38 protein-coding genes are annotated in these 41,875 nt (G+C 62.6%); 23 read left to right on the forward strand and 15 right to left on the reverse strand.

The window, feature by feature from the left end:
- From Q4E95_RS02105 to dnaA, 6 genes are all read right to left on the reverse strand, one after another.
- Nucleotides 1–1,117, reverse strand: a 1,117-nt coding sequence (locus Q4E95_RS02105) for a DNA gyrase subunit A (RefSeq protein WP_303381724.1), incomplete at its 3' end; no start/stop codon positions are given.
- 78 nt (nt 1,118–1,195) lie between these two features.
- Nucleotides 1,196–3,271, reverse strand: a complete 2,076-nt coding sequence (gyrB, locus tag Q4E95_RS02110) for a DNA topoisomerase (ATP-hydrolyzing) subunit B (RefSeq protein WP_303381725.1) — start codon at nt 3,269–3,271, stop codon at nt 1,196–1,198.
- Nucleotides 3,272–3,516: 245 nt separating this feature from the next.
- Nucleotides 3,517–4,110, reverse strand: a complete 594-nt coding sequence (locus Q4E95_RS02115; RefSeq protein WP_303381726.1) for a DUF721 domain-containing protein — start codon at nt 4,108–4,110, stop codon at nt 3,517–3,519.
- Nucleotides 4,103–5,308 (reverse strand): DNA replication/repair protein RecF, encoded by a 1,206-nt coding sequence (recF, locus tag Q4E95_RS02120; protein WP_303381727.1) that lies wholly within the window; start codon nt 5,306–5,308, stop codon nt 4,103–4,105. Before recF ends, Q4E95_RS02115 begins: the two co-directional genes overlap by 8 nt.
- A 4-nt stretch (nt 5,309–5,312) precedes the next feature.
- Nucleotides 5,313–6,437, reverse strand: a complete 1,125-nt coding sequence (dnaN, locus tag Q4E95_RS02125) for a DNA polymerase III subunit beta (RefSeq protein WP_303381728.1) — start codon at nt 6,435–6,437, stop codon at nt 5,313–5,315.
- A 567-nt stretch (nt 6,438–7,004) separates the two neighbouring features.
- Nucleotides 7,005–8,627 (reverse strand): chromosomal replication initiator protein DnaA, encoded by a 1,623-nt coding sequence (gene dnaA, locus Q4E95_RS02130; protein ID WP_303381729.1) that lies wholly within the window; start codon nt 8,625–8,627, stop codon nt 7,005–7,007.
- A gap of 427 nt (nt 8,628–9,054) precedes the next feature.
- On the opposite strand from dnaA, the gene rpmH reads away from it, so the two are divergent.
- The 8 genes from rpmH (at nt 9,055) to Q4E95_RS02170 (ending at nt 15,499) form a co-directional block, all read left to right on the forward strand.
- Nucleotides 9,055–9,192 carry a 50S ribosomal protein L34 gene (gene rpmH / locus Q4E95_RS02135; protein WP_303381730.1) on the forward strand — a complete coding sequence of 46 codons (138 nt, stop codon included), beginning with the start codon at nt 9,055–9,057 and terminating at the stop codon, nt 9,190–9,192.
- Nucleotides 9,193–9,217: 25 nt separating this feature from the next.
- The gene (gene rnpA / locus Q4E95_RS02140; RefSeq protein WP_303381731.1) at nt 9,218–9,562 is read left to right on the forward strand and encodes a ribonuclease P protein component; all 345 of its coding nucleotides are present in this window, start codon (nt 9,218–9,220) and stop codon (nt 9,560–9,562) included.
- A gap of 83 nt (nt 9,563–9,645) precedes the next feature.
- Nucleotides 9,646–10,071 carry a membrane protein insertion efficiency factor YidD gene (yidD, locus tag Q4E95_RS02145; protein WP_303381756.1) on the forward strand — a complete coding sequence of 142 codons (426 nt, stop codon included), beginning with the start codon at nt 9,646–9,648 and terminating at the stop codon, nt 10,069–10,071.
- Nucleotides 10,068–11,057: a membrane protein insertase YidC gene (gene yidC / locus Q4E95_RS02150; protein WP_303381732.1), complete on the forward strand. Its 990-nt coding sequence runs from the start codon at nt 10,068–10,070 to the stop codon at nt 11,055–11,057. The genes yidD and yidC overlap by 4 nt, the downstream gene beginning before the upstream one ends.
- A 13-nt stretch (nt 11,058–11,070) precedes the next feature.
- Nucleotides 11,071–11,613: a R3H domain-containing nucleic acid-binding protein gene (locus Q4E95_RS02155; protein WP_303381733.1), complete on the forward strand. Its 543-nt coding sequence runs from the start codon at nt 11,071–11,073 to the stop codon at nt 11,611–11,613.
- 106 nt (nt 11,614–11,719) lie between these two features.
- Entirely contained in the window at nt 11,720–12,343 is a 624-nt protein-coding gene (gene rsmG, locus Q4E95_RS02160; protein ID WP_303381757.1) for a 16S rRNA (guanine(527)-N(7))-methyltransferase RsmG, read from the forward strand.
- A 268-nt stretch (nt 12,344–12,611) separates the two neighbouring features.
- Nucleotides 12,612–13,466: a ParA family protein gene (locus Q4E95_RS02165; RefSeq protein WP_303381734.1), complete on the forward strand. Its 855-nt coding sequence runs from the start codon at nt 12,612–12,614 to the stop codon at nt 13,464–13,466.
- 752 nt (nt 13,467–14,218) lie between these two features.
- On the forward strand, nt 14,219–15,499 hold the full coding sequence (locus Q4E95_RS02170; protein WP_303381758.1) for a ParB/RepB/Spo0J family partition protein: 1,281 nt from the start codon (nt 14,219–14,221) through the stop codon (nt 15,497–15,499).
- A gap of 120 nt (nt 15,500–15,619) precedes the next feature.
- Here Q4E95_RS02170 and Q4E95_RS02175 read toward each other — a convergent pair whose 3' ends face one another.
- The 6 genes from Q4E95_RS02175 to Q4E95_RS02200 all read right to left on the reverse strand — a co-directional run bounded on the left by Q4E95_RS02175 (nt 15,620) and on the right by Q4E95_RS02200 (nt 22,268).
- A complete protein-coding gene (locus Q4E95_RS02175; protein WP_303381735.1) occupies nt 15,620–16,825 on the reverse strand; it encodes a peptidoglycan-binding protein in 1,206 nt (401 codons plus the stop codon).
- A gap of 57 nt (nt 16,826–16,882) precedes the next feature.
- Nucleotides 16,883–17,218 (reverse strand): thioredoxin, encoded by a 336-nt coding sequence (trxA, locus tag Q4E95_RS02180; RefSeq protein ID WP_303381736.1) that lies wholly within the window; start codon nt 17,216–17,218, stop codon nt 16,883–16,885.
- 89 nt (nt 17,219–17,307) lie between these two features.
- Nucleotides 17,308–18,285 (reverse strand): thioredoxin-disulfide reductase, encoded by a 978-nt coding sequence (trxB, locus tag Q4E95_RS02185; protein WP_303381759.1) that lies wholly within the window; start codon nt 18,283–18,285, stop codon nt 17,308–17,310.
- Nucleotides 18,286–18,421: 136 nt separating this feature from the next.
- A complete protein-coding gene (locus Q4E95_RS02190; RefSeq protein WP_303381737.1) occupies nt 18,422–19,984 on the reverse strand; it encodes a hypothetical protein in 1,563 nt (520 codons plus the stop codon).
- 66 nt (nt 19,985–20,050) lie between these two features.
- Complete coding sequence (murJ, locus tag Q4E95_RS02195; RefSeq protein ID WP_303381738.1) at nt 20,051–21,703, reverse strand: murein biosynthesis integral membrane protein MurJ; 1,653 nt, start codon at nt 21,701–21,703, stop codon at nt 20,051–20,053.
- Nucleotides 21,704–21,767: 64 nt separating this feature from the next.
- Nucleotides 21,768–22,268, reverse strand: a complete 501-nt coding sequence (locus Q4E95_RS02200; RefSeq protein ID WP_303381739.1) for an NUDIX hydrolase — start codon at nt 22,266–22,268, stop codon at nt 21,768–21,770.
- Nucleotides 22,269–22,361: 93 nt separating this feature from the next.
- On the opposite strand from Q4E95_RS02200, the gene Q4E95_RS02205 reads away from it, so the two are divergent.
- The 9 genes from Q4E95_RS02205 to Q4E95_RS02245 all read left to right on the forward strand — a co-directional run bounded on the left by Q4E95_RS02205 (nt 22,362) and on the right by Q4E95_RS02245 (nt 29,414).
- On the forward strand, nt 22,362–23,786 hold the full coding sequence (locus Q4E95_RS02205; RefSeq protein ID WP_303381740.1) for a CCA tRNA nucleotidyltransferase: 1,425 nt from the start codon (nt 22,362–22,364) through the stop codon (nt 23,784–23,786).
- Nucleotides 23,787–23,983: 197 nt separating this feature from the next.
- Entirely contained in the window at nt 23,984–25,246 is a 1,263-nt protein-coding gene (locus tag Q4E95_RS02210; protein ID WP_303381741.1) for a glycosyltransferase 87 family protein, read from the forward strand.
- 62 nt (nt 25,247–25,308) lie between these two features.
- Nucleotides 25,309–26,442 carry a hypothetical protein gene (locus Q4E95_RS02215; protein ID WP_303381742.1) on the forward strand — a complete coding sequence of 378 codons (1,134 nt, stop codon included), beginning with the start codon at nt 25,309–25,311 and terminating at the stop codon, nt 26,440–26,442.
- A gap of 28 nt (nt 26,443–26,470) precedes the next feature.
- Nucleotides 26,471–26,914 carry a TM2 domain-containing protein gene (locus Q4E95_RS02220; RefSeq protein WP_303381743.1) on the forward strand — a complete coding sequence of 148 codons (444 nt, stop codon included), beginning with the start codon at nt 26,471–26,473 and terminating at the stop codon, nt 26,912–26,914.
- A 127-nt stretch (nt 26,915–27,041) separates the two neighbouring features.
- Entirely contained in the window at nt 27,042–27,347 is a 306-nt protein-coding gene (rpsF, locus tag Q4E95_RS02225) for a 30S ribosomal protein S6 (protein ID WP_095797186.1), read from the forward strand.
- A gap of 124 nt (nt 27,348–27,471) precedes the next feature.
- Complete coding sequence (locus Q4E95_RS02230; protein WP_303381744.1) at nt 27,472–28,158, forward strand: single-stranded DNA-binding protein; 687 nt, start codon at nt 27,472–27,474, stop codon at nt 28,156–28,158.
- A 65-nt stretch (nt 28,159–28,223) separates the two neighbouring features.
- Nucleotides 28,224–28,460, forward strand: coding sequence for a 30S ribosomal protein S18 (gene rpsR, locus Q4E95_RS02235; RefSeq protein ID WP_016998183.1), 237 nt, complete (start codon nt 28,224–28,226; stop codon nt 28,458–28,460).
- 20 nt (nt 28,461–28,480) lie between these two features.
- Nucleotides 28,481–28,930, forward strand: a complete 450-nt coding sequence (gene rplI, locus Q4E95_RS02240) for a 50S ribosomal protein L9 (protein ID WP_303381745.1) — start codon at nt 28,481–28,483, stop codon at nt 28,928–28,930.
- Nucleotides 28,931–29,102: 172 nt separating this feature from the next.
- Nucleotides 29,103–29,414, forward strand: a complete 312-nt coding sequence (locus tag Q4E95_RS02245) for a hypothetical protein (protein ID WP_303381746.1) — start codon at nt 29,103–29,105, stop codon at nt 29,412–29,414.
- A gap of 96 nt (nt 29,415–29,510) precedes the next feature.
- Here Q4E95_RS02245 and Q4E95_RS02250 read toward each other — a convergent pair whose 3' ends face one another.
- Both Q4E95_RS02250 and Q4E95_RS02255 read right to left on the reverse strand, forming a co-directional pair.
- A complete protein-coding gene (locus Q4E95_RS02250) occupies nt 29,511–30,557 on the reverse strand; it encodes a hemolysin family protein (RefSeq protein WP_303381747.1) in 1,047 nt (348 codons plus the stop codon).
- Nucleotides 30,554–31,990, reverse strand: a complete 1,437-nt coding sequence (locus Q4E95_RS02255; protein WP_303381748.1) for a hemolysin family protein — start codon at nt 31,988–31,990, stop codon at nt 30,554–30,556. The genes Q4E95_RS02250 and Q4E95_RS02255 overlap by 4 nt, the downstream gene beginning before the upstream one ends.
- A gap of 253 nt (nt 31,991–32,243) precedes the next feature.
- On the opposite strand from Q4E95_RS02255, the gene dnaB reads away from it, so the two are divergent.
- From dnaB to Q4E95_RS02285, 5 genes are all read left to right on the forward strand, one after another.
- Nucleotides 32,244–34,616: a replicative DNA helicase gene (gene dnaB, locus Q4E95_RS02260; RefSeq protein ID WP_303381749.1), complete on the forward strand. Its 2,373-nt coding sequence runs from the start codon at nt 32,244–32,246 to the stop codon at nt 34,614–34,616.
- 819 nt (nt 34,617–35,435) lie between these two features.
- Nucleotides 35,436–35,657: a hypothetical protein gene (locus tag Q4E95_RS02265; protein ID WP_303381750.1), complete on the forward strand. Its 222-nt coding sequence runs from the start codon at nt 35,436–35,438 to the stop codon at nt 35,655–35,657.
- Between the two features lie 944 nt (nt 35,658–36,601).
- Nucleotides 36,602–37,744, forward strand: a complete 1,143-nt coding sequence (locus Q4E95_RS02275; RefSeq protein ID WP_303381751.1) for a Fic family protein — start codon at nt 36,602–36,604, stop codon at nt 37,742–37,744.
- 132 nt (nt 37,745–37,876) lie between these two features.
- Nucleotides 37,877–38,677, forward strand: coding sequence for an AraC family transcriptional regulator (locus Q4E95_RS02280; protein ID WP_303381752.1), 801 nt, complete (start codon nt 37,877–37,879; stop codon nt 38,675–38,677).
- A 4-nt stretch (nt 38,678–38,681) separates the two neighbouring features.
- A complete protein-coding gene (locus tag Q4E95_RS02285; RefSeq protein WP_303381753.1) occupies nt 38,682–39,092 on the forward strand; it encodes a VOC family protein in 411 nt (136 codons plus the stop codon).
- 91 nt (nt 39,093–39,183) lie between these two features.
- On the opposite strand, the gene Q4E95_RS02290 is transcribed toward Q4E95_RS02285, so the two are convergent.
- Complete coding sequence (locus Q4E95_RS02290; protein ID WP_303381754.1) at nt 39,184–40,044, reverse strand: peptidoglycan bridge formation glycyltransferase FemA/FemB family protein; 861 nt, start codon at nt 40,042–40,044, stop codon at nt 39,184–39,186.
- 310 nt (nt 40,045–40,354) lie between these two features.
- Between Q4E95_RS02290 and Q4E95_RS02295 the strand changes: the two genes are divergently transcribed.
- The gene (locus Q4E95_RS02295; protein ID WP_303381755.1) at nt 40,355–41,704 is read left to right on the forward strand and encodes a threonine/serine exporter ThrE family protein; all 1,350 of its coding nucleotides are present in this window, start codon (nt 40,355–40,357) and stop codon (nt 41,702–41,704) included.
- Nucleotides 41,705–41,875 lie beyond the last annotated feature (171 nt).

Below are 41,875 nucleotides of genomic sequence, written 5' to 3' on the forward strand. Positions count from 1 at the left end.
GGGGCACACCGTCCACGAGCGCCAGCATGTTGGCGGAGAAGTTCTCCTGCAGCTGCGTGTGCTTGTAGAGGTTGTTGAGCACCACCTTGGGAACGGCATCGCGCTTGAGCACGATCACCAGACGCTGACCGGTACGACCGGAGGTCTCATCGCGCATGTCCGCAATGCCCTGCACACGGCCGTCCTTGACGAGGTCGGCGATCTTCACGGCCAGGTTGTCCGGGTTCACCTGGTACGGCAGTTCGGTGACCACCAGGCACGTCCGACCGTGGATTTCCTCCACACTGACCACGGCGCGCATGGTGATGGAGCCGCGGCCGGTGCGGTAGGCGTCCTCGATGCCCTTGTGACCCAGGATCTGAGCTCCCGTGGGGAAGTCCGGGCCCTTGACGCGTTTAATGAGTTCTTCGAGCAGGGTCTCGCGGTCCACGGTGGGGTTCTGGAGGTACCACTGCACGCCGTCCGCCACTTCGCGCAGGTTGTGCGGCGGAATGTTGGTGGCCATACCCACGGCAATACCGGAGGAACCGTTGACCAGCAGGTTCGGGAAGCGCGCCGGCAGAACGGTGGGTTCCTGCTGCTTGCCGTCGTAGTTGTCCTGGAAATCCACGGTGTCCTCGTGGATGTCCCGGACCATCTCCATGGCCAGCGGAGCCATCTTGGTCTCGGTGTAACGGGGGGCCGCGGCGCCGTCGTTACCGGGCGAGCCGAAGTTACCCTGGCCGAGCGCGAGCGGGTAGCGCATGATCCAGCCCTGGATCAGTCGCACCAGGGCGTCGTAGATCGCGGAGTCACCGTGCGGGTGGTAATTACCCATCACGTCACCGACCACGCGGGCACACTTGTTGAAGGAACGCTCGGGGCGGTAACCGCCGTCGAACATCGTGTAGATCACCCGGCGGTGCACGGGCTTCAAACCGTCGCGCACGTCCGGCAGTGCACGGCCCACGATCACGGCCATGGCGTAGTCCAGGTACGAGCGCTGCATCTCGGTCTGCAGGTCCACCTGCTCCACGTGATCGCCAGTGCTCACGACGACGTCGCCTTCGTCCGTTTCGAGCTCGATCGAGTTCTCGGGGTCGACCGGGACGTTTCCGTCCGGAGTCTCGTCACTCATTCGTTGCTATCCGTTTCTTCTCAAATCCCACGGTTCGGCATTCATGCCACATACGGAATATGCGGCGGACAACATGTTCTAGATGTCGAGGAACCGAATGTCTTTGGCGTTCTGCTGGATGAATTCGCGGCGGGATTCCACGTCCTCACCCATGAGCACGGAGAACACCTGGTCCGCCGCGGCGGCGTCGTCCATGGTGACCTGCAACAGCGTGCGGTGCTCGGGGTCCATGGTGGTCTCCCACAGCTCGGTGTAGTCCATCTCGCCCAGGCCCTTGTAACGCTGAATGCCGTTGTCCTTGGGCAGGCGACGGTTCTTGGCCAGACCCTCGGCCACGACCTCGTCACGCTCGGCGTCCGAGAACACGTAGTCGTGGGCGGCGTTGGACCACTTGATGCGGTACAGCGGCGGCTGCGCCAGGTACACGTAGCCGTGCTCAATGAGCGGGCGCATGAACCGGAACAACAGCGTGAGCAGCAAAGTGGTGATGTGCTGGCCGTCCACGTCCGCGTCGGCCATGAGCACGATCTTGTGGTAGCGGGCCTTTTCGATGTCGAAGTCATCGCCGATTCCCGCGCCGAACGCGGTGATCATGGACTGAACCTCGGCGTTGGACAGCGCACGGTCCAGGCGCGCGCGCTCCACGTTCAAGATCTTGCCGCGCAACGGCAGGATGGCCTGGCGACCGGGGTCACGGCCCTGCACGGCCGAACCACCCGCGGAGTCACCCTCCACGATGTAGATCTCGGAGAGCGTGGGGTCCTTGGACGAGCAGTCCTTGAGCTTGCCCGGCATGCCACCGGATTCCAGCAAGCCCTTGCGTCGTGTGGTTTCGCGCGCCTTACGCGCGGCCAAGCGGGCCTGGGACGCGTAGATCGCCTTGCGGATGATGTCCTTGGCCGGGGCCGGATTGCGCTCGAGCCAGTCACCGAACAAGTCGAACATCTCGCGCTGCACAAAGGTCTTGGCCTCGGAGTTGCCCAGCTTGGTCTTGGTCTGGCCCTCGAATTGGGGTTCGCCCAGTTTGATGGACACCACCGCGGTCAACCCCTCGCGAACGTCGTCGCCGGTGAGGTTCTCGTCCTTGTCGCGCAGCAGCTTGTTCTCTCGCGCGTAACGGTTGATCAGGGTGGTCAGCGCGGAACGGAAGCCCTCTTCGTGCGTGCCACCCTCGTGGGTGTTGATGGTGTTGGCATAGGTGTGCACCGACTCCGTGAACGCGGTGGTCCACTGCATGGCCAGTTCCAACGACATCTTCTTGTCGTCGTCTTCCACTTCCAACGCAATGACATCGTCGTGGATGAGATCGGCCTTCTTGGACGAGTTCAAGAAAGTCACGTAGTCCAGCAGGCCATTGTCGTACTTGTAGACGACCTGCAGGTCACCGTTCGAGTTGGTGTGGGTCTGGCCATTCGCGGCGTTGACGGTGCCGCCGTCCTGCCCCTCGACCGGTTCCTCCGCGGAAACCTTGGTCTGGGACCCGGCGATCTCCTCACCGGACTCGTCCTGCTGTCGCTCATCCGTGAGCGTGATGCGCAGTCCCCTGTTCAGGAAGGCCATCTGCTGGAAGCGAGCGCGCAGCGTCTCGAAGTCGAAATCGACGGTCTCGAAGATCTCGGGGTCAGGGTAGAACGTCTGAGTGGTACCGGTCTCCTCGGTGGCCTCACCCTTTTCCAGCTGGCCCTGCGGGACACCGCCGTTGGCAAAGTTCATCCGCCATTCATAACCCTGCCGGCGCACCACGGTGCTGACGCGGGCGGACAGGGCGTTGACCACGGAAATACCCACGCCGTGCAGGCCACCGGAGACGGCGTAACCGCCGCCGCCGAACTTACCGCCGGCGTGCAGGATGGTCATGACCACCTCCACGGTGGGCTTGCCCTCGGTGGGGTGCATGTCCACGGGGATACCGCGACCGTTGTCGGAGACGCGCACACCGCCGTCAGCCTGGAGTGTGATCTCGATGTGATCGCAGTAGCCGGCGAGTGCCTCATCGACGGAGTTGTCGACCACCTCGTACACCAGGTGGTGCAGTCCGCGAGGTCCGGTGGAACCGATGTACATCCCCGGACGTTTCCTGACGGCCTCCAGGCCTTCCAGAACGGTGATATCACCGGCACCGTACTCGTGCTGTAGGGGATCCTCTGTAGCCACGGGGTCTCCGGTCCTCCTGCGTAATCGACGTAGATCGATTGGTCGGCCCGCATGAATACAGCCGATGAGACGGCGCGCGGCTCATCGGCTGGCGGGACAAAAAGATCTTGTACCCCAATTCTACCGGATAAAGCGCTCAACGGCCCGCAGACGCCCCGGGGGCCCAGTCCGCTGGGGGACCACATGAACCGGGGTGATTCTGAGAATTGCGGCGTTTACCGCCTCATCCGGGCCATGAAACGCGGTTATCCGTAGGTATCGCGGGGCCCGCGGCCCTGGACGGTCCACCGGCCCTTCTTCCAACTTGGCCCCACCGGCCCGTGGATCTCGAGCTTGGTCACGATGCCCTCCCCCAGCCGGTCCGCGAAGGTGCGCAGGATCTGCGATTGAATCAACCGCAATTGGGTGGCATACGCGGTGGAGTCGCAGCGCACGCGCACCACGGTGTCCTCAAAGCTCTCGGGCCACGTGTGCTCCGCATTGCGCGCCCCCACGAGCGAGGCCCAGTCCGCGAGCACGCTGCTCACGTTCACGGGCGTCTTCCAGCCACGGTGCACGATCAGTGAATCCACGATATTGCCCAGCTTGCGTGGATCTCGCGCCGACTTCCCCGGTCCGGAGTAACCACCCATCTGCCGGGCATCCACGGGCCGGTTGTAACGCTGCTTGAGTGCCGGCGATCCCGTGCCGTCCTCCATCGCCTGTCCGAAGAACTTCATGTTCTTGGCCGCGGCCGCCTTGGACAACCGCGCATCTCCGCGCTCCTGAGCCGCTCGACGCACGCGTTGCAGCGCGGAGGCGGCGGCATCGACGACGTCGTCCCGGGCCGGATCAGTCATGCTCGCCTCGATCGGGGGGCGCCTCGCCGGCCGGGGCGTCCTGTACGTCCACCCGCCCGGGGCTCACGCGCACCACGCGGTGCGGGTTCTCGCGCAGCGCCCGCGGAAGATCCTCGTCCACAGCGGCGGTCACCAATACCTGCTCGGCCCGCTGGACCAGTTGAGCCAGCTTCTGCCGACGCCGCGCATCCAGTTCGGCGAACACGTCGTCCAAGATCAGCACGGGTGCTGCGCCCTCATTGGGGTCATCGGCCACGTGCACGTACCAGGAACCCAGCCGCAGGGCCAGGGCCGTGGACCACGTCTCACCGTGGGAGGCATAGCCCTTGGCCGGGGTGTCCCCGAGTGAAATCACCATGTCATCGCGGTGCGGACCCACCAGGGTGATCCCGCGTTCCTGCTCTTGCCGTTGGACCCGATCGAAGGCCTGCAGCATCAACTCGTAGAGGTCCCCCACGGAAAAATGCTCCAGGGCCGCGGAGTCGGCAGCGGGGTCCACTGACGAGCACTCGTAGCGCAGCCCCACGTGCTTCGGACCGTCCGTGAGCTGCTGATAGGCCCGATCCACTTCGGGCTCCAGCGCCTTGAGCAACTGAAGCCGCGCCCCCATGACCGCTGCACCGGCCCGCGCCAACTGCTCGTTCCACACGGCAAGGGTTGCCTGGTGGGATTGCGCGTTCTGGCGTGAGTAACGGGCGGATTTCAACAGCGCGTTGCGTTGTTTCAGGGCCCGGTCGTAATCGCTGCGGGCCGCGACCAGCACCGGCCGCATGGAGGTTGCCAGATCGTCCAGGAACTTCCGCCGGTGCCCCGGGTCTCCCTTGACCAACGTCAGATCCTCCGGAGAGAACACCACGGTGTGAAGGACACCCATGGCTTCCCGTGCGCGCACCGGAGCTGCACGGTTGATCTGTACCCTGTTGGCCCGGCCGTCGTTGAGTTCGAACTCCAGAACCGTGTGGTGGGTGGCGCGGCGGACTCGGATCCGCACGATTGCCCGTTCGGCCCCCGTCTTGATCAGCGGGGTGTCACTGGCAACGCGGTGCGATGAGAGATTGGCGGCCCAGTCGATGGCCTCGACCACGTTGGTCTTGCCCACGCCGTTGGGACCTACGAACACGGTCAGCCCGCGGTCCAGGGGCAGATCGAGACTCGCGTAGGTTCTGAAATCCAGCAGGGACAGGTGGTCTACGAACACACGATCACTGGTTGGGCAACCGGACCGGCATCAGCAGGTACTTGTAATCCACGTTGTCCTCGCCATCCAGTTCCTGCTGGGCGGAGAGAACCGCGGGTTTGGGAGGTGCGGTGAAGGAGAACCGCACGTACTGGGAATCGAAGGCGTGCAAACCTTCGGACAGGTAGGTCGGGTTGAACGCCACGGTGATGTCGTCACCGTTGAGCTGGGCATCCAGGACCTCGGAAGCCTGCGCGTCCTCACCGGTGCCGGCGTCCAATGCCACCTGTCCCTGGGTGAAGGCCAGTCGCACCGGTGTGTTGCGTTCGGCGACCAAGGAGACGCGGCGAACCGCTTCCACGAGATCCGCCGTCTTGACCGCGGCGGTGATCGGGGTGTTCTCCGGGAACAACGAGCGAATCTTGGGGTACTCACCGTCGATCAGCAAGCTGGTGGTGCGGCGGCCACCGGATTCGAAACCGACCAGCTCCGCGTTGTCCGCCAGTGCCACATTGACGTCCCCGGCGGCGCCGAGTGTCTTGGCAATGTCGTTCAAGGTCTTGGCCTTGATCAGAGCCGCCGTGGAAATCGTGGGATCAGAAGGCCGCCACGTGAGTTCACGCATGGCCAACCGGTACCGGTCCGTGGCGAGCAACGTGATTTTTTCGCCGTCGATCTCCATGCGTACGCCCGTGAGGATCGGCAGGGTGTCGTCCTTGGAGGCAGCGATGTTCACCTGACCCACGGCGTGCGCGAACTCATCACCGGCAATCACACCGGACAGTTCCGGAAGTGCCGGCAACTGGGGGTAGTCATTGACGGGCATGGCCGCGAGGTTGAACTTGGAGGACTTGCACGTGAGCGTGACCTTGCCGCCGTCGACCTCGACCTGCACGGGTGCCGAGGGTAGGGAACGGCAGATGTCCGCCAGGAGGCGGCCGGAGACCAGGGTGGTGCCTTCTTCCTGGACATCAGCGCTGATGGTCAGGCGAGCGGAGATTTCGTAGTCAAAGCTTGCGATCGATAGTGAACCGCTGTCGGCTTTGATCAGGAGACCGGAGAGAACGGGGACCGGCGGGCGTGGTGACAAGGATCGTGCCGTCCATGTGACTGCTTCAGCCAGTACGTCGCGCTCGACGGAGAACTTCACGGCAATGCCCCTTTGGTCTAAAAATATGTAACTCGCCGTGTGCATCGTATCCGCCTTGAGCGGCGACTTTCGAGCCCACACGAGCCGAGTGGAGTGCGCAAACTTGTAATTACAGGTTCTCGTCCGGGCTCGGGACGAGGCGTGGGCACAAGATTTTTGTTATTCGGTGGATTTCTCTTTAAGGGTAAGAGTGTTAATAACCCATGTGGAAACTGTGGATAACTGCCTGCTTCCCGCTGTTTGAATGGCTCGAGCCTGTTGACGTCCTGTGCTTAACTTCGGGCCCGTCTGTGGTCGCTCAGTGCGTAACTTCCGCGCTATGTCGCGGAATCCACAGGGTCGTCCCCCGCACCGGGATGCTTATCCACCGAAGCTCGAACGTTGTCCACAAAGTTTTCCACATCGGGTGATTCCCGGTTGTGCACAATCCGTCCACACGGCCACCGTAACCTGTGTATGGAGCGGCGTCGTGGCTGGTCCCGAGGGCTGGGAACCTGTGGACGAATCACAAAAAAGTAGGGTCCCGGCCGACTGGCCGGGACCCTCAAGACGTGGTGAGCCGCGGGCTCAGCCCTCGCGGGACTGCTGCTTGATGCGGTTGGTCAACTCCGTGACCTGATCGAAAATCTGACGCCGCTCGGCCATCAGGGTGCGAATCTTGCGGTCCGCGTGCATCACGGTGGTGTGGTCACGCCCGCCCAACTCCTGACCGATCTTGGGCAGAGACATGTCCGTGAGCTCACGCAACAAATACATGGCGATCTGCCGCGCGGTCACGAGCGTGCGGGTGCGGGACTTGGACTTGAGCTCGTCCAAGGTGATGTTGAAGAACGCCGCGGTCTGGCCGAGGATCGACGCCGCCGTGATTTCCTGCCCGCCGTCCTCGGTGATCAAGTCCTTGAGCACCAGCTCGGCCAGCGGCAGATCCACCGCCTGCTTGTTCAGTGAGGCGAATGCCGTGACACGGATCAGTGCACCCTCGAGCTCACGAATGTTGGTGGAGATATGGGATGCGATGTACTCCATTACGTCATCCGGGGCGTCCATGCCCTCGCTGATGGCCTTCTTCCGCAGAATCGCGATGCGGGTTTCCAATTCAGGCGGCTGCACGTCCGTGATCAAACCCCACTCGAAGCGGGATCGCATGCGCTCGGCAAAACCGGTCAACTGCTTGGGTGGCATGTCCGAGGTGATCACGATCTGCTTCTCGTGATTGTGCAGCGCGTTGAACGTGTGGAAGAACTCTTCCTGCGTGTGTTCCTTGCCGGCCAAGAACTGGATGTCGTCGATGAGCAGCATGTCCACGTTGCGGTAGATGCCCTTGAAGGAGGAACCTTCGTCATCGCGGATCGAGTTGATGAAATCGTTGGTGAACTCCTCGGAGTTCACATAGCGCACGCGCAGTTTGGGGTAAAGCCGCTTGGCGTAGTGGCCGATGGCGTGCAGCAAGTGGGTTTTGCCCAGCCCGGAATCGCCGTATATGAACAGCGGGTTATATGCCTTGGCGGGGGTTTCGGCCACAGCGAAGGCTGCGGCGTGGGCAAAGCGGTTGGACTGACCGATCACGAATGAATCAAACACGTACTTGGGGTTCAACCGTGCGGAGCTGTCCCACTCGGCGTCCGAGGGGCTGGTGTCCGTGCCGTTCGTGGTGCTCAGCGGTTCGCGCGGGTGAGCCGGCGGCACCGCCTGCGGATCTCTGCGAGGGGGTAGGTCTCCGTAAACGCGGGTGGTGGATTCCGCGGCCATGGTATCGGTCAGACCACTGGGCATCGGACGCGGATGGTCGGTACGCGGAACATCCACGCCGTGATGGGTCGGTGTCTGCGGGGCGCTGCGATTGCGTTCGGCTTCGAGTTCCTCAATCGAGGGGCCTTGTGAGTCCACGGCCGGGGCCTCGTTCTGGGGCGGGGTCAGACCGAGTTCTGTGTCCACCACGAACGCGACCAGAGTTTCCGGCCCGAATACCCGACCCACGGCCTCGTCCAGCACGGCGGCCATGCTGCGGTGTTGGAAGTACTCCCGCGTGCGCTCATTGGGCACGGCCACCAACAAAGTGGTGCCCATGAGCCCCTGGGGTTCGGACAAGGAAATGAAGCCCCGGGACCGTCCGGTCACGCTAGGGTGCTCCTTCATGTACCGGACGCATTCGGCCCACTGTTGGAGCAGGGGCTGATTGTCCTGGTGCATGAATTTCTCCTGACGGTAGCGGCGGGTTCTGGCTAGTTTTCCACAGAGTTGTACACAGCAGTGGATAAACCAGAGTGGGGGAACCCGTAACGGACAGCCTAGAACATGCGTCGTGGCACTTCATAGCCCCATTGGGCGGATGTGGAGAACTACAACCTTGTAGTTCGCACCTGGGGATAAACTCTTCCTCGGCGGGTCACGGAAGCCGTTGTCCACATGGTCCACAGGCTGTGGATGCACAACTGTGGAGAAGCCGCCGGGGAGCCCCGAATTTGACCGGGGGCGGGCGATTGACTACTGTAAATCAGTCTTGTGCGTTTATGCTCGGGCCTTTCTGCCGCGCTTACGCACCCAAATACCTACCGCGTGCCCATCCCGTGCAACCGCACGGTTCAAGCACCGTTGTCCCAACCTTGTGGAGTGACTAATGACCAAGCGGACTTTCCAGCCGAACAACCGCCGTCGTGCCCGTAAGCACGGCTTCCGCGCTCGTATGCGCACCCGCGCAGGCCGCGCCATCCTGAATGCCCGCCGTGGCAAGGGTCGCGCTACTCTGTCGGCCTAAGTTCAAGTTGTAGAGGCCTCGCACCGTGCTGCCCGTCCAGCATCGGATGCGCACCTCAGCGCAGTTTTCTGCAACCGTACGTTCCGGCGCCCGTAGTGGACGCCGGAACGTCGTCGTATCCGTACGCATGAGCGACCAGAGCCAGCCCACTCGCGTGGGTTTTGTCGTGTCCAAGGCCGTGGGGAACGCGGTGGTTCGCAATAAGGTCAAGCGTCGGTTGCGTCAACTCGCGGCCGACACCGTGCAATCGCGTCCCACGGGGCACGATGTTGTGGTCCGCGCCCTACCTGCCTCGGCGGGTGCTGTGTGGAGCGAACTCGGTGACGACTACCGTGGTGCGTATCAGAGCGCATTCCGGAAGGCCGGATGACGACAGACTTCGGCATTGCCCAGGGCAATGCCGTACCGTTCGATGTGCAAGGTAGTGGAGGAGGCGCACACGTGGAAGACCGGGTGGCAGCCGACGCTCTCCTGAACCGAGCACCCCAGGAGTACCACAGGGCGAACAACGCGCTTCGCGCCATCAAGTACGCCCCGCAGAACGTATGCATTGCGCTGCTCAAGCTGTATCGCTCCATTGTGTCCCCGCTCTACGGGGACGTGTGCCGTTACTTCCCGTCATGCTCGGCCTACGCGCTCGAAGCCTTCACCGTTCACGGCGCGGCCCGTGGACTCGGGTTGAGTGTCAAACGTTTACTGCGCTGCCATCCATGGGCGGCGGGCGGAATCGACAGAGTTCCCGGCGGTGGACGAGAGTTCCATTCACTGTCCGAAACGCCCAAAATCATGCTGCTCAACCACCCGAACCTCGCACGTGAGGCCACGTGCGACCGCCCCGGTCACCACCACGGCGTGACCCAAGGAGCCAACGTTCGATGAATTTCTTCGACATCATCCTCTTCCCCTTCAGCTGGGCCGTTTCGGCAGTGCTGTGGGTCTTCCACGAGCTACTCACCGCCATTGGGATGGACCCGGCATCAGGTATTACCTGGGTGCTGTCCATCGTGGGTCTGACCCTGGTGATGCGTACATTGACCATCCCCTTGTTCCTGAAGCAGATCAAATCCATGCGCGGCATGCAGGAACTGCAGCCCGAAATGGCCAAGCTGCAGGCCAAGTACAAGGGCAAGAAGGATCAGCTCTCTCGCCAGGCCATGGCCGAAGAGCAAATGGCCCTCTACAAGAATCACGGTTCGAACCCGTTCTCCGCGTGCCTGCCCATCTTGGTGCAGATGCCCATCTTCTTCGCGCTTTTCAAGGTGCTCCGCTCGGTGCCCCAGGCGGCCGCCAACGGTGAGTCCATTCACGTGCTGACCCCGCAGCTGGTCGAGCAGTTCAACGCGTCCACCATTTTCGGTGCACCGCTGTTCTCCACCCTGATGCAGCCCGGTGCCGGTAACCACACGGCAACCGTGGTGCTGGCGGTCGTCATGATCGTGGCCATGTCCGCCACGCAGTTCATTACGCAGAAGCAGTTGACCGTGCGCAACATGAGCGATGCCGCCAAGCAGTCGCCCATGTACCGCCAGCAGCAAATGATGCTGTACCTGTTCCCGTTGGTCTTCGCGATCGGCGGCATCAACTTCCCGCTGGGTGTGCTCATTTACTGGACCGTTTCCAACCTGTGGTCCATGGGCCAGCAGTGGTGGGTCATCCGCAACAACCCCACCCCGGGTTCTCAGGCCGAACGCGAGCTCAACGAACGCCGCGCCGCCAAGGGTCTACCGCCGGTGGGTGTGACCAAGGAAGAGCACGAGGAGAAGCTGGAAGAACAGCGCCAGCGTGCCGCCGCGGGGCAGCGCAAGCAGCCCGTGTCCAAGAAACGCCAGAAACAGCAGCAGGGCCGCAAGAAGCAAGGGTCCTGAGGAAGAGCATCGAATGAACGAGACTGACAACGGTCATGACGGCACGACCGAGAACCAGACTGCCGATGTACTCGAGGCCCAGTTGAGCCCCCTCGAGGAAGAAGGCGAGATCGCGGCCGACTACATTGAGGAGCTACTCGACACCGCTGACATCGACGGTGACATCGACATCGAGGTCCGCGATGGCCGTACGTACGTGTCCGTGGTGACCGAGGACTCCCAGAACTCCGAGTTGGAAGCCCTTGTAGGCCCCAAGGGCGAGGTACTGGATTCGTTGCAGGAGCTTGCCCGCCTGGCGGTTCTCTCCGCCACGGAGCGTCGCAGCCGCCTGGTGCTCGATGTCGCGGGCTACCGCGAGGCTCGCGCCGAGGTGCTGCGTGAGATGGCCCAGAAGGCTGTGGCCCAGGTGCAGTCCAGCGGTGACAGCGTGCATCTGGAACCGCTGTCCGCCTATGAGCGCAAGATTATTCACGACGCCGTGGCCGAGGCCGGTTTGCTCTCCGAGTCCGAGGGCGAAGGCCCGGGTCGCCACATCGTGATTTCTGCGGCGGATTAGGTCTGTGGCACGTTCACATTCGTCCAAGGCGCACGACGCCGCTCCGGGACCTTCTCAGCCTCCCGCCACCTCGCGTCCGGCCCCCGATCCGCAGCCGGCTCCTCCGCTGGCAGGTTCGGAATTGGAGGCCGCCCAGCGGCTCTTCGGCGACAGACTGGCGCTTGCCGAACGCTATACCAAGCACCTGGCATCGTCGGGAATCGTCCGTGGGTTGATCGGCCCGCGTGAGGCACCCAGACTGTGGGAACGTCACGTACTCAACTGTGCCGTGGTCCAGGAACTCATCCCGGAGAACGCACGTGTGGTGGACGTGGGCTCCGGTGCCGGTCTGCCGGGACTGTGCCTCGCCCTGGCGCGCCCGGACATCGCGATCACCCTGGTGGAACCCCTGGAACGTCGTGTCCAGTGGCTCGACGAAGTCATCGAGGACCTTGAATTGCCCAACGTGACCGTACTGCGGACGCGTGCCGAACAGGCCAAGACGCAGCTGAAGAACGTTGATGTGGTGACGGCTCGCGCCGTGTCCGCGTTGACCGGCCTGATGGACATCACCCTTCCCCTGCTCAAGGGGTCCGGACAGCTGCTCGCCCTCAAGGGGCGGTCGGCGCAGGACGAGGTCGACAAGGCCAAGAAGAAATTCAATCGGTTCGGAGTGCGGTCCGCGGAAGTACTCACCGTGGGTGAGGATCTGCTGAGCGAACCCACCACGGTGGTCCGCCTGAGCTTGTGATCCTGATCGGTGTGCCCGATATGGCTGGGTAAGCTAACGCAGTACAGTCTGTAACCGTCGGAGAGGACGAGTGGTACGAGTGGAGCAGAACTCCGAAACTCGGAACGACCGGGTGCGCGGCCATGATTTCGGTCTCCCACCGGATCCCGCAGCACAAACAGAAAAGGTTGTTCCGGACCGAGGACGTCACGTTTCACGTGAAACAGACACCCCGCACGGTACGGCAGCGCAGCAGGCAGTAGCGGATACCGCTCTTGGGAGGAAGCTCGTGGAAGAGAATAAACGTCGTGCACGACTTAGGCAGACCAAGATCGATCCCCCTGCTGAAACCCGGTACATCACGATCAGTAATCAAAAGGGTGGCGTGGGTAAGACCAGCACCTCCGTGAACCTGGCTGTCGCACTGGCTCAACAGGGCCAGAACGTCTTGGTCATCGATAACGACCCGCAGGGCAATGCGTCCACTGCCTTGGGAATTCCGCACGGCACGGATGTCGACAGTGTCTATGATGTTCTGATTGACGAGACTCCGATCGTAGATGTTGTTCAGAAGTCGCCCGAAATGGAGAATCTCTGGGTGCTGCCGGCCACCATTGACCTCGCCGGGGCGGAGATCGAACTGGTCTCAGTCGTGGCACGCGAACAACGGCTCCAACGGGCGCTCAAGGAATACGGGAAAGCCCGCGAAGAACGGGGCGAGACCCGCTTGGACTACGTGTTCATCGACTGCCCGCCGAGTCTTGGACTTCTGACCATCAATGCGTTCGTTGCTGCCACCGAGGTACTCATCCCCATTCAATGTGAGTACTACGCATTGGAGGGTCTGAGTCAGCTCCTGAACAACATCACCATGATTCAGAAGCACCTGAACCCCGACTTGTCCGTGTCCTCTATTCTCTTGACGATGTACGACGGCCGTACCAACCTTGCCTCTCAGGTGGCCGATGAAGTGCGGCAACACTTCCCTGACCAGGTCATGGACACGATGATTCCGCGGTCGGTGCGGATATCCGAAGCCCCGAGCTATCAGCAAAGCGTCATTACGTACGACCCGAGCTCCACCGGTGCCCTGTCCTATCTCGAAGCAGCTGCCGAACTGGGAGCGCGCTCTCCCAAACCCTAGGCACCATGTTTCACGTGAAACACGCACGGATAGCCGTTTGAAGCCGTAGAACAGCTATGGAGGGCCGCGAACTTGCCGAGTTCGCGGCCCTTTTTACGTCCAGGTCATTAAGGCTCCAGCTGGACATCGGCCAGTTGCGATGTTTCACGTGAAACAACGACCCGAAACACGGCGCCGCATGGCCCAGGCGGTGCAAGCGGACGGCCGCACGTGGATAAGATGAACGTCGGAGATATGACGAAAGGATTCACGTGAGCGAGAAACGACGAGGTCTGGGTCGCGGCCTTGGAGCCCTGATTCCCAGCGGTCCGGCATCGGCCGCCGAAACGACTACCGCAGACAGCGGCACGACGACGGTCAAGACGGAATCACCAGAACAACGGCAGGGACGAGCGCGGACCGGAACAAGCAAGAATTCCGCTGCGTCGGATGCTGCATCAAGTAAACCCCGTACCGAGCAGGAATCCGTGAAGGCCAACTTGGAGACGCCCCCCACGAATAAAAGGAACGAGCAAAAGGGAGCCCAACAACCCGCCCGAGGGCGGTCTGTCGAATCTGCCGGTAAGAAGAACAAGACGGCCGGAGACACGACCGGCGCGACGCCGAAGAGGTCGGGTGATAATGCCCCGGCGCAAACAAAGGAGACAGCTGCCGAGGTTACCGGGAAGAAGCCGAGTGTTTCACGTGAAACATCGCCCGAATCCCGCGGCGTGAGCAAGGGGACTAAACCCAGCGCACGTTCGCGACGCGACATGGGTCAGGCCTTGAGAAGTACGACCAGTGTCCGCCGTCCGGTGGACATGTTCTTCCTTCCCTCCGATGAGCCCGAAGGAAACGACGAATCGGAACCCTCGACGTCGCCCGTCAATGGGCCACCATCACATGAGCTCAATGAATCGCCGGGAAATAAGGTTCAGCACGATGTTTCACGTGAAACATCGGATACCTCTCGGACTACGATCGCCCAGGGTCGTGATGGAACGACGGCAGAAGACCCACCGGCGAAAAACACCAAGTCTTTCGATGCAGCGTCCGCACCCAACGAGTCCCGTAATGCGCGCGGCGCGGTTAGCAGGCAAAGCAGTCTGCCCCAGCAAGCACCGAACGGCCGTACGGACTCATCCCGGGCGGCAGATTCAGACCCGAATGTTTCACGTGAAACATCTGCCAACTTCGAGGACGATACCGACCCGAGCCAACTCGGGGCCGTACCGGGCGCGCAGTTTGCGGAAATACCTGTCGCCGACATCCACCCCAACCGGAAACAGCCTCGGCAGGTATTCGATGAGGATGAACTGGCTGAGCTTGCCTTCTCCGTGAAAGAACTCGGAGTCCTGCAGCCTGTCGTGGTGCGGCCCAGCCGCGAGGGAGAGGGTGCAAAGTACGAACTGGTTATGGGCGAACGGCGCTGGCGTGCCGTTCAGAAGGCCGGACTGGATTCCGTCCCCGCGATCATCCGCGAAACCGCGGATGACGATCTCCTGCGTGATGCCCTCCTGGAGAACCTGCATCGGTCGCAGCTGAATCCCCTGGAAGAAGCGGCCGCTTATCAGCAGCTGTTGGAGGAATTCGGTGCCACGCAGGACGAGCTCTCCCGCCGCATTGGCCGGTCTCGTCCGCAAATCTCCAATACCCTCCGCCTTCTACGCCTACCACCCCTGGTTCAACGCCGCGTCGCGGCCGGGGTATTGAGCTCCGGTCACGCGCGGGCATTACTGGGTCTGACCGATCCCGCAGACATGGAGCGTCTGGCGCAGCGGGTAGTAGCGGAGGGCATGTCCGTGCGAGCCACGGAGGAAACGGTGGCGCTGTCGGACGGACTTAAGCGTCACGGGACCAAGCGCAAGAGTGCTACCCATCGTCATGACGATCGACTCAACTACATTGCAGATGCTTTCTCGGATCGTTTGGACACGAGCGTCAAGATTCAGCTGGGTGCACGCAAGGGCAAGATGACCATTGAGTTTGCGTCCGTGGAGGACTTGAACCGCATCATCGATGTCTTGGACCCAAAAATGGAGGACCAGAGCTAGCTAGCACTTGCGGGGCCATGGCCCGAGGCATGAGTCTTGCCGATCGGCCCCGCAGACAAAAGTGGCCCCGATGTTTCACGTGAAACATCGGGGCCACTTCCATGTGCGGAGCCCGCAAGCTCAGTTCGAGTTGTAGTAGTCCTCAATGTCCGACAAACTCATGGTGCCGGTCGCAATGTTATCGGCGGACCGAACGTACATTCGCTGTAGCGCGCACAGGATGGATTCCGCCAAGCGCTCCCGGTGTTCGGGGTTCTCGAGATTGATCCGTTCGGCGGCGCTTGAAAGATAACCCAGGTCAATCCACACGGTGGGGGCATTCGAGTAGCGCAAGAGCTCCCATTGACGAGCGTGACAACCGAGATCCTGGGCGCCGGTACGGGAGATCAGTTCCTTGAGAATGTACCGTGCTGCGGTTTCACCAATGGGAGAGAAGGTCTCAGCACCATCTTGGTCACCCCAGTAATAGGTGGCCACGCCATTGGCTGACTCCGAGGCGTTCCAGTCACAATGAAGTGTCAGTACGAGCGCGTCGGGGTGTCCCTGGGTGGCCGCGGCCTTGGACTCGACCGTGCGGACCGGTTCGCCGGACCTGGTCATGTAGCTACCGGTGCTGAGTATCACCGGTGACGCGCCCACGTTGTTCAGCAGCTCGTACGTGCGCAGGGCAACGTCGGTCGTAATGCGCTCTTGGTCAGCCGTGAACTGTTCGGGTGCCGTGGGGGAGATAGCTTGACCGGAAGTGGACCAGGGCAGCAGGATGATCACACGCTGCTTCAGGGCGTTGGTGGCCTGTTCCAAACGGTGGTAATCACGCAGCGAGTAGGCCTTGGACGACGTAATGTTCTTGTTGATGCGTGCAAGCGCCGCAATTGTTTCGAGATCCACCACGCCATCGGCCTCGAGGCCCAGGTTCTGCTGCAGTTCCACCACTGCGTAGTGGGTCTTGCGGCAGAACACCCCATTGAGGTGACCGTAGTAGAAACCCAACCGAGACAGGTTGGCTTGAATGAGTTCAACGTCCTCGCCGCGCAGGGGGTGCTCGGCGTCGTAGAACAATGGGCGGTCGCCCAGGGTGTACTGGGCTTGCGTCAGAGCGGTCTCGGTTTCGGGGCCGAGCACGCCGTCCACGATCAGCCCCTTGTTCTGCTGGAAGATCCGCAGGGCGCCGTCGAGCGTCTCATCAAAGTGTGACGGGTCTTTGACGGCGTCCGGGGACAGACCAGTGGCACCCTCGCTGGCGCGGATGAGGCGTTCGCGAAGCCCCACCACGCGCCGGTCGGTCACTCCCAGACGCAGGTTGGCCGCATGTGGCTCGGATGTCACTGGTCTTCCCCCTGACAGTTGTGGAACGTGAAGCGCGGTAGCTAGTGTGCCGCGCGCTCAGGCTGACGGGGTCAGGTAGTCCGCAAATTCCTTCTCCAGCGCGGACTTGGGCTTGGCGCCGATCGAGGTCTTGGCCACCTCGCCGTCGGCAAACAAGTAAACCGCGGGGATGGACGTAATGCCGTACTTGGAGGCAATGGCGGGGTTGTCGTCAACATTGACCTTCACAACGTCAATGTTGTCCGCGTACTCGGCGGCCATGGCATCCAGCACCGGGCCCAACTGCCGGCAGGGTCCGCACCATTCGGCCCAGAAGTCCACGATGGTGGGCTTGGAGTTCTCCAGCACCTCGGCCTGGAAGTTGGCGTCGGTGACGTCTTTGGCTGCACTCATGTCGATTTGTTCCTTTCAGCGGGTGAATAACCGGATGGGCCGGACCATTCACCAATGGTTGAGATTGATTATGACGCAGACACCCGTGGTCAGCTGTCCAGCGCTGCCAGGTAGTGCTCCACATCGATGGCGGCAACGCATCCGGAGCCGGCAGCCGTGATGGCCTGGCGGTAGGTGGCGTCGAGCACGTCACCGGCGGCAAAAACACCGGCGACGGACGTTGTCGAGGAACGGCCGTCCACGGCAATGGTGCCGTCCACGGTCAGTTCCAGCTGATCCTTGACCAAATCAACGCGGGGATCGGAGCCGATGGCCACGAACAAGCCGGTGATATCCAGCTCCGAGGTTTCTCCGGTCACGGTGTCCTCCAGGGTCAGGGACTCCACCTTGGACTCACCGTGGATGTCCTTGACCTGCTTGTTCCACAGGATGTCGATTTTGGGATCATCGAACGCGCGCTGTTGCATGATTTCCGAGGCGCGGAACGAATCGCGGCGGTGGATCAGGGTCACCTTGGACGCAAACTTGGTCAGGAAGGTCGCCTCCTCGATCGCGGAGTCACCGCCACCCACCACGGCGATGTTCTGCTCCTTGAAGAAGAACCCGTCACACGTGGCGCACCACGACACACCGTGGCCGGACAGACGCTCCTCATTGGGCAGGCCCAACTTACGGTAGGCGGAACCGGTGGCCATGATCACGGTGCGGGTGCGCAGTACGGTGCCGTCCTCGACGGTCACGGTCTTGATCTCGCCCTCCAGCTCCACGGATGTGACGTCCTCGAAACGAATGTCCGCACCGAAGCGCTCGGCCTGCTGCTGCATATTGGTCATCAAATCCGGCCCCATGATGCCTTCGATGAAACCCGGGTAGTTCTCGACATCCGTGGTGTTCATGAGTTCACCACCGGCGGTGACGGAGCCGGCGATCACGATGGGCTTGAGGTCCGCGCGAGCGGCGTAAATAGCGGCGGTGTAACCGGCGGGTCCCGAACCGACGATGACCACGTCGTGGACGGCGTCGTCGGAGGTGGCGGGGGCGGTCTCCTGCGCCTGGACGGGCGTCAGGTTCAAGTTCACGGCGTTCGCGAAGGAGGGGCCGAGATCATTGCTCACGTGTCTGAAAACCTTTCTGGGGATTACCGCGTTCGCGGCGGGAAACTACTGGAAGAACGTGCCGGTACGGCGTGAATATTCCGGACCGTTACCGAACGGCAACTTCCCCGACACGCAGACCGTACTGGTACCCGCCAATGGGGTTGGTGAGCTGCGGCAGCTGTTCCCACAAGATGAGCACGTACTCGTGCTCATCCTCCTGCGCCGCCCGGCTGAGCGGCACGGTGATTTGCGGGCCGGTGAACGACCCCGTGCCGACCTGCTGCGCGCCGTCCATGGACGGGGAATCCGAGACGTACACGGTGAAGTTGCCGCCGGTGCCGCCGGCCTGGTCGATCGTGACCTCGGACACGGGCGCCGGTTCCTCAAGTTCCACGGCCAGCCCCACATAGTCGGTGAGATTGCCGAAGTTGGCGTTCGAGAAGCCGTAACTGAGCCAGTACGTGGCGGGATTGCCGTCAATGGCCTGACTCAGGGTGGCGTCCGTGTCATCCATGAAGTTGGGATCCGAGGTCACACGGGTCACCGCCTGCGCCCGGGGCTCCGAAGGTGCCGCCGAGCCGTCGGCTTCGCTTTCCTGAGGCGCCGACGTCGTTTGCTCGCCCTGCGGAGCCGGGTTCTGGCCGTCATCGGGCTGCGAGTTCAGCGCACCCAGCGCGCGGAAGCCAAGGACCACAGCGGCCAGCAGGGCCAGGATCAGCAGGAGTAACAGCAGGGCCCGCAGCGGGCCGTTGCGCTTCTTGCGTGGTGCTCCGGGATCGTGGGAGGGGCCGGGACCGGCACCGGAACCGCCACCGGAAGCTCCGACGACCGCGCTCACCGCTCCCGCCGTGCCCGCGGCACCGGCGCCCGTGGAGCTCTGGGCCGGGGTCTCGGCCTCGACGACCGGATAGCCGGCCAGACGGTCCGGGTTACCCTCGTTGGCCTCGAAGCTCTCATAGCGATTGTCACCGTCGTAGGTGGGATCAATTTTTCCGGCGGCGGCGGCCGAGGCTCCCGCGGCGGCGGCGCTGCCACCGGAGGCGGCACGATCGAAGAGCGTCGAACGGGTGGACTCGGGATCCACCTTGCGGGCCCGGCCCAGTTTGGTCCGCACGGAGGGAGCGGCGGGGGCGTTCTGGTACGCGTCGTACTCGTCGTCCCCCCACCGGGTCACGGCGGGATTGTTCCCGGGTGCCGCGGCCTCGTCCGTATCGGCACCCGCATCGGATTGGGCGCCCGGGGTGGGTACGGCCTGGTGGGGCTGGGTGGGCTCCGGTTCCTCGTAGACGTACGGGGATGCCGGAGCGGAGCGGGAGTCGCCAAAGATGTCGTCCGAGAGGGACTCGTCCTCCAACTCGTTCTCCGCCACGAGCAGGGTGTCCAGCAGGTCCGCGGCGGGGGCGTAGGAGGTCACCACGTAGGTGGTGTCATGGGCCTGCCCGAGGTCCAGGATCTGGAACCGGTCGCTGCCCGACCCCGAGGCCAGGGAACGCGCGTTGGACACCATGAGCTGTTCGTGGTTGTCACCGGGCACCAGGATGGACACCCTGCGCCGCAGGATCTGGTCCTCGCCCTGCAACACGTGATCGCCGTCCGCGCTGGTCAACAGAGATGCGGTGACCTGGTAGCGGCCACCCAGGACAGTTCCGAGCGCAATGGGCTGGGACACAGCGAACTCCCTCGAGTTACGGCGCCCGGCGCGGTTCGCGGGCGCGACGACAAACTGTTGCGCAGTCTACCGGCCCACCCGGGCCTTCAACGGGCCGATCAGGGAACCGAACTCCTCGACCCGGAAGAGCCTCATGGCCAGCAAATACACCAGCCCCATGGCCACGCCGCCCACCATGACGGAGATCAACGCGGTGATCTGGTTCTGCCACGGGAATCCGGCGGTGTCGTAGCCGCCCATGAGCCACAGCGCGACGACACCGCCCGCGCCCGCTACCAGCGAGGCCGCCAGGATCCGCACGTGGGCACCCAGGATGCGAGCGACGTCGTAATCGCCGATGCGGCGCCTGAGTGCGAGGTGATAAAGCAGCGTGGCCAGGATGTTCTGGGCGGCGTAGCAACCGGCCACGGCAAAGACCATGTGCTCGGGCGGCAGGACACGGGCAATGCCGATCGCGGATATGACCGTGAAGATCGAGACGATCAGCTGGACCACGAACGGTGTGCGGGCGTCCTCCTGCGCGTAGAAGGCGCGGCCGAGCATGAACGCGGTGGACATGAACGGTGCGCCGATCGCGATGACGGTGATGACTTGGCCGATCACTGCGCCGGCCGGGGCGATGCCACCGGAGAACATCATGCCCAGCGGGCCCGCGTACACGATGAGCGCGACCATGCAGAAGACCGTGGCCACGCTCGTGATGCGCATGCTGGAGGACAGCGAGGAGACCAGGCTGTCTCGGTCCTTGGCGTCCGCGGCGGCGGCCATGCGGTTGAACAGGACCGTGGCGATGGACAGCCCGATCACACCGTGGGGCAGCGAGTAGAGCAAAGAGGCCTGGTTGAGGGCGGTGACACCGGCGATCTGCTCCGAGACCCCGCCGGACGGGTCTACGTCACGGGCGCCGGTGGGGATCGCGGCGGTACGGGTCAGGGCAAGGAACGCGAGGTTGGCGATGACGCCGGTGGCCAGCGTCCACCCGCCCAGCTTGGCGGCGGTGGACAAGCCGATGCCGCGCCAGCCGAACTTGGGGCGCAGCCCCAGGCCCAGGCGCTTGAGCGGCCAGAAGAGAATGAGCGCCTGGGCGATCACGCCCACCGTGGACATGCCCACGAGCCAGAAGGTTTGAGCCGCGGTCCAGTTCTCCAGGGTGTGGGGAGTGCGCGCGAACGGACCGAACTGGTAAATGAACACCAACAGGCCGGCAATCGCAATGATGTTGTTGAGTACCGGCGCCCACATGTACGCACCGAAGGCACCCTTGGCGTTGAGCACCTGGCCCACCACGGTGTACAGGCCGTAGAAGAAGATCTGGGGGAACGTGAGCAGGGCAAAGGTGATGGCCATGCTCAGCTGGCCCTCGGACCAGCCCGGACCCATGATCCGGATGATCGGGATCGCACACGCGAGCACCACGGCCGTGACCCCGAGCAGCGCGAGCACGGCCAGGGTGATCAGTCGGGAAATGTAGTCCGCGCCCGCATCCGGGTTCTTGGAGGCCTTAATGATCTGCGGAACCAGCACGGCATTGAACACACCGCCGGCGATCAGGACATAAATCAGGTTGGGCAGGTTATTGGCGAGTTCGAACACGTCCGCCATGGTGGTCAGCGAGCCGATGGCCACCGTGATCAGCAATGCCTTGGCAAAACCGAGAACCCGGGAGACCAAGGTTCCGGACGCCATGATGGCGCTGGAACGCGCACCGGATCTCTGCATGAAACAGGCCTTCCTGCACGGGGAATGCAACGGCAGTCACCGCGGAGCCGATCCGCGGGCGCGATTACAACTGATGAATGATGTACTCCCGAGCGATGTCAGCAATGCGCCGCTCGTTGGGGAAGGACAGTTTGCGGTCAAGATCGTCGATACCGGACCAGGCGACGTCAACGGCCTCGTGATCGGGATCGTTCTCCGTGGTCAGGAAACCGCCGGTGGCTTCCAACAGGAAATGGTGAACGGTCTTGTGAACTCGGTGGCCGGACACCGTGAACCAGTAGTCGATACTGCCCAGGGGAGAGAGGACGCGGCCCATGATGCCGGTTTCTTCCTCGATCTCACGGACAGCAGCTTCTTGGTTGGTTTCATCGCCTTCGGGGTGGCCCTTGGGGAGGCACCATTCCAGGCGGCCACCGCGATTAATGCGAGCAATAATGGCCACCGGATGAGTGGGGTCCTGAAGGTTCACCACAATGCCGCCGGCCGAGACTTCTTCCACCGTGGGCAGCGCGGAGACCGGTTGGTTCGGTCGCCTCTTGGGCGCGCTAGGGACGGGAAAAGCCATGACTCCTACCTTAGCCATATTCCCCGAACACTCCCTGACCCGGGAATTGGTGGGCCGGGCACGGGTGGAAGAAATGAGATAATTACGGCCATCATGACGCAGCTGTTCGATACCTCCTCTCTCCACCCCGTCTCTTTCGAACTGGGGCGGCTCTTTGCCGACGCCGGATACGAGTTGTCCCTGGTGGGCGGGCCCGTGCGGGACCTCTTCCTGGACCGGGACGCCCTGGACCTGGATTTCACCACCAACGCCACCCCGGATCAGACCCTCGCGGTCATCAAGAAGTGGGCGGACGCGCACTGGGAGATCGGTCGGGACTTCGGGACCATCGGGATGCGCAAGGCCGGTCTGCAGCTCGAGGTCACCACGTATCGCGCAGAGGCCTACGATCCCGAATCACGCAAACCCGTGGTTGCCTTCGGGGAAGACCTCACCGAGGATTTACGACGCCGCGACTTCACCGTCAACGCCATGGCCCTGCGGTTACCGGACCTGGACCTGGTGGATCCCTTCGGCGGTATCAAGGACCTGCACGCCGGTGTGCTGCGCACTCCGGGAACCCCTGAGGATTCCTTCACGGACGACCCCCTGCGCATGATGCGTGCGGCGCGCTTCAGTTCACAGCTGGGGTTGGAGGTGGTCGAGCCCGTCCGGGAGGCGATGACGGCCATGGCGCGGCGCATTGAGATCGTTTCCGCCGAACGCGTGCGCGAAGAACTGGTCAAGCTCGTGTGCGGTGCATATCCCCGCCGAGGCATAGAACTCATGACGGACACCGGTCTTGCGGAGATCGTGCTTCCCGAGGTGCCCGCACTCAAGTTGGAGACCGATGAAGCGCACCACCACAAGGACGTCTACCAGCATTCCCTGACGGTGATGGAGCAGGCGGCGGAGAAAGAGACCGGTGTGGACGGCCCGGTCCCGGCTCCGGACTTCGCCTTGCGTTTCGCCGCGCTCATGCATGACGTGGGTAAGCCGGCCACCCGTCGCTTCGAGCCGAGCGGCGCCGTGAGCTTCCGACATCACGAGGTGGTCGGTGCCAAGCTGACCCGCAAACGGATGAAGGCGCTGCGTTTCGACAACGACACCATTAAAAAGGTCACCCGCCTGGTCGAACTACATATGCGCTTCTACGGATATGGGGATGCGGGGTGGACGGACTCCGCGGTGCGCCGCTACGTACGCGATGCCGGTGACCAGTTGGAACGATTGCATCGCCTCACGCGCTCGGACGTGACAACCCGCAACAAACGCAAGTCTGCGCGCTTGGCCACCGCCTACGACGACCTCGAACGGCGCATCGCCGAATTGCGCGAACAAGAACAGCTCGAGGCCGTGCGTCCCGAACTGGACGGTCAACAAATCATGGAAACCCTGGGGATCGGTCCCGGCCCCGAGGTGGGCAGGGCCTACAAGTTCTTGCTCGAGATGCGTTTGGACCAAGGTGCAGTGGGTGAAGATGCCGCGCGCGAACGGCTCATCGAGTGGGCCCAATCCAAGGGCATCGGCACGGTCTGACGGCACGGGCCACCGAATGGGACCACCGGCGAGTCTGGTGGCGTGAAGTGCGTGGGCCCGCACCGGGGCCGGGTCCGCGTGCGCGACGTGCGCGAGCGGCGTCGTAAATTGTGGGGGTGGGTCGCGCCACGAGCGGCGAACGGGGCGGGGCCGTGGAAGACTAATGCCGTCCCTGTGTCCACCGGAGGAGTACGCGCATGAGCATGGAAGGCGCCAAGAAGCGCGGCGGCGGCGGAAATTCCGGCCTGCTGCTGCTCGGTCTGGGCCTCTACACGGTCATGATGGCGTACCTGCTGCGTGTGCCGTGCCGGGTGCCCAACTGGAACCTCGCGGAGGACGTCCCCGAACTGTGCGCCACCGTGATCGGCACCGGCGATATGGGTGTGCGCTCCACGGACGTGGCCGGCGGCTTCTTCACCGGCGGACCGACCGGGGATCAGCCGGTCCTGGTGGGCATGATCACCACCATTATCGGCTGGTTCGCCTCCAACCTCTCCTCCCTGCTGGGTATCGACGTGGACCAGGGCATCTACCTGGACCTCTCCCTCGTTCTGCTGGCCCTGGTGTGGTTGGCCATCGTGGCCGTGGTGTCCTCGCTGAGTGGTTCACGCTCATCGGATGCGCTGGTCATGGCCCTGTCACCCGTGGTGGTGCTCGTGGGTTTCCAGACCTGGGACCTGTGGGCCGTGCTTTTCATGATGCTCGCCCTGCTGGGCTACGTGCGCGGGAACCCGGCGCTCGCGGGATTCATGGTGGGCTTTGGCGCGTCCGTGGCGTTCTTCCCCGTGGTGGTCCTGCTGGCCATCCTGATCATGGCCGCACGCCACCGGTTCATCAAGGACTTCATCAGCGCGCTCCTGTGCGCCGCCATCGCGTGGATTCTGATCAACGGCACGTACATGCTCACGGCGTGGGATCAATGGCGGGCACAGTTCGACAACATCGTGGACTCCAATACGGAACAGTCCTCGTTCTGGAACGTGTGGAACAACAACATTGAACCGCGCACCGGCCTGGCCCTGGACGGCGGCAGCGTGGGTCAGTACGTGCTCCTGACCATGGTGCTGGGCTTGGTGTTCGTGCTGCTGATCTCGTTGCTGAGCCGCCGTGAACCGTCCGTGGTGCAGGTGATGTTCCTGCTGCTGGCCCTGTGGGTGCTGCTGGCCAAGGACTACTCGCTCAACTACGTGCTGTGGCTGGTGCCCCTGGTGATCCTGTGCCGCCGCAACTGGATCGAATTCGGTCTTTGGCAAGCGGTCGAAGTGCTCTACTGGGCCACCGTGGTGCTCCCCGCTGCCGCCTGGCCCACCCTGCCGTGGGTCGAACAATTCGGGTGGGCGCCCCAGGACATTCTGGCGGTCATCCGCTACCTGTTCCTGATTTACTTTGTGGTGGCCGTGGTGATCGACATGTTTCGCGGCCGCAAGGCGCTGGCGCTCGGGGCGTCCGCTCTCACATGATGCAACCCCGGTCACCAGGTCATGAGCCAACCCCAGCCACCCATGCCTCTCGGAAAGGGATCATGGAGAACCGCAAGCCTTCGATGGCCCACTGGCAACCGCCCTCGTTGCGATCACTTCTCAAGCCCTTGTTGTTGATCTTGGCGGGAGTGGTCGTGGTGGTTCTGTTGTGGAGCACCGTGATCAACTTCTTCCTGGTCGCACGCGAACCCGAGTCCGCTGTTGACAACTACCTCGCGCAATTGGAGCGGGGCAGTGCACGGCAGGTTTTGGCCCCGCTGAGCATCACCAGCAGTGATCCCATGGTGCAGATCCTGCCCAACTCCGTGTACCGCAATTCGCACGACCGCCCGGTGGCTCATGAGATCGTGTCCGTCTCCGAGCACGGAACCCAGGCCGATGTCGAGGTGGACGTGCGCACGGGTGACGACCAGACCCACCGCCTGACGTACACGGTGGACAAGCTGACCACTTCCGGTTTCCTCAACGACACGTGGCGGCTCAAGGACCTGGACAACCAAACGGTCGAGGTGAAGCTGCCCGCGGCGGTGGACACCCTGTCCGTGAACGGCCAGTCCGTACGGCCCGCCGCCGGCGCGTTGCGCGCTATAGATGACGGCCCCGCCCGTGCGTGGCGGTTCGCGGGCCTCCCCGGTAGTTACGACGTGGGTTTCCCTAAGGACTCCTACCTGGTGGCTAGTACGAATGCCACAGGGAGCATAGACATTCGAGATCCCCGGTCCGTGTCCATGGAACTCACGTTCGGGCCCTCCCCGCGAATGTGGGAGACGGTTGACCGTGAAATCGGCGCGGTGATCAGCGATTGTGAAGGTGGGCTTCGCCTGGACCTCGAAAAGTGCCCGGCGCCCAGCGCATGGGCGGAGGGAGCGGCGTCGGAGTCGGAAAACGCGCAACCCGACGCCCTGCCGGACGGGGTGAGCAATGTGGAATGGGAACTGGAGGTCCGGCCGGCACTGGTTCTGCAACCCGATGACGCGGATCCGCTCCAGTTCCATGCTCAGCGCTACCGCCCGGCCGTGGCCAAGGTGACGTATCGCGAAGACGGACGCGCCAAGACCGAGCGCGTGGAATTCGGTCTGGACGTCACCACTCGCTCCACCGGGAACGACATCACCACGGACGTGCGATTGCGCCGAGCGCTGACCGATACCGAACGGGCATTCGACGCCTCGTAAACTGGAACCAGTCGAAGAGGGAGTCATCGTGGCCCAAGAGCCGGAATACTACACACCTCAGCCGCTGCCCCCACGCGACGGCACTCGAGCCGGTGGATATCAGCGGGGCAATCACCAGGACGGCGGATTCCGCCCCGGCGGTTTCCAGCACAACCCCGGGCAGTCCTCCTGGGGTCAACCCCGCCAGGGTCCGGCCGTGATCAACGTGGTGGGCGGCAAGTCCGCCCTGTTGTCCTATGTGCTGTGGTTCTTCCTGGGCTGGCTGGGTGTGCACAAGTTCTACCTGCAGCAGCCCTTCCAGGGAATCGTCTACATTCTGCTGTGGGCCATTGGTTGGTTCACCACCCCGATCATCATCGGCTGGTTCATCCTGGGCTTCTGGGGGCTGCTCATGATCATTGATCTGTTCCTCATCCCACTGCGGGTCGCGCAGCTCAACGTGCGGCTGGCCCGCCGTGTCAATGGCTACTGAGCCGCAGTTGTAGTAAACTCGGCAAGTCTGTGTGCCGTTCGATACGCGATCGGTACCGACAAACGCACAGAACCTCCTGCTGCGGAAGGACCGCAGCCGTTTAGCCCGAAGGAGGTGGGTTCTTTACATGCGTGAATACGAATTGATGGTGATCCTCAACCCCGAGGTCGAGGAGCGCGCCGTTGAGCCGACCCTCAAGAAGTTCCTCGAGGTAGTCACCAAGGAGAACGGCACCGTCGACAACGTCGATATCTGGGGCCGTCGTCGCTTGGCCTACGAGATCCAGAAGAAGGCCGAAGGCATCTACGCCGTTGTGAACTTCACCGCTGAGCCGCACACCGCTCAGGAACTGGACCGTGTCCTGGGCCTGAACGAGGCCGTGATGCGCACCAAGATCATCCGCCCTGAAGAACAGAAGATCGAAGCCAAGTGAGTTGACTGTGCGGTCCACCAGGGCTGCACAGGGCGTCTCACCCACGCCCCTTACGGGATAACCGTGAGATGCTTCAAAACCCACAACGTCTCGCATCCAGCGTCCACAGATACCGGAGGTTCACATGGCTGGCGATACCGTCATTACAGTGATCGGCAATCTGACCGCCGACCCCGAACTGCGCTTCACTCCGTCCGGAGCCGCGGTGGCCAATTTCACGATTGCATCCACCCCGCGGGCCTTCGATCGGCAGTCCAATGAGTGGAAGGATCAGGAAACCCTGTTCCTGCGCTGCTCGGTGTGGCGTGAAGCAGCGGAGAACGTGGCAGAGTCCCTGAGCAAGGGCACTCGCGTGATCGTTCAAGGTCGGCTCAAAGCACGCTCGTACGAGACCAAGGAAGGGGAGCGACGCACCAGCCAGGAGCTGGAAGTCGACGAGATCGGCCCTTCCATGCGGTACGCAACCGCCAAGATCAACCGCAACTCGCGCGGTGGTGGCCAGGGAGGCAACTCCTACGGCGGCAACCAGAGCTTCGGTAACACCGGCGGTGGTGGTGGCGGCGGCGGATTCGGTGGAGACTCCGGATTCAGCGGCGGCCAGCAGGGTGGCGGCTTTGGTGGAAACCAGGGCGGCAACTTCGCCGGCTCCGGCGGCGGCAACCAGCAAAGTGGTTTCAGCGGGGGTAACCCCGGTGCCAACCGCGGCGGTGGCGCGCAGCAGCGTCCGCAACAGGGCAACGATCCTTGGGGTCAGTCCTCCGGTGGTAATTACGACTGGGGTGCCGATTCCGAAGATGAGCCCCCCTTCTAAACACACTTATTCACCCCATCCCGCAGGCCCGCCTGCGGGCTCCGCATCCGAAAAGGAGCACCACGATGGCCAAGGCTGAAATTCGCAAGCCGAAACCAAAGCAGAACCCGCTCAAGGCGGCAGGCGTCACCGAGATCGATTACAAAGACGTCGCTCTGCTTCGCAAGTTCATCTCCGACCGCGGCAAGATCCGTGCACGCCGCGTGACCGGCGTGTCCGTTCAGGAGCAGCGCAAGATCGCTTTGGCGATCAAGAACGCTCGTGAAGTTGCTTTGCTGCCCTACTCCGGCGCCGGCCGCTGATCTGAGAGGACTGAGAATCTATGGCAAAGATCATTCTGACCCACGAAGTTTCCGGGCTGGGTTCAGCCGGTGACGTGGTTGACGTGAAGAACGGCTACGCCCGTAACTTCCTCTTCCCGCGCGGTTTTGCAACCCCCTGGAGCCGTGGCGCTGAAAAGCAGATCGAATCCATCAAGAACGCACGTGCCGCTCGTGACCTGGCATCCCTGGAGGATGCACAGGCCCTGGCTGCCAAGCTGACCTCCACCACCTTGACCGTTCCGGTCAAGTCCGGTGCCGAGGGCCGCTTGTTCGGCACGGTGCGCGCTGAAGACGTTGCCAAGGCCGTCCAGGCCTCGGGTCTGGGCTCCATCGACAAGCGTCGTGTCGAGCTCACCCAGCGCATCAAGACCACCGGCGTGTACCAGGCCGTGGTTCGACTGCACGAAGAGGTCAACGCGAACGTCGAGTTCGAGGTTGTCCCCGCCTGATTTCATCCCCTGGGCATCCCGCGCGATGCCCCCGGAATGTGATTGAGAAGAATCCCGCAGGTCACCGACCTGCGGGATTCTTCTTTGTGTTTCCACGGTTTGGCCGGCACCGATGACTTTCCCAAGTTTCGCGGCCGGAAGCCCCGGGGGGTTACATGTGATGATTTTCGGTATGGAAATCAAGGCACGCAGGGGACTCAGCGGGTCTCAGCTTTATTGGGTCGGACTGGGCTGCCTCGGCCTGGCCGTTGCAGCCTTTGCCGGGAGCTTTACCCTGGGCACCTCTCTGGACCCCCGAGGGGCCGTATTGGTGCTGGTGATCGGGTTGGTCGTCAGCGTCATAGCGTCCATTATTGCGGCGATACTGGGCATTGCCGGGCTGGTTGCCTTTCCCCCGCTCAGGGGGAGGTTCATTGTCCTGTTGGTACTTTCGCTGCTGTTATCACCGTTGCTGTGGCTCGGGCTGATCGCCGCCGTGCTCTAGTTATCCACAGGGCCGTCCACAACCCGTGCACAAGTTGCGCGGCGTGTTCCACACGCTGTCCACAGGTTTTCCACAACCCGTGGACAGCGCATCTCGTCAAGCCTCGCGAATCATGCGGCTGTCGTCGCGGATCTGACCCACGAGTTCCTCGAGCATGTCCTCCAGCGTGACGATGCCGTCCACGCGACCGTCCGCTGAAATCACGGCGCCCAGATGGGCACCCGAGTTCTGCATGATGGTCAGCGCCTGTCGCAGCGGCATATCCGCGTCAATGCGCGGCAGTGCGCGCACCTGGGTGGCCTCGATGGGAAGGTCGCGAGCGGCGTCGTCCTCTTCGATCAGGTCCTTGATGTGGACGTAACCGGCCAGCGAGCCGTCACGGGCGAGCATCGGGAAGCGCGAGTAGCTGTCCGCGGCAATGATCTCCGCCTGGGCCGTGGTGACGCCCGAGGGCAGGCACGTCACCTTGCTCATGGGGATCAGGATGCCGTTGACGCTGCGTTCCTCGAAGGTCAGGGCGCCCAGGAGTAGGCGCTCGTCGTTGGCTTCGAGCAACCCGCCGTGGCGTGATTCGGCGACCAGGGCGGCAACCTCGTCGCGGGTGAAGACCGAGGTGACCTCGTCCTTGGGCTGCACGCGCATCAGGCGCAGAATGCCGTTGGAGATCCCGTTCATGAGCCACAGCAGCGGCCGCAGCACGGTGACCACGCCCATCAGGAGGGGGCCCAGCACCAGGGCGCTGCGCTCGGGGGTGGCCAGCGCGATGTTTTTCGGGACCATCTCGCCGACCACCACGTGCAGGTAGGTCACCAAGGCCAGCGCGATCGCGAATGCAATCGGGTGCTGCAGGGCCTCCGGCACGCCGATCGCGGCGAACGGAACTTCGAGCAGGTGCGCAATGGCCGGTTCACTGATCGCGCCGAGAGCCAGGGTGCAAATGGTGATGCCCAGCTGCGCGCCCGCCATCATGAGCGAGACGTTTTCCATGGCCCTGAGGGTGACCTTGGCGGCCCACTTACCCTCGAGCGCCCTGGGTTCGATCACGGTGCGGCGCGCGGAGATCAGGGCGAATTCCGCGCCCACGAAGAATGCGTTGCCCGCAAGCAGCAACACGGTGAGCAGCACTCCGGCGAAGTCGTTCATCGGTTTTCCTCCTGCTCGACGACGCCGCTGGGGGCCTCGGGGTGGTCCGTGGCCTTCGCGTTGTGCTCCTGGTTTTCGTGCTCGGTCTCATCCTCGGACGGCAGCTCGTGCACGCGAGCGGTCAGCTCGGTGATGCGGTGTTCGTCCAGGTCGGTCACCTCGAACGTGATGAGTTGGGGATCCTCGCCGGGGTCAGGATCGGATTCGACCGTGACGGTGTCTCCCACCTCGGCCAGGCGGCCCAGGTTCAAGGTGATGAGCCCGGCCAGGGTTTCGTAGTCCTCGTGTTCGGGGACCGTGACGCCCAGGTGCTCACTGGCCTCGTCCGGGCGCAGGGCCGCGGAGAAGGTCCACACGTCATCGTGTTGTTCGGCGTGGGGCTCGTCCTGGGGGTCGTGCTCGTCGCGCACCTCACCCACGAGTTCCTCCACGAGGTCCTCCAGGGTGACCAGCCCGGCGATGTCGCCGAACTCGTCCACGAGCAGGGTCATCTGCAGGGCACCGGTGCGCAGCACGTCCATGAGGTCGTCGAGTTCCACGGTGTCCGGGACAAAGCGGGCCTCGCCCATGATGTCCTCGACGGTCACGGACTCACGCTGGGCGTAGGGCACGGCCAGGGCCCGGCGTACGTGCACCTGGCCCAGAACGTGTTCCTTGTCGTCGTGCAGCACCGGGAAGCGGGAGAAACCGGTGGCCTTGGACTCTCGCAGCAGATCCCGCACGGTGTTGTTCGGGGAGAGGGTGACCATTTGACCGCGCGGGGTCATCACGTCATGTGCGCGGCGGTCACCGAACGCGAACGAGCGCTCAACCAGCTCCGCGGTCTGGGAGGCCAGTGCGCCCTGATTGGCGGAATGGCGGACCAGCCCGGCGAGTTCCTCGGGGGAGCGCGTTGAGGCCAGTTCCTCTTGTGGTTCCACGCCCAACGCGCGCACGATCTTGTTGGCGTTGTTGTTGAACAGGCGGATGGGCCAGCCCAGCACCTTGGTGAAGCCGCGCTGAAATCCGACCACTGCCTTCGCGGTGGCCAGGGGCTTGGCAATGGCAAGGTTCTTGGGTACCAGTTCGCCGAAGATCATGGTCAGGCCGGTGGCCAGCACCAGCGCAAGCGTGATGGAGGTGGAGCGGGCAGCGACGGGTGACAGGCCGGCGTCGGTGAGCGGCCCCACGATGAGGGCGGCAATGGCGGGTTCCGCGAGGAAGCCGATGCCCAGGTTGGTGACGGTGATGCCCAGCTGGGCTCCGGAGAGCTGGGTGGACAGGGTCTTCATGCCCTTCAACACACCCTGGGAGCGGCGGTCCCCGGTCTTGGCGGCGGCCTCTACGTCATTTCGATTGACGGTGATGAGGGAGAACTCGGCGGCAACAAAGGCGCCGCACGCTGCGACCAGCACGAGTCCGACGATGATGGAGACGACTTCCACTAGCTCCACCACCCCTGGCTACAACTCAGAAAACCGGGTCTTTCACAGGGGGCGTCGCTAGGGGCGCTCATGATCTCCGTATCTAGGTGAGGGCGGCGCGCCAAGCGCCGCGAGGTATGAAACGGGATCAATCTACAGGCGAAACCCGGGAGTTTCCAGGGGGTGAGCGGCGTCGTGGTCCCCCTTAGCGAACGCGTGTTATCCGTGTCGTGGCACAGTGCGACAATGGAGCGCAGTCTTTGAGGAATGGAAGTGAGTGAGGGTGTCGGAATACACGTCCGGATCGCGCGAGGAGTACGGGCGCTCGCTGCCGCATGACAACGTGGCGGAGCAGTCGGTGCTGGGCGGCATGCTGCTCTCCAAGGACGCCATTGCGGACGTGGTGGAAGTGCTGCGCGGAGTGGATTTCTACAAGCCGGCGCACGAATCCGTTTACGACGCCGTGATCTCCCTGTACGGGCGCGGCGAACCCGCCGATGCAATCACCGTGGGCGACGAGCTCACCAAGCGCGGTGAGATCGAACGCATCGGTGGCGTGGCGTACCTGCACTCGCTGATCGCGTCCGTACCGACCGCGGCCAATGCGGGTTTCTACGCGGAGATCGTGCGCGAGCGTGCGGTGCTGCGGCGGTTGGTGGAGGCCGGTACCAAGATCGCGCAGCTGGGGTACTCGCAGGACGGCGAGGTCGATGACATCGTCAACGAGGCTCAGGGCGAGATCTACCAGGTGGCGGAGCGGCGCACGTCCGAGGACTACGTGGTGCTCAGTGACGTCATGGAGGCCGCGGTCGACGAGATCGAGGCCGCCGGTAACCGCGAGGGCATGCAGGGTGTGCCCACCGGGTTCATTGAACTGGACGAGCTGACCCACGGGTTCCAGGGCGGACAAATGATCGTGATCGCGGCGCGCCCGGCCATGGGTAAGTCCACGTTCGCGCTGGACATCGCACGCTCCGCGTCCATCAAGCACAACATGACCTCCGTGATCTTCTCGCTCGAAATGAGCCGTAATGAGATCGCCATGCGTCTGTTGGCCGCGGAGGGCACCCTGCAGATGCAGGACCTGCGCGCCGGCACACTGCAGGACGAGCAGTGGGCCAAGATCGCGCAGATCATGGGCAAAATGGATTCGGCGCCGCTGTTCATCGACGATTCGCCCAACATGTCGCTCATGGAGATTCGCGCCAAGTGCCGGCGCCTGAAGCAAAAGCATGATTTGAAGCTCGTGGTCCTCGACTACCTGCAGCTCATGAGTTCCGGCAAGAAGGTCGAATCCCGTCAGCAGGAGGTCTCCGAGTTCTCCCGTGCGCTCAAGCTGCTGGCCAAGGAGCTCGAAGTTCCGGTCATCGCGCTGTCCCAGCTGAACCGTGGCTCCGAGCAGCGCACGGACAAGAAGCCGCAGGTGAGTGACCTGCGCGAATCGGGTTGCCTGACCGGCGACACCCGGATTCTGCGCGCGGACACGGGCGCGGAGACGACCATGCGTGAGCTGTACGAGTCGGGCGAGAAGGACGTGCCCGTGTGGGCGCTCGCGGACGACCTGCGTTACGTGCAGCGACCGATGACGCACGTGTTCTCCACCGGTGTGAAGCCCGTCTTCCGGTTGCGTCTGGCGTCCGGGCGCGAGGTGCGGGCGACGGCGAACCACAAGTTCTTCACGTACGCGGGCTGGCGGGCTCTGGGCGACCTGGGTGTGGGGGATCGGTTGGGTATCCCGCGGCATGTGGGGGCGCCCGTTTCTTCTGTATCCATGAGTGACGCTGAAGTGACCGCCTTGGGCGCGCAGTTGGCCGGGCTCTCGTCCGTGCCAGCTTCAATATTCGGACTTCCCAAGGACCAGGTGCGGTTGCTGCTCAGCTCGGCATGGTCCCGTTCCGGATCGGTTTCCTCGGCAACTTCCGGTGAGTGCGGTGAGATTTCTCTGACGACGACGTCGCGTGACGCCGCCGATGCCGTGGCCCGCCTGCTGTTGCGGTTCGGAATCGTGGGGACTGTTTCTTCAGGTGCAGGTACTGCTGCTTCTGTCGTGTCGATTGACGAGTTCGAGGATCAGCTGATGTTCCTGGAGCAGATTCCTATGGCTGGTGAATCTGCGGTGGCCGCGACCCAGCTGCGTTCTGCTTTGCGGGCTGTGAAGGGAAAAAAGGCTGCTTCCGACCCCGACGGAATGTACAACGCGTGGGACGAGGTCCGGAGTCTTTTGGAAAACCGCGTATCGGCGTCCTCTGTGGCTGGTGGCGGCGCGGCGACGATCACCCGACCGCCCCAATCTCGGCTGGAAGAAGTCATTTCCGCGCTCGATACCCACGACCTGGACATGATGGCGATGAACGATCTGTATTGGGATCGCATTGTGTCCATGGAGGATGACGGCGTGGAGGAAGTCTTTGATGCCACCGTGGTTGGCGCCCACAACTTTGTGGCCAACGGCGTGACCGTCCACAACTCGATCGAGCAGGACGCGGACATGGTCATCCTGCTGCACCGTGAGGACGTCTACGACAAGGAGTCACCGCGTGCCGGTGAGGCCGATGTGATCGTGGCGAAGCACCGCAACGGCCCCACCAAGACGATCGTGGTGGCGTTCCAGGGTCATTACTCGCGGTTCGCGAACATGGCGCTGGAGGGGTTCTAAGATCCGGGGACATCAAGCCTTAATCCACTGACGAGGGCCTGATTGCGATACGTAATTATTGTCGAAATGCTCATTTGGCCGGGAAGAATAAGACTTGTTCAGGGTTCCGTCGTGAGCTCGCAAAGGTTTTCAACAAGTCACCGCGAACCAGCTATGTAGGGCTGTCCGTGGGAATCACGGCTCTCCTGATGATAGGAGGTCCCGCGGTCGCCTCGCCATCAGCTTCTAGCGTTGCGCCCGCTATGGGGGTGTCTTCGAAGGCGGCCTTTGCATCGAATAAGTCAGTAGGCGAGAAGTTTAATGCCCAGGTGTCCGAGTCTGGCAAATATATGCAGACCTCCCCTGACGGATCGGTCTACTTCGACCTGGCAGCCGCCCGAGCTGCCGGTGCAAGTCCAGAAATCATTGATATTGGGCAGACAATTAATCAGCTAGCGTCCGCTCATAACGCTACTGGAAATGGAACGACGGCTGCCCGGCTGAGCGTTCCTGTCTGGGGGAATTGGTGCGGGCCTGGTTACGGTGGAGGACCTGCTCTCGATGTGCTGGATTCGATCTGCAGGAAGCACGACCGGTGCTACGGCTCACGGGGTTACTTTGCTTGTTCCTGCGATCGAGCTATCGTCACGGACATCCGGCAGAACGCCCACCGCATGAATTCCCGGGAACGCGCAACGGCGGCCGCTGTGAGCACCTACTTCACCTACTGTTTGTGCAATCCGCTCAAGTAGAAATCGGAGTGTGGCTGTTATGGCTGCTACTGACCCGTCCAGAGGCATTCGGGGGGCTGAGCGCCGGCCGACTGCTACGTGGATATTAATGCTTTTGGCCTTGGTGTTTGTTCTGCTGATGCCGGATTGGACTGGATCCGGCAGCAATCGACCCGTTTGGCTCTTCCTGATCCCCATCTTCCTCGGGCTGATCGGGGCGGCCTTCGCCGTGTACACTCGCCACTTCTGGTGGGCCTTCGCCTCCGTGCTTTGGGGCCTCGTGCTCATCCAGGGGCTAGTAGTGCTCGTCACACTTATCAGCGGGCCGTGAATTCATGGTCGCACCAAGCCATCAGTGCCCGTCCTTGGTCATCGGCCACCGGTCATCGTGGCGGAGCACCGTAACGGCCCCACCAAGACCATCGTGGTGGCGTTCCAAGGTCACTACTCGCGGTTCGCGAACATGGCGTTGGAGGGGGTCTAGGCGCGAGGGCCGGCCGAGCGGCGTCGTCCGCTGGAGAACGGTATTAGAGGGGCATGTACTCCCGAAAATTGGTGTACCCGTTAACTGGTTACGTGACGAGAGAAGGTAGACGATCTCTTAATCACGACTCTCGTGACAACAGCCCTGACCGCGTTGGGTCCCTCTGTGGTGGGACGCGAAGCAGGTGTCGGAGGGTTCCGCCTTTGCGCTGGCCACCAGTCTCGTCTCGAACAATGGAGCGTTCTTCGTGGGTGACAAGCTTGGGCGGGCGCTGCCCGAGTCCGACTTCCACGTGAGTGATGGCGCGAATCGAATCGGGAGGGTGTTGGATGTGGATGTTTTCCGCCGGTTCCTCGACCTCATTCTGTGGAACCGAGTCGTGCGGTGCATGAGGCCTCATCTCACAGAACGCCGTCCGCCGAAAGAACTTTACGCCTCCGTTCGATCTTCAGGAATGGCGCATGCGTGGGGCGCAGCGGTCCATCTGGTCGTTGCGTTAGTCGCTGCTCCGATCTCATAGTTCGCCGTGCTGTGGATTCTGGGGCTGCGAGGGCTGCTGCACGTCTACCCGGTCTTGCTACAGCTGCGCATCCATTGGCGCCTGCAGCGATTGATGAATTTCGGGCAACCTTGATAACCGTGCTCGTTGAGTCATGGTCTGATGAGGTCAACTCTTGCAGCGGTGTTCGTTCAAATTTTTCACGTGGCATCTGCTCTCAGAACCCTTGTATTTAATGGGGTGCGACGTAGATGTGTTCAAATTCCGATCTGGCTATTGGTAAAATTCTGGCATGCAGCCCATCGTGTTCCCCCACATCCCGTTCGATGGTTCTTTGGCGTCGGCGCTCTTCGATCTTGAGCGTGTCCGAGTTGATTTTCGTACTGAACGGTTGGCGGATCCACTAACTCTTGAGCTCCGGCGACTGTTCCAGGGGCTGACCAGCATCATGTCAGCTCGGATCGAAGGTAACCGAACCACGGTGGCAGATGTGATCGCAGAAACACGTCGGGCGCAGAGCACGGGAGAAGATGCACAGGACGCCGTCCGAGAGATTCTCCAACTTGAGGAAGCTACAAGATATATAGACCGTCTGGTCGAGGAAGAGACTCTACGAATCTCGCATAAACTGGTCCGGGATTTGCACCAGTTGTCCGTGAACGGTCTGGAACGCGAGGGGGATCCTCATCCGGGTAGTTACAGGACGACCCCGGTTGCCATATCTGGGGCACGCCATATCCCCCCGGAACCAGCGGCGATTCAAGCGGACATGGATCAGTTGATCGATTTCGCGAATCAGGATGTCCTGTCTCAACAGCAGCTGATTCAAGTGGCATTGGTCCATCATCGATTTGTTTGGATCCACCCATTTGCCAATGGCAATGGCCGGGTCTCCAGACTCTTGACATACGCGATGCTCACCAATCGGGGATACACGTCCCCCAGCGACGCTCGACCGTTGAACCCCACCGCCGTCTTTGGCGCGGATCGACAGGCGTACTACGACAATCTGGCCGTGGCGGACAGCTTGTCGGAGGACGGCACTCTCGCGTGGTGCCACTACATGATCAGAGGGCTTCGAGACGATCTCTTTTCAGTAACCCAGTTGTCGGATCGGTTGTTCATTGCAGATGAAGTATTCGCTCCGGCGCTGAACGCTGCAGTGGCCGGGGGTGATGTGAAAGAAAGTGATGCCAATGTTCTTTACGAGGTGGCCAGGCGTGGGAAGTGCAAGCCGGGTGACCTTCGCGATGTCCTACCCGGATCCCCGTCATCTCGCAGCCACAAACTGAAGAAGCTCTTGGACGCTAACCTTCTGCTGAAAGTGCGGAATCCAGCTGGATACGGGATCGGTCTGTGGCAAAACCAGCTGACTATTCACGTGGTGCGTCGGTTGGACGAGTTGGGAATGTTGCCGTCAGTTCTGAAGGACTGACACGGTGTCTGCACTCCGCAGCGTGAAGTGAGATAAGTGCAGAATCCGGGCTCAAAATCGACACTTTCATCCCCTCAGACTGCGTCCGTGCGAACCTGCGCCCCAGATGTCACCCCGTGCTAACTTGGCGGCATGACTGGGGCGATCCAGCAGCCGCATCCGGTCTTGCGGGACTACCTCGCCGGGCCGATGGTCGGCTATGACATCACCCTCAGCGAAGATCAGGTGCACCTCGGCGTCCCCAACGCGACGGCCACGCTGATCATCGCCCTTGATGAGCCACTCGATGTCGGCTGGTTCGGCGAGCGTGATTCGCAAAAGCTGTGGGCCTCGGCCTCCGGGCTGCACCTGTCTCCCGCCCTGATTCGCACCCACGGATTACAGCGCGGAATCCAACTTCAACTGACACCGTTGGGCTGCCGTGCACTCTTCGGAGCACCCTTGGCCGAGTTGGCCGGACAGAGCGTGGACCTGGTTGAGTTGCCGCGCGGGCTGACGGAGAGTGAATACGCTCGGATTGCCGAACAAGCCGAGTGGCCCCAGCGGTTTGCGGTCCTAGAATTTTTACTCCTGGACCGCCTGGAAGAGTTCCTGATGCCCGCCGACATCCGCCGCGCGTGGCGATTGCTGTGCCGCGGATGCGGGGTGGCCCAGACCGCCGCCGACGTCGGGTGGTCACGTCGGTATCTCAACATCAGGGTTCGCAGCGAGGTCGGCATCTCGCCCAAGCAACTCAGTCGCCTCGCCCGTTTCTCCCGAGCTCGAACGATGGTCCGCCAGGGTGCCAGGCTCGCCGACGCCGCTTACGCCGCAGGTTTCGCCGATCAGTCCCATCTGTCGAGAGAATGGCACACGCTCGCGGGGCAGTCGCCGACGAGCGAGCAAGAGTTCCCATTTCTTCAAGACCTGCAGTACCCCGGCCCGGCAGGATGAGGTCATGACACACAACATGAAACCACAGCTGTTCCATTCACTGACCTTCACCGACGCCGCTCGCGGCGCGGAGTTCTTACGGGCCCTGGGGTTCGAAGAGGTGGTCTTGTATGCCGATGACAACGATCCGAGCGTCGTCGAGCATGCCCAATATCGATGGCGCGACAACGGCGGCGTGATGTTCGGGTCCGTGCGCAAAGACAACCCGCACGCGCATGCCGAGATGGTCGGGCAGGCCAAGTGCTACTTGGTGGTGGACACAGACACCGAAGTGGACGAAGTATTCCGAAGGGCGCTCGCAGCCGACGGCACAAGCATTGCGGAGCCCACGGATCAGGACTACGGAGGGCGTTCGGCAACCATCGCGGACCCCGAAGGTAACCAATGGAGCGTGGGGTCTTATCCGGGTGAGTGATGTCTTGAGGGGCAGCATGGGAAGGTGCGCGGCTCGAGGGCTGACTGGGTGCCGATGATCGGGTGACGCCCCGACCCCAGCCACACAATGCTCACCGGATTCTCTGCACCGCCCGCAGTGCGTGGTACGCGGCGGGTCGAATGGGCAGGTCCCAGGCCCCCAGGTGCTCCAGAACATGACCGCCGAACGATGCTTTGAACTTGGTGAACCCTGCCCACGGGTGCCCGGGGTCGTCGTTGGGTGCGATCCCGAACAGATCGGCCGCCTCAAGTTTGCGTTCTCGACCGTCCAGAACGGCCGCGACCGTGAGCGACTGTTGCGCCCGCAACTTTCGGTACGCGGGATCGGATGCACCGTGGAGGAACATTCGCACACCGCCGTCATCGATCACCAGGTTCGCGCTGAGCACCTGGTCACCCTGACGGGCGAGAAAGAGGGTGCCGGCGCCGGTAGGAAGTGTGGTCTCGGCCAGGGTCCTAAGATGCGTGGAGTCACGAGACCGGAAGTCCTGACGCTGTGCGGTCGAGGCCAGCAGGCTGATCAAATGATGGATGTCCCCCGGGTCGTGGCTGGCCTCAATCGTCAGGCCACGTTTTGCCGTACTGCGGTGGAGGGTGCGGTTGGTGCCGGTCATGGCTCTCAGCAGTTCCGGCTCGTCCACCGTCAGGTCCAGACACCGGGTCCGGAGTGGCTGCAGGGCGCGAGCCGCTCGTCGGAAGCCTCGGCTTTGCAGGACTGTTCGACGCCGGAAGATTTCCTTGTCGGTCGCCTGCCGAAACCAACCCGACGGGCTGGGTGGTTCCACGCGCAAGAACCACGATCGGGTGTCTCGAGCCTGGGTGAATAGCCAGCGCAGGGCGGCGTCGAAGGATTCGTTGTCTCGGGCCACCGGGCCGTAGGGGCAGTACAGATAGCGGCCAACGGGCCGCTCCTCCACGATGGCCTGCGCCATCCATCCCTCTCCATGGCCGGAAAGCACACGGCGACCTTCGGCCTCCTGGACCCGGCGCCACGTGGTCCCTTGAAGCGGAGCGAGAATCACTGTACGGGGCTTTCGGTGGTTACTGAGCAGCACCGGGCGAGAAGGAGAGCGTTCTGGCGGGGGGCATTCAGCAGGTCGTCAAAAAATCTTATTATCTGCATTTGCACAGAGTACAGCCGCCCGGTGCGAGTCGACAGTGGCACCCGGGTCTGATCAGGTGTGTTGCTCCGCCGCTATCGTCATTGGCGGCAGCCCGCGTGGTGACGTTAGTGTGACCGTCATGCTTTCCACTGAACAGGCGGCTTACAAGCTGGCCTTTCTGATCGCGGACGCTTTGATCCGGAGTGGTTCGGGATCGGCCAGCACCACCAAGTCCCTCCTGTCGATCTTCCAGAAGACCGAGATGCCCAACGTCACCGTGAGTGTCAGCTTGGGCCAGGTCACCATCAGTCACCAGGAAGAGCCCGACGACGCGCCCAGCACCCGCATCCTCGAATCCGAACCGGGCACGCTGGACATTGGCCTGCGTACCGAGACCGGTGAGGTACTTGAAGCCTTTGTGATGAATCAGCTCTCCATCGATGAGGCCATCCGGAAGATGGAAGAGGTCACAGCCACATCGCGTGTCATCGGGCATCGTCTGACTGCCACGGGCTTCGCAATGTTCGGTGTCGGATTCGCTCTCATTCTGGGTGGCGGACTGGTCACGACCCTGAGCTCCGCCTTGGTTGCCGCTGCCGTATATGCGGTCTACGCACTGGTCGTGCGCACCCAGGCACCCGCGATTTTCAGTCTCGCAGCGGGTGGCTTCACCGCGGTTATGGGCGCATGCGTCTCCGGCCTCTTCTTTTCGACGTCGCAGCCCGCGGTCTGCATCGTCGCGTCCCTGGCTGCCTGGTTGGCAGGTATCGCCGCCTACAGCGCGGTGCACGACGTCATCACCGGATGGTACATCTCAGCCTCCGGCCGCATCTTGGACGTGGTCACCAGTACCGCCGGCCTGGTCGCCGGTGTGACCCTGGGTATCCATTTGATGCAGCCGATCTTTGGTGAGGACATGAACTTCATCGAACACCTGGAGATGGACGACACCCGCTGGGGGCTGTCAGTGCTCGGTGCCGTTCTGGTGTCGGCCGGCTTTGCGCTCGCCTCCGGAGGACGTGGTTGGAAACTCGGAGCACTTGGCGTGTTCGGCGGGTTGGTGATGCTCTTCATGCTTTCCCTGACCACCGCCGGTATCAGTTCCTTCGGGGCCATCTTGATCGCATCCATTGCGGCCGGGGCCGTGTGCGTGGTCCTCACGCGCGCGCTCAACATGGCGTCCAACGCCTCCCTGATGGTCGTACTCCTGCCGCTGTTCCCCGGGATGCTGGTGTACCAGGGCGTGCTGGGCACGATCTTCGGCATGGACGGCGCCGGCGAGTCATTGTTGGACGCCACCATCACGGCGTTCTGCTTGTCCATGGGGGCCATCCTGGGTCAGTACCTCGCCTCCGAGGCGCTGTGGGCCAGCCGCCGCAAACAATTCACCCACAAATACCCGGATCGTGCTTTCCGCAAGGAGATGGCCGACGAGGAGAATTTCAGCGACATCATGGTCCCGATCTTCTCCAAGCCGTTCACGCAGTGACCGGTTGAGTCGGGGTTCTGCAGCACAGAAGTCTCATGTGCAGAAAATGCCGTTTCGCCGCGGGATCCGTGCACTTGCCTCCCACCAGATTGCGGTGCTGCGTTTTCCTCCCCTAAGACCGCGGGCAATCCCGGTTTTTTCTATGAACTCGCATATTCTGTGTGGTAGTTC

It is taken from the genome of Kocuria sp. (assembly GCF_030536815.1).
GTDB classification, from domain to species: Bacteria; Actinomycetota; Actinomycetes; order Actinomycetales; family Micrococcaceae; genus Kocuria; species Kocuria gwangalliensis.

Coding starts and splice junctions, on each gene's coding strand:
- Q4E95_RS02275 (WP_303381751.1), top strand. CDS start 36,602: ATGCAGCCCATCGTGTTCCCCCACATCCCGTTCGATGGTTCTTTGGCG.
- Q4E95_RS02290 (WP_303381754.1), bottom strand. CDS start 40,044: ATGGCGCAGGCCATCGTGGAGGAGCGGCCCGTTGGCCGCTATCTGTAC.
- Q4E95_RS02250 (WP_303381747.1), bottom strand. CDS start 30,557: ATGAACGACTTCGCCGGAGTGCTGCTCACCGTGTTGCTGCTTGCGGGC.
- trxA (WP_303381736.1), bottom strand. CDS start 17,218: ATGAGTGCAGCCAAAGACGTCACCGACGCCAACTTCCAGGCCGAGGTG.
- dnaA (WP_303381729.1), bottom strand. CDS start 8,627: ATGCACCAGGACAATCAGCCCCTGCTCCAACAGTGGGCCGAATGCGTC.
- Q4E95_RS02200 (WP_303381739.1), bottom strand. CDS start 22,268: ATGGCTTTTCCCGTCCCTAGCGCGCCCAAGAGGCGACCGAACCAACCG.
- Q4E95_RS02245 (WP_303381746.1), top strand. CDS start 29,103: ATGGAAATCAAGGCACGCAGGGGACTCAGCGGGTCTCAGCTTTATTGG.
- rplI (WP_303381745.1), top strand. CDS start 28,481: ATGGCAAAGATCATTCTGACCCACGAAGTTTCCGGGCTGGGTTCAGCC.
- Q4E95_RS02155 (WP_303381733.1), top strand. CDS start 11,071: ATGAACGAGACTGACAACGGTCATGACGGCACGACCGAGAACCAGACT.
- Q4E95_RS02205 (WP_303381740.1), top strand. CDS start 22,362: ATGACGCAGCTGTTCGATACCTCCTCTCTCCACCCCGTCTCTTTCGAA.
- Q4E95_RS02285 (WP_303381753.1), top strand. CDS start 38,682: ATGACACACAACATGAAACCACAGCTGTTCCATTCACTGACCTTCACC.
- Q4E95_RS02230 (WP_303381744.1), top strand. CDS start 27,472: ATGGCTGGCGATACCGTCATTACAGTGATCGGCAATCTGACCGCCGAC.
- Q4E95_RS02210 (WP_303381741.1), top strand. CDS start 23,984: ATGAGCATGGAAGGCGCCAAGAAGCGCGGCGGCGGCGGAAATTCCGGC.
- Q4E95_RS02215 (WP_303381742.1), top strand. CDS start 25,309: ATGGAGAACCGCAAGCCTTCGATGGCCCACTGGCAACCGCCCTCGTTG.
- Q4E95_RS02295 (WP_303381755.1), top strand. CDS start 40,355: ATGCTTTCCACTGAACAGGCGGCTTACAAGCTGGCCTTTCTGATCGCG.
- Q4E95_RS02170 (WP_303381758.1), top strand. CDS start 14,219: ATGGGTCAGGCCTTGAGAAGTACGACCAGTGTCCGCCGTCCGGTGGAC.
- Q4E95_RS02280 (WP_303381752.1), top strand. CDS start 37,877: ATGACTGGGGCGATCCAGCAGCCGCATCCGGTCTTGCGGGACTACCTC.
- yidC (WP_303381732.1), top strand. CDS start 10,068: ATGAATTTCTTCGACATCATCCTCTTCCCCTTCAGCTGGGCCGTTTCG.
- rpmH (WP_303381730.1), top strand. CDS start 9,055: ATGACCAAGCGGACTTTCCAGCCGAACAACCGCCGTCGTGCCCGTAAG.
- Q4E95_RS02265 (WP_303381750.1), top strand. CDS start 35,436: ATGCTTTTGGCCTTGGTGTTTGTTCTGCTGATGCCGGATTGGACTGGA.
- murJ (WP_303381738.1), bottom strand. CDS start 21,703: ATGCAGAGATCCGGTGCGCGTTCCAGCGCCATCATGGCGTCCGGAACC.
- rpsR (WP_016998183.1), top strand. CDS start 28,224: ATGGCCAAGGCTGAAATTCGCAAGCCGAAACCAAAGCAGAACCCGCTC.
- rpsF (WP_095797186.1), top strand. CDS start 27,042: ATGCGTGAATACGAATTGATGGTGATCCTCAACCCCGAGGTCGAGGAG.
- Q4E95_RS02115 (WP_303381726.1), bottom strand. CDS start 4,110: ATGACTGATCCGGCCCGGGACGACGTCGTCGATGCCGCCGCCTCCGCG.